51 protein-coding genes (2 of these 51 cut by a window edge) are annotated in these 55,514 nt (G+C 64.5%); 34 read left to right on the forward strand and 17 right to left on the reverse strand.

Going from position 1 to position 55,514, the window contains the following annotated elements:
* A protein-coding gene (locus tag AC1RNN_RS17160) for a putative bifunctional diguanylate cyclase/phosphodiesterase (RefSeq protein WP_493090498.1) crosses the window boundary here: on the reverse strand, window positions 1-169 show its start. 2,015 nt of this gene lie to the left of the window's left edge; the window shows 169 of its 2,184 coding nt (coding positions 1-169); the start codon lies at window positions 167-169; its stop codon lies off the left edge, out of view.
* Window positions 170-338: 169 nt separating this feature from the next.
* On the opposite strand from AC1RNN_RS17160, the gene AC1RNN_RS17165 reads away from it, so the two are divergent.
* Window positions 339-1,349, forward strand: a complete 1,011-nt coding sequence (locus AC1RNN_RS17165) for an MBL fold metallo-hydrolase (protein ID WP_493090499.1) — start codon at window positions 339-341, stop codon at window positions 1,347-1,349.
* Between the two features lies 1 nt (window position 1,350).
* Here the strand turns inward: AC1RNN_RS17165 and rocF are convergent, their stop codons facing one another.
* Window positions 1,351-2,265 carry an arginase gene (rocF, locus tag AC1RNN_RS17170; protein ID WP_493090500.1) on the reverse strand — a complete coding sequence of 305 codons (915 nt, stop codon included), beginning with the start codon at window positions 2,263-2,265 and terminating at the stop codon, window positions 1,351-1,353.
* On the reverse strand, window positions 2,262-3,269 hold the full coding sequence (locus AC1RNN_RS17175; RefSeq protein WP_493090501.1) for an asparaginase: 1,008 nt from the start codon (window positions 3,267-3,269) through the stop codon (window positions 2,262-2,264). Before AC1RNN_RS17175 ends, rocF begins: the two co-directional genes overlap by 4 nt.
* Window positions 3,270-3,371: 102 nt before the next feature.
* On the opposite strand from AC1RNN_RS17175, the gene AC1RNN_RS17180 reads away from it, so the two are divergent.
* Both AC1RNN_RS17180 and AC1RNN_RS17185 read left to right on the forward strand, forming a co-directional pair.
* Entirely contained in the window at window positions 3,372-4,229 is an 858-nt protein-coding gene (locus tag AC1RNN_RS17180; RefSeq protein WP_493090502.1) for a phytanoyl-CoA dioxygenase family protein, read from the forward strand.
* A 33-nt stretch (window positions 4,230-4,262) separates the two neighbouring features.
* On the forward strand, window positions 4,263-4,922 hold the full coding sequence (locus tag AC1RNN_RS17185; RefSeq protein WP_493090503.1) for a ProQ/FINO family protein: 660 nt from the start codon (window positions 4,263-4,265) through the stop codon (window positions 4,920-4,922).
* A gap of 75 nt (window positions 4,923-4,997) precedes the next feature.
* Here the strand turns inward: AC1RNN_RS17185 and AC1RNN_RS17190 are convergent, their stop codons facing one another.
* Window positions 4,998-5,294 (reverse strand): Bor family protein, encoded by a 297-nt coding sequence (locus tag AC1RNN_RS17190; protein WP_493090504.1) that lies wholly within the window; start codon window positions 5,292-5,294, stop codon window positions 4,998-5,000.
* Between the two features lie 221 nt (window positions 5,295-5,515).
* On the opposite strand from AC1RNN_RS17190, the gene AC1RNN_RS17195 reads away from it, so the two are divergent.
* Entirely contained in the window at window positions 5,516-5,920 is a 405-nt protein-coding gene (locus tag AC1RNN_RS17195) for a hypothetical protein (protein ID WP_493090505.1), read from the forward strand.
* A 2-nt stretch (window positions 5,921-5,922) separates the two neighbouring features.
* Here the strand turns inward: AC1RNN_RS17195 and AC1RNN_RS17200 are convergent, their stop codons facing one another.
* Both AC1RNN_RS17200 and AC1RNN_RS17205 read right to left on the reverse strand, forming a co-directional pair.
* Window positions 5,923-7,425: an FAD-linked oxidase C-terminal domain-containing protein gene (locus AC1RNN_RS17200; protein WP_493090506.1), complete on the reverse strand. Its 1,503-nt coding sequence runs from the start codon at window positions 7,423-7,425 to the stop codon at window positions 5,923-5,925.
* Between the two features lie 72 nt (window positions 7,426-7,497).
* A complete protein-coding gene (locus AC1RNN_RS17205) occupies window positions 7,498-8,370 on the reverse strand; it encodes a LysR substrate-binding domain-containing protein (RefSeq protein WP_493090507.1) in 873 nt (290 codons plus the stop codon).
* Between the two features lie 179 nt (window positions 8,371-8,549).
* Here AC1RNN_RS17205 and AC1RNN_RS17210 point away from each other — a divergent pair, with 179 nt between their 5' ends.
* The 3 genes from AC1RNN_RS17210 (at window position 8,550) to AC1RNN_RS17220 (ending at window position 11,954) form a co-directional block, all read left to right on the forward strand.
* Window positions 8,550-9,131, forward strand: a complete 582-nt coding sequence (locus tag AC1RNN_RS17210; protein ID WP_493090508.1) for a bactofilin family protein — start codon at window positions 8,550-8,552, stop codon at window positions 9,129-9,131.
* A gap of 228 nt (window positions 9,132-9,359) precedes the next feature.
* A complete protein-coding gene (gene asd / locus AC1RNN_RS17215) occupies window positions 9,360-10,205 on the forward strand; it encodes an archaetidylserine decarboxylase (protein ID WP_493090510.1) in 846 nt (281 codons plus the stop codon).
* A gap of 51 nt (window positions 10,206-10,256) precedes the next feature.
* Window positions 10,257-11,954 carry a methyl-accepting chemotaxis protein gene (locus tag AC1RNN_RS17220; RefSeq protein WP_493090511.1) on the forward strand — a complete coding sequence of 566 codons (1,698 nt, stop codon included), beginning with the start codon at window positions 10,257-10,259 and terminating at the stop codon, window positions 11,952-11,954.
* Window positions 11,955-12,075: 121 nt separating this feature from the next.
* Here AC1RNN_RS17220 and purU read toward each other — a convergent pair whose 3' ends face one another.
* The 4 genes from purU to AC1RNN_RS17240 all read right to left on the reverse strand — a co-directional run bounded on the left by purU (window position 12,076) and on the right by AC1RNN_RS17240 (window position 15,254).
* Complete coding sequence (purU, locus tag AC1RNN_RS17225; protein ID WP_493090513.1) at window positions 12,076-12,924, reverse strand: formyltetrahydrofolate deformylase; 849 nt, start codon at window positions 12,922-12,924, stop codon at window positions 12,076-12,078.
* A gap of 97 nt (window positions 12,925-13,021) precedes the next feature.
* On the reverse strand, window positions 13,022-13,324 hold the full coding sequence (locus AC1RNN_RS17230) for a BTH_I0359 family protein (protein WP_493090515.1): 303 nt from the start codon (window positions 13,322-13,324) through the stop codon (window positions 13,022-13,024).
* 88 nt (window positions 13,325-13,412) lie between these two features.
* Window positions 13,413-14,138: a DUF3108 domain-containing protein gene (locus AC1RNN_RS17235; RefSeq protein WP_493090516.1), complete on the reverse strand. Its 726-nt coding sequence runs from the start codon at window positions 14,136-14,138 to the stop codon at window positions 13,413-13,415.
* 6 nt (window positions 14,139-14,144) lie between these two features.
* Window positions 14,145-15,254: a DUF3108 domain-containing protein gene (locus tag AC1RNN_RS17240; RefSeq protein ID WP_493090517.1), complete on the reverse strand. Its 1,110-nt coding sequence runs from the start codon at window positions 15,252-15,254 to the stop codon at window positions 14,145-14,147.
* Window positions 15,255-15,331: 77 nt separating this feature from the next.
* Between AC1RNN_RS17240 and AC1RNN_RS17245 the strand changes: the two genes are divergently transcribed.
* The 3 genes from AC1RNN_RS17245 (at window position 15,332) to fghA (ending at window position 18,472) form a co-directional block, all read left to right on the forward strand.
* Window positions 15,332-16,429: a fumarylacetoacetate hydrolase family protein gene (locus tag AC1RNN_RS17245; RefSeq protein ID WP_493090519.1), complete on the forward strand. Its 1,098-nt coding sequence runs from the start codon at window positions 15,332-15,334 to the stop codon at window positions 16,427-16,429.
* Window positions 16,426-17,544, forward strand: coding sequence for an S-(hydroxymethyl)glutathione dehydrogenase/class III alcohol dehydrogenase (locus AC1RNN_RS17250; RefSeq protein WP_493090520.1), 1,119 nt, complete (start codon window positions 16,426-16,428; stop codon window positions 17,542-17,544). Before AC1RNN_RS17245 ends, AC1RNN_RS17250 begins: the two co-directional genes overlap by 4 nt.
* 61 nt (window positions 17,545-17,605) lie before the next feature.
* Window positions 17,606-18,472, forward strand: a complete 867-nt coding sequence (fghA, locus tag AC1RNN_RS17255) for an S-formylglutathione hydrolase (RefSeq protein ID WP_493090522.1) — start codon at window positions 17,606-17,608, stop codon at window positions 18,470-18,472.
* Here the strand turns inward: fghA and AC1RNN_RS17260 are convergent.
* A complete protein-coding gene (locus AC1RNN_RS17260) occupies window positions 18,469-19,074 on the reverse strand; it encodes a MarC family protein (protein ID WP_493090679.1) in 606 nt (201 codons plus the stop codon). The two genes, fghA and AC1RNN_RS17260, sit on opposite strands and share 4 nt — an antisense overlap.
* A gap of 102 nt (window positions 19,075-19,176) precedes the next feature.
* Here AC1RNN_RS17260 and AC1RNN_RS17265 point away from each other — a divergent pair, with 102 nt between their 5' ends.
* The 10 genes from AC1RNN_RS17265 to AC1RNN_RS17310 all read left to right on the forward strand — a co-directional run bounded on the left by AC1RNN_RS17265 (window position 19,177) and on the right by AC1RNN_RS17310 (window position 31,561).
* The gene (locus tag AC1RNN_RS17265) at window positions 19,177-19,542 is read left to right on the forward strand and encodes a DUF2946 family protein (protein ID WP_493090524.1); all 366 of its coding nucleotides are present in this window, start codon (window positions 19,177-19,179) and stop codon (window positions 19,540-19,542) included.
* Window positions 19,543-19,692: 150 nt separating this feature from the next.
* A complete protein-coding gene (locus AC1RNN_RS17270; protein ID WP_493090526.1) occupies window positions 19,693-20,193 on the forward strand; it encodes a YcnI family copper-binding membrane protein in 501 nt (166 codons plus the stop codon).
* A gap of 27 nt (window positions 20,194-20,220) precedes the next feature.
* On the forward strand, window positions 20,221-20,688 hold the full coding sequence (locus AC1RNN_RS17275) for a copper chaperone PCu(A)C (RefSeq protein ID WP_493090528.1): 468 nt from the start codon (window positions 20,221-20,223) through the stop codon (window positions 20,686-20,688).
* A 161-nt stretch (window positions 20,689-20,849) separates the two neighbouring features.
* A complete protein-coding gene (locus AC1RNN_RS17280; RefSeq protein WP_493090530.1) occupies window positions 20,850-22,253 on the forward strand; it encodes a PepSY-associated TM helix domain-containing protein in 1,404 nt (467 codons plus the stop codon).
* A 77-nt stretch (window positions 22,254-22,330) separates the two neighbouring features.
* Complete coding sequence (locus AC1RNN_RS17285; protein ID WP_493090532.1) at window positions 22,331-23,008, forward strand: PhaM family polyhydroxyalkanoate granule multifunctional regulatory protein; 678 nt, start codon at window positions 22,331-22,333, stop codon at window positions 23,006-23,008.
* A gap of 24 nt (window positions 23,009-23,032) precedes the next feature.
* Entirely contained in the window at window positions 23,033-24,307 is a 1,275-nt protein-coding gene (locus tag AC1RNN_RS17290) for an FIST signal transduction protein (RefSeq protein ID WP_493090534.1), read from the forward strand.
* Window positions 24,308-24,361: 54 nt separating this feature from the next.
* Window positions 24,362-26,155, forward strand: a complete 1,794-nt coding sequence (locus AC1RNN_RS17295; RefSeq protein WP_493090535.1) for a methyl-accepting chemotaxis protein — start codon at window positions 24,362-24,364, stop codon at window positions 26,153-26,155.
* Window positions 26,156-26,371: 216 nt separating this feature from the next.
* Window positions 26,372-27,904: a methyl-accepting chemotaxis protein gene (locus AC1RNN_RS17300; RefSeq protein ID WP_493090537.1), complete on the forward strand. Its 1,533-nt coding sequence runs from the start codon at window positions 26,372-26,374 to the stop codon at window positions 27,902-27,904.
* 95 nt (window positions 27,905-27,999) lie between these two features.
* A complete protein-coding gene (locus AC1RNN_RS17305) occupies window positions 28,000-29,613 on the forward strand; it encodes a methyl-accepting chemotaxis protein (RefSeq protein ID WP_493090539.1) in 1,614 nt (537 codons plus the stop codon).
* 163 nt (window positions 29,614-29,776) lie between these two features.
* Complete coding sequence (locus AC1RNN_RS17310) at window positions 29,777-31,561, forward strand: methyl-accepting chemotaxis protein (protein WP_493090680.1); 1,785 nt, start codon at window positions 29,777-29,779, stop codon at window positions 31,559-31,561.
* Window positions 31,562-31,647: 86 nt separating this feature from the next.
* On the opposite strand, the gene tgt is transcribed toward AC1RNN_RS17310, so the two are convergent.
* Window positions 31,648-32,865, reverse strand: coding sequence for a tRNA guanosine(34) transglycosylase Tgt (gene tgt / locus AC1RNN_RS17315; protein WP_493090540.1), 1,218 nt, complete (start codon window positions 32,863-32,865; stop codon window positions 31,648-31,650).
* Between the two features lie 32 nt (window positions 32,866-32,897).
* Window positions 32,898-33,980: a tRNA preQ1(34) S-adenosylmethionine ribosyltransferase-isomerase QueA gene (queA, locus tag AC1RNN_RS17320; protein WP_493090542.1), complete on the reverse strand. Its 1,083-nt coding sequence runs from the start codon at window positions 33,978-33,980 to the stop codon at window positions 32,898-32,900.
* A 58-nt stretch (window positions 33,981-34,038) separates the two neighbouring features.
* Here queA and recG point away from each other — a divergent pair, with 58 nt between their 5' ends.
* The 5 genes from recG to ubiA all read left to right on the forward strand — a co-directional run bounded on the left by recG (window position 34,039) and on the right by ubiA (window position 40,184).
* Window positions 34,039-36,216 (forward strand): ATP-dependent DNA helicase RecG, encoded by a 2,178-nt coding sequence (gene recG, locus AC1RNN_RS17325; RefSeq protein ID WP_493090544.1) that lies wholly within the window; start codon window positions 34,039-34,041, stop codon window positions 36,214-36,216.
* A 90-nt stretch (window positions 36,217-36,306) separates the two neighbouring features.
* Window positions 36,307-37,308, forward strand: coding sequence for a hypothetical protein (locus AC1RNN_RS17330; protein ID WP_493090546.1), 1,002 nt, complete (start codon window positions 36,307-36,309; stop codon window positions 37,306-37,308).
* 75 nt (window positions 37,309-37,383) lie between these two features.
* Window positions 37,384-38,280, forward strand: coding sequence for a DMT family transporter (locus tag AC1RNN_RS17335; RefSeq protein ID WP_493090548.1), 897 nt, complete (start codon window positions 37,384-37,386; stop codon window positions 38,278-38,280).
* Between the two features lie 4 nt (window positions 38,281-38,284).
* Complete coding sequence (locus tag AC1RNN_RS17340; RefSeq protein WP_493090550.1) at window positions 38,285-39,244, forward strand: LysR substrate-binding domain-containing protein; 960 nt, start codon at window positions 38,285-38,287, stop codon at window positions 39,242-39,244.
* Window positions 39,245-39,323: 79 nt separating this feature from the next.
* Window positions 39,324-40,184, forward strand: a complete 861-nt coding sequence (ubiA, locus tag AC1RNN_RS17345; RefSeq protein ID WP_493090682.1) for a 4-hydroxybenzoate octaprenyltransferase — start codon at window positions 39,324-39,326, stop codon at window positions 40,182-40,184.
* Between the two features lie 76 nt (window positions 40,185-40,260).
* Here ubiA and AC1RNN_RS17350 read toward each other — a convergent pair whose 3' ends face one another.
* Window positions 40,261-40,569: a PsiF family protein gene (locus AC1RNN_RS17350; protein WP_493090552.1), complete on the reverse strand. Its 309-nt coding sequence runs from the start codon at window positions 40,567-40,569 to the stop codon at window positions 40,261-40,263.
* Between the two features lie 137 nt (window positions 40,570-40,706).
* Here AC1RNN_RS17350 and argS point away from each other — a divergent pair, with 137 nt between their 5' ends.
* From argS to AC1RNN_RS17395, 9 genes are all read left to right on the forward strand, one after another.
* Complete coding sequence (gene argS / locus AC1RNN_RS17355) at window positions 40,707-42,404, forward strand: arginine--tRNA ligase (RefSeq protein ID WP_493090554.1); 1,698 nt, start codon at window positions 40,707-40,709, stop codon at window positions 42,402-42,404.
* 42 nt (window positions 42,405-42,446) lie between these two features.
* Window positions 42,447-43,115, forward strand: coding sequence for an SPOR domain-containing protein (locus AC1RNN_RS17360; protein WP_493090555.1), 669 nt, complete (start codon window positions 42,447-42,449; stop codon window positions 43,113-43,115).
* Window positions 43,116-43,193: 78 nt separating this feature from the next.
* On the forward strand, window positions 43,194-43,847 hold the full coding sequence (locus tag AC1RNN_RS17365) for a thiol:disulfide interchange protein DsbA/DsbL (protein WP_493090557.1): 654 nt from the start codon (window positions 43,194-43,196) through the stop codon (window positions 43,845-43,847).
* Between the two features lie 92 nt (window positions 43,848-43,939).
* The gene (locus AC1RNN_RS17370) at window positions 43,940-44,872 is read left to right on the forward strand and encodes an exopolyphosphatase (RefSeq protein WP_493090559.1); all 933 of its coding nucleotides are present in this window, start codon (window positions 43,940-43,942) and stop codon (window positions 44,870-44,872) included.
* Window positions 44,873-44,945: 73 nt separating this feature from the next.
* Complete coding sequence (gene lptA, locus AC1RNN_RS17375; RefSeq protein ID WP_493090561.1) at window positions 44,946-45,554, forward strand: lipopolysaccharide transport periplasmic protein LptA; 609 nt, start codon at window positions 44,946-44,948, stop codon at window positions 45,552-45,554.
* Window positions 45,551-46,327: an LPS export ABC transporter ATP-binding protein gene (gene lptB, locus AC1RNN_RS17380; protein ID WP_493090563.1), complete on the forward strand. Its 777-nt coding sequence runs from the start codon at window positions 45,551-45,553 to the stop codon at window positions 46,325-46,327. The genes lptA and lptB overlap by 4 nt, the downstream gene beginning before the upstream one ends.
* Window positions 46,327-47,940 (forward strand): RNA polymerase factor sigma-54, encoded by a 1,614-nt coding sequence (gene rpoN, locus AC1RNN_RS17385; RefSeq protein WP_493090565.1) that lies wholly within the window; start codon window positions 46,327-46,329, stop codon window positions 47,938-47,940. Before lptB ends, rpoN begins: the two co-directional genes overlap by 1 nt.
* On the forward strand, window positions 47,937-49,211 hold the full coding sequence (locus tag AC1RNN_RS17390) for a THUMP domain-containing class I SAM-dependent RNA methyltransferase (RefSeq protein ID WP_493090566.1): 1,275 nt from the start codon (window positions 47,937-47,939) through the stop codon (window positions 49,209-49,211). Before rpoN ends, AC1RNN_RS17390 begins: the two co-directional genes overlap by 4 nt.
* Entirely contained in the window at window positions 49,204-49,632 is a 429-nt protein-coding gene (locus tag AC1RNN_RS17395) for a putative toxin-antitoxin system toxin component, PIN family (RefSeq protein WP_493090567.1), read from the forward strand. The genes AC1RNN_RS17390 and AC1RNN_RS17395 overlap by 8 nt, the downstream gene beginning before the upstream one ends.
* Window positions 49,633-49,643: 11 nt before the next feature.
* Here AC1RNN_RS17395 and AC1RNN_RS17400 read toward each other — a convergent pair whose 3' ends face one another.
* From AC1RNN_RS17400 to AC1RNN_RS17410, 3 genes are all read right to left on the reverse strand, one after another.
* Window positions 49,644-52,334 carry a sensor histidine kinase gene (locus AC1RNN_RS17400; protein WP_493090569.1) on the reverse strand — a complete coding sequence of 897 codons (2,691 nt, stop codon included), beginning with the start codon at window positions 52,332-52,334 and terminating at the stop codon, window positions 49,644-49,646.
* A gap of 136 nt (window positions 52,335-52,470) precedes the next feature.
* Window positions 52,471-54,051, reverse strand: a complete 1,581-nt coding sequence (locus AC1RNN_RS17405) for a methyl-accepting chemotaxis protein (RefSeq protein WP_493090570.1) — start codon at window positions 54,049-54,051, stop codon at window positions 52,471-52,473.
* Window positions 54,052-54,125: 74 nt separating this feature from the next.
* Window positions 54,126-55,514: the 3' portion of an FMN-binding glutamate synthase family protein gene (locus AC1RNN_RS17410; protein WP_493090571.1), read on the reverse strand. The gene runs 240 nt beyond the window's last position; 1,389 of the gene's 1,629 nt are visible here — the last part of the coding sequence; its start codon lies off the right edge, out of view; its stop codon occupies window positions 54,126-54,128.

The following is a 55,514-nucleotide window of genomic DNA, read 5'->3' on the forward strand; positions in this document are numbered from 1 at the left end:
GGTTCCAGTCCCAGGCGCCGGAGCCCGAACCTTCCAGGGCTAGCTTCCAGAGGTTGTCGCTGTCGTCCTCGAACTGCGAGCCGCTCCAGGCGCGGAAACGCTGGGGTGCACGCGCGGTGTGGGCACTGGCGGGGAGTTCGGGGGTAGGGAAGGGGTCTTCTGAAATCATGGCACCGGGCAGACTCTTGCTCGGCGCGCGGGCCAATCAATCCAGACGAATGTATCCCAAACTGCCCTGGCGCGCCATGCTGGCTTACCCTCTGGACAGACCCGCAAAGCGCGGGGGCATGGGGCTTGCGGCATCATGGGTGCATCCAATCCCTGCGCCTTCCTATGCTATGCCTGAATCCCGCCCCACTGGTCACCGCTTTGCCAACACCGACCCGAATGTGGTCATCGGCAACTTCCCCTGGTACGAAATGCTGTGGCGCTCGCTGCGCGGCGACTTCAAGCCGCAGAAGGAGCCGGCCGGCGGGTACGACGCCTTTGTGCAGAAGTGGACCCAGCCCATAGACCATATGCGCCTTGCGCAGCGGCAGGTTGAACCGGCTGTTACCTGGCTGGGCCACGTGTCCACGCTCTTGCAGGTGGGCGGGCTCAACGTGCTGATGGACCCCACGCTGGCGTCGCACGCCGGCCCTAGCGGGCGGCTGGGCGCACAGCGCCGGGTGCCTGCCCCGCTGACGCCTGAGGAGCTGCCGCCCATCGACGTAGTGCTGATCTCCCACAACCACTACGACCACTTGTGCGACGCCACGCTGCGCCGGCTGCTGAAGGCTGGCCAGACCCCGCGCTTTGTGGTGCCGCGCGGGCTCAAGGCCTGGTTCGACGCCAAGGGTATTGCCAGGGCGACCGAGTTGGACTGGTGGGACAGCCTGCCGCTGAACGACACGCTGCGCGTGCACTTCACGCCCTCCCAGCACTGGAGCCGGCGTACCGCGTTTGATACCAATGCCTCGCTGTGGGGTGGCTATCTGCTGGAGTGGACGCGGCCTGCGGCTGAGCAGCCCTGGCGCTTTCTGTTCCCCGGTGACACGGGCTACAGCGATGACTTCAAGACCATTCGCCAGCGCATAGGCACGGTGGACTTTGTGGCCCTGCCCATAGGCGCCTACCTGCCGCGCGATTTCATGAAGCCCATGCACGTGAACCCGGCGGACGCGGTGCAGCTGATGCTGGATCTGGATGCCAAACAGTGCCTAGGCGTGCACTGGGGCACCTTCATGCTGACGCAGGAGGCGTTTGACCAGCCACCCATCGACCTGGCTGCGGCCTTGGCTGATCGCGGTCTGGCGCAGGACCGCGTGTGGCTCTTCAAGCATGGGGAGACGCGGGCCATCCCGCTCTAGCTCATTTGCGCATCAGAGTGCTCTTGCCGAATAGCGACTCGATCAAGTCCACCGCCACTTCCGCGGTGCGGTTGCGCTCGTCCAGCGCGGGGTTGAGTTCAAACACATCCAGGCTGCCCAGGCGGCCGGTGTCGGCAATCATCTCCATGCAGAGCTGCGCCTCGCGGTAGGTGGGGCCGCCGCGCACGGTAGTGCCCACGCCGGGCGCAATGTCGGGATCCAGAAAGTCCACGTCAAAGCTCACATGCAGGTGGGTGTTCACGTCCATCAGGGCCAGCGCCAGTTCCATGGCCGCGCGCATGCCCATCTCGTCGATGTAGCGCATGTCGAACACTTCCAGGTCCTGCTCGTGCACAAAGCGCTTCTCGCCCTCGTCCACGCTGCGGATGCCAATCTGCCGCACCCACTTCGGTGAAATGGCCGGCACCTGGCCGCCAATCTCGATGAGTTCTTGCGGCCCAAAGCCACACAGGCAGGCCACCGGCATGCCGTGGATGTTGCCGCTGGGCGTGAGGGTGTTGGTGTTGAAGTCGGCATGCGCGTCCAGCCACAGCACGCGCAGCTTTTTGCCCACGGCACGGCAGTGGCGCGCCACTGCGCTGATGGACCCTACGCCCAGGCAGTGGTCCCCGCCCAGCACGATGGGCAGGCGCCCGTCCTGCAGCTCGGCGTATACGGCGTCGTGCAGGCTGCGGTTCCACGCGGTCACCTCGGTCAGGTGGCGGTAGCCGTTCACGGGTGGCAGCCAGGGGTTGCTGGGGCCGCTGAGGTTGCCGCGGTCCAGCACCTCCAGCCCATGGCCCTGCAGCACGCTGGCAATGTTGGCCACGCGCAGGGCCTCGGGCCCCATGCTGGCGCCGCGGCTGCCTGCGCCAATGTCGGTGGGCGCGCCGATAAGGCTGATCTTGGTGTTCATGGAGTTTCCAGTTCGAAGACAGGGAGCCGCTCGCCCACCAGCAGGCCGCGTGCGTTGCGAATTTCGGCAGCGCGCCAGGGCTGCAGGGCTACGCGTTGCGCATCGTCCAGCCAGCCCAGCTGGTCCAGAATTTCGACGCTGGCCGCAAACAGCGCAGGCTTGTTGCCATCGATGATCTTGAGTGCAAAGGCCTCGCCGCGGCTTTTGCTGCCCACCACCTGCACGCCGTCCGCACCCACCTTGCTCACCCAATCGCCTCGGCCCACGCGCATGAAGTCCAGGTCGTTGCGGCCGGTGCCGCTCACCATCTCGGGGTGGGCCGTCATGGCTTCGCTCAGCAATGCAAAGCTGGCGCCAAATTCGGCATCCTGAGCGCCACTGGCCAGGCGCGCATAGCCGCGCGCGAGATTGGAGAGTGGCATGGCGAAGTTGGGCGCCGAGCAACCGTCAATGCCGCGCGGCATGTCTTGCACGTCCATGCCCACGGCGCGTGCCACATCGCGCGCAATGGCCTGCTGTAGTGGGTGGTCTGTGGCGGTGTAGTCGTCCAGCGGCAGGCCGTGCTGCACGCAATAGGCCACAAAGCCCGCATGCTTGCCGCTGCAGTTGTTGTGCGCCTCGGTAAAGGTGGCGCCTTCGGGCGCGCCCTTGTCAAAGAAAGTGAACTGCAGCGGCACATGGCAGCCGCAGCGCAGCGTTTTGTAGCTTTCACCCGCCTTGGCCAGCATGCTGTTGGCACCATCCACATGCATGGCCTCGCCGTTGTGGCTGGCGCAGAGCAGGGCGTTCTCGGCCTGGGTAAAGCCAAACTGCGCGGGGCCACCGGTTTCCACAAAGGGCAGGGCCTGCAAGGCCTTGAGCGTAGAGCGGGTGAAGGTGACGAGGTGCGGGTCACCTGCGAAGGCTTTTAATGTGCCATTGCGGTCCACCACGGCGGCGGCGCCAAAGTGCAGACACTCGGGCGTGCCGCCACGGGTGAGCTGGATGAAGGGGGCAAGGTTCACGGGCTGGGTTCTCCTGCGGGGAAGGGTATCCGATTTGCTGCGGTTTGCGCTGTGGCTGTCTATACTGAAACGCTATCGCCACAGCCCCACTTTGCATAGCCCATGCTCACGTCCGAACAGAAAACCCGTTACCACGAAGACGGCTTCATCATCCTGCCCAACTTCAAGTCCGCTGCAGAGATCGCCGCCGTGCGCGCCCGGGCCGAGGCCATCGTCGATGCCTTTGACCCCAATGAGAGCAAGACCATCTTCACCACCAATGACCAGGTGCGCCAAGTGGATCGCTACTTTCTGGACTCGGCCAACCGCGTGAGCTGCTTTTTTGAGGAAGAGGCGTTTGGCCCGGACGGCGAGCTGCGCCAGGCCAAGGCCCTGTCCATCAACAAGATCGGCCACGCCCTGCACGACCAGGACCCGGTGTTTGAGGCCTTCAGCCACGGGGCTGCGCTGGCCGAAGTGGCGGCCGATGTGGGCCTGACCCGGCCGCAGGTCTGGCAGTCCATGTACATCTTCAAGCAGCCCGGCATTGGCGGCGAAGTGGGCTGGCACCAGGACGCCACCTTCTTCGACACCACGCCCATCAGCGTCACCACCTTCTGGTTTGCGCTGGAGGACGCCACGCTGGACAACGGCTGCCTGTGGACCGAACCCGGCGGCCACCGCGGTCCGCGCGGCGTGCTGCGCGAGCGCTTTGAGCGCCGGGGTGACGACATCACCATGGCCAAGCTGGACGCCACGCCTTGGCCCGCCAGCAATGTGAACGCCATTCCGCTGGAGGTGAAAGCGGGGGCGCTGGTCGTCTTCCACGGGCTGCTGCCGCACTACAGCGCGCCCAATCGCTCGGCTGTGTCCCGGCATGCGTACACCCTGCATGCGACGGACGCGAGCACCCAGTACGCCGCCACCAATTGGTTGCAACGCGGAGCCGACGATCCCGTGCGGGGCTTTCTGCTGTCATGATGGAGGGCTTTTCTCCCGCCCTCCCGAACTGACATGACCGACACGTTGCCCACCCCGCCCGAAACACCGACCGCTGACGCCCCGGCGGCCACCCGCCAGCGTGCGTCCAGACCCGATGTGTTCCCGGTACTGGAAAAGATGGCGGAGTTCTACCCCCACATGTTTGGCGCCACCTTCTTGCCCATGAAGCGCGGCATCTTCCTGGACCTGCTGGACGCGCATCCCGACGCGTTTGAGCGCGATAGCCTCAAGGCGGCACTCGCGTTTCACGCGCGCTCTACCCGCTATCTGACGGTCGTGGCCTCCGGCGAAGACCGGTGCGACCTGCAAGGCAAGTCTGTCGAAGCGATGGCGCCAGAGCATGTGCACCACGCCCTGCTGGAAGTCTTCCGCCGCCGCCAGACCCGCAGCAAGGAAGACCTGCGCCCCAAGCTCATCCAGCGCATCGTGGTGGCCTGCGAGGCCTCGGGCCTGACGCCGCAGGCCTATGCGGAGCTGGTGCGCGGTCGCGACGAGGCCGCCAATGCGGTGCTCGATGAGGCGATGGCAGAAGCCAACGCTCGGGCCGCCAAGACGGAGGCGTTGCTGAAGGCGTTCAAAGCCAGCGGAAAAACGGTGGAGGTGTTTGCCGACATGTACGGCATGGATCCGCGCGCGGTGACGCGCATGCTGGGTCAGACGACGGCCATCTGACCCGCGCGGGCCATGTGCCTACCCCGCCAGCAAAAAGCCCCGCATGCGGGGCTTTTTGCTGGCGGGGTAGGCTGCTTACTTGCAGTACACGCGCGCGGTGCGGGGGGTGTAGATGCCGAACGTGATGATGCCCAGCAGAACGTCGGAGCCGGCTTGCTCCACGGCCACGCCCTGCACCTTGTCGGCGCCGCCGCAGACCTTGCCTGCATCCACGGACTTCATCTGGCCGATACCGCTGACGAAGAAGGTTTGGCTGTCTTCGGTCCGGGGAGTGGGAGTCTCGGGCAGTTCACCGGCGACGTTGAAACGCTGGTTGGCGCAGCCCACCAGCATGGCGGTGGCGACGACGGCAGTCAGGGCGGATTTGATCATGTGAAAGCTCCCAAATGGTGTGAATAAAACAGCCTGCACCACGCAGGCTGCAGGCATTGAAGCGCGCACGCCGCGCGGCGTCAAGCCGGATGCACCCGGTGTGGCGCCCGCGCCCCAAGCCGCAATTTGTTACCAGAAAGCACGGTTTCTCCCCTTTTCGGGCAGGGCTCAACCTGCCATAGTGGTTTGCATTCCCATGGAGGTGTGTGGTGCGCTGCTGTGTGTTGGCCCTTGCCGTGATTGCTGTGCCCGGTCTGCAAGCCCAGACGCTGGAGCCTGCGCCGGTGACGCCCGCCGCTCCGGCAAGCCCCATGGGCGCCTCGGATCGCGCCATGGTGCTGCGTGCCGATGGGCAACGCCAGCAACTGGAAGACTCCCTCAAAGACTATCTGGTGGCGTTTGACACCCGCGTGGCCCCGCCCGGCGCGCTGCCACGCAAGACCGTGGGCCTGTCGCTCACCAATTTCTCCGGCAGCCCGCTGGCCCTGGCCTACGATCCGAATGGCAAAAGCATGATGGCGCAGTGGCGCTCGGTGCAGACCACCGCTTTTGGCCAGACCATCCAGTACCAGGCCTTTGTGGGCGAGGCTGGCGCGGTCAACTTCCTCATCAGCTCACGCTTCTAGATTCAAAACCTTGGCAAGTCCGGGTGCTTGATTTGCCCGGCTCGCACCAGCATCTTTCCGTACTCGGCGCAGCGCTGCAGCGTGGGGATCACCTTGCCGGGGTTGAGCAAGCCCTTGGGGTCAAACGCCTCTTTCAGCGCCACCATCTGCGCGTTCTCCTCGGCGCTGAACTGCACGCACATGCTGTTGAGCTTTTCCACGCCCACGCCGTGCTCGCCCGTTACCGTGCCACCCATGGCCACGCTGGTTTCCAGAATGTCGGCACCAAACAGCTCGCAGCGGCGCAGCTGGTCGGGGTCGTTCGCGTCGAAGAGGATGAGCGGGTGCAGATTGCCGTCGCCCGCGTGGAACACATTGGCGCAGCGCAGCTGGTACTTTTTCTCCATCTCCGCAATAGCCAGCAGGATGTCGGCCAGCCTTGCACGCGGGATGGTGCTGTCCATGCACATGTAGTCGGGGCTGATGCGGCCGCTGGCGGGGAAGGCGTTCTTGCGCCCGCTCCAGAAGCGCAGTCGTTCAGTCTCGCTGTTGCTCACCGCAATGCCAGTGGCACCTGCACTGCGCAGCACGTTGGTCATGCGGCCAATCTCTTCCTCCACCTCTTCGGGCGTGCCATCGCTTTCGCACAGCAGGATGGCTTCGGCCCTCAGGTCATAGCCCGCATGCACAAAGTCTTCCACCGCAGCGGTCATGGGCTTGTCCATCATCTCCAGCCCGGCGGGGATGATGCCGGCCGCAATCACCGCGGCCACGGCGTCGCCCGCTTTGCGCAGGTCGTCAAAGCTGGCCATGATGCAGCGGGCCAGCTGCGGCTTGGGCACCAGCTTCACCGTCACTTCGGTGATGACGGCCAGCATGCCCTCGCTGCCCACCAGCACGCTCAGCAAGTCGTAGCCCGGCGCGTCCAGCGCGTCGCCGCCAAACTCGATGGCCTCGCCTTCCATGGTGTAGCCGCGCACCTTCAGCACGTTGTGCAGCGTCAGGCCGTACTTGAGGCAGTGCACCCCGCCCGAGTTCTCCGCCACGTTGCCGCCGATGGTGCAGGCAATCTGGCTGCTGGGGTCGGGCGCGTAGTACAGGCCCAGGGGCGCGGCGGCCTCGCTGATGGCCAGGTTGCGCACACCGCACTGCACCACGGCCGTGCGGCTGCGCTTGTCGAGCTTGATGATCTTGTTGAACTTGGCCAGCGACAGCGTCACGCCCAGTGCATGCGGCATGGCGCCGCCCGACAGGCCGGTGCCCGCGCCGCGCGCCACCACGGGCACGTTCAGGCCATGGCACACGCGCAGCACGGCAGCCACCTGCGCCTCGGTCTCCGGCAGCGCCACCAGCAGCGGGCGCTGGCGGTAGGCGGTCAGCCCGTCGCACTCATAGGGCGTGGTGTCTTCCGTCTGGTAGAGCAGTGAATGCGGTGGCAAATGTGGCTGTAGACCCCGCAGAATCTGCGCAAGCAGCTCTGATTTTGATAGCAAATGCTGGGTGCTGGCGGTGGCGGGTGCGTTCATGGCAGGCTCTTGGGCGGTGTGGGTTGCACTCTAGTGGAAAGCCGGGCGCCGTGGCGTGAAGAATCTTGCGGCCTAGCCCACCGCTTTTTTCAACCAGTCGGCAAAGGCGGCCACTTCCCAGCGGTCCAGCGCGCCAGTGCGCCAACACAGGTAGTGGGCGTGGGGGCTGGGCACGTTGTGGTCGTACAGGCGCACCAGTGCGCCGTTGTCCAGCCAGGGCGCGCCCAGCTTCAGGCGCACCAGGCCCACGCCCATGCCGGCGGCGGCCGCGTCGCACATGAGGCCGATGTCGTTGAACTGCGAGCCGTCGGCCGGCTCGGGCCAGTCCAGCCCGTTGGCGGCAAACCAGGTGCGCCAGGGCTCCAGCGGGCTGCGCAGCATGGGCAGGTTGGCCAGGTCCTGCGGCGTCTCGAATGGCCCGTGTTCGCGCACAAAGGCAGGCGAGGCCAGCGGCGTGACCTCGTCCTTCATCAAGAGCGCGTGCTCCATGTCGGCATAGCGGCCGGGGCCAAAGCGCACCATCAGGTCCGCGTCCTCGGCCACCACGTCCAGCAGCGGAATGGACACCTGCAGCGTGAGGTCGATCTCGGGGTAGGCATCGGTGAACTGGCGCAGGCGCGGGATCAGGATGGAGCGCGAGAACGTGGGTGTGACGGCCAGGCGCAGCTTGCGCTTGCCCGGTGCGGCCGACGCGCTGGGGAATTTCTGCAGGATGGTCAGGCCCTCGCGCACATGGGCCAGGTACTCGCTGCCCTCGGTGGTCAGCGAAAAGTCGGCGCGGCCAAACAGCTTGGTGCCAATGATCTGCTCCAGCTGCCGCACCCGGTGGCTTACCGCGCTGGGTGTGACAAACAGTTCTTCCGCTGCCAGCGTCACCGAACGCAGCCGTGCCAGCGCCTCGAAGGTCAGCAGGCACTGGATGGGGGGGATGCGGGAGGCGCTCATGGCGGAATGATGCCACCAGTGGGCGATTTGACGGCTTGGGGTTGCGAAACTGCACGTCTTTTCGTCTGTGACACTTGCAACATTTCGGGGCATTTGCACCAGGGATGTTGCAATTGACCAAAGATTGCTACATGGGGCTCGGTCTAGTATGAATTTCCTTCAACCTTGAAAGAATTCTGATGACTATGCAAGCCCCGTTTTTTGGCAAACGCCCCGCTGATCCCGTTCACTCCCGCCCCGGCCCAGGCCAGTCCGGCGGACTGTCGGGTTCTGGCTCCAGCACAGGGGGCGGGGGACATGCAACGCAGGCGACGGCACCAGCGCCAGTAACTGCCAAGCCCGCGAGCAGTGCGGCAGAACCCCCGGTGTCGGGCGCGCCCACCAAGGACGGTGGTAGCAAGCTGACGGTAGGTCCCAACATCAAACTCAAAGGCGTGGAAATCACCGACTGCGACACCCTGGTGGTCGAAGGCATGGTGGAGGCGACGATGGACTCCCGCGTGATGCAGATCGCCGAGATCGGCGCCTTCAAGGGATCCGCAGAAATTGACTATGCCGAGATCCACGGCGAGTTCAACGGCAACCTGACCGTGCGCGAAAAGCTGGTGATCTACTCCACCGGACGGGTCACCGGCAAGATCCGTTACGGCAAGGTGGTGATCCAGGAAGGCGGCCAGCTCATGGGCGATATCCAGTTCGGCGCCGCCCACCGGGCTGAAGTCCTGCCCCCCGCCAAAATGGGCCTGCTCAACGCCGCATAGGCGCAGTCCGTCGTCGGGCGCAGGCAAGGCGCTGCGCTGCGACCAAGTATCAGCCCCCTTCGCTGGGGGCTTTGTTTGCCTGCCATCAGCCAAACTAATGCCCTCGCTGAACTGGGATCTTTTGCCGCAAAACCGGCAAAAGCACCGTGTTTTCCCCGAGAGCAACGCCTATTTCCGCCCGGTGTCCGTCAGTAGAATGGCCCTCTTTTTCCCCACGGGAGTTGCCCTGTGTCTGACACCCTTGCGGTCCTCCCGCAGTACCTGCTCCCCAAAAAAGCCCTGACCGCATTTGCCGGCAAAGTAGCTGGCTGGAAGGGCGGAGCGATGACCACCGCGATCATTCGCCGCTTTATCCAGCGCTACAACGTGAACATGGCCGAGGCGGCCAACCCGGATCCGGCGGCGTACCCCACCTTCAACGAGTTTTTCACACGTGCGCTCAAAGACGGCGCACGCCCCCTGGCCGACGCCCATTTCATCTGCCCGGTGGACGGTGCCATCAGCCAGTTTGGCGCCATTGCCAAGGACCAGATTTTTCAGGCCAAGGGCCACCACTACAGCACCACGGCGCTGGTGGGGGGCGATGCCAAGCTGGCCGCACAGTTCGACGATGGCACCTTTGCCACCATCTACCTGAGCCCGCGCGATTACCACCGCATCCACATGCCCTGCGATGGCACGCTGCGCCGCATGATCTATGTGCCGGGCGATCTGTTCTCCGTCAACCCGACCACGGCGCGTGGCGTGCCGGGCCTGTTTGCCCGCAACGAACGGGTGGTCTGCGTGTTCGATACGGCGCATGGCCCCATGGTGCTGACGCTGGTGGGCGCCACCATCGTGGGCAGCATGGCCACGGTTTGGCACGGCGTGGTGAATCCACCACGTTTGCCCCAGGTGACCGAGTGGCACTATGAAGAAGGCAGCGTGGTATTGCCCCAGGGCGCAGAGATGGGACGCTTCTTGCTAGGTTCCACTGTCGTGATGCTGTTTGGGCGCGACCGGCTTGCATTTGACGGCTCTTGGGCCGCCGGAAAGCCCGTACGTCTGGGTGAAAAAATGGGTCAGAACCTGTAAAAAGCCGGTATCCTGATTTGCAGGGAGCTGCTGATTGTTGGAGAGTTGGGTATGCAAAATGCATCGTCTGATGTCGCACTGGCCGTGGTTCACGAGACCTCGCAGGAGTTGGCTTTCGAGGTGAGTCCTGGTACGGCCGGGGCAAGTGGTTACCGCCGCGCCAGCCTGCCGCGCTGGACCGCGATGGAGTCACTGTCCGTGCGGGCCAGTGTCTGGCTGGCGCTGGCCAGTGTGCTGGCGGGCGCCGTGGTAATTGGCGTGTTCTCGCTGTTCCAGATGGGGCGGCTCAATGCCTCCACCAAGGCGATTTACGAGCAGGAATTCATTGCCGGGCAGGCGGCAGAGCAGGCGCGTGGCCTGATCCTGCGGGCCAGCCGGGCCCAAACCCAGCTGCTGACGGCCACTACGGCCGCCGAGCGCAACACCCTGGGCGGCGATATTGAGGCCAGCCTGGGCCAGATTGCCACTCGCCTGGAGACCATCAAGGGGCTGTCCAACACCGAGGAAAGCACCACCACCAGCCAGCAACTCATTGAAGCCATGGGCAACTGGACCAAGCGTCAGCGTGCCTACATCACCCTGGTGAAAGAACAGCCGCTGGACCTGATGCAGATGAGCACCGATGTGCCCACCGAAGACGCGCGCTTGCTCAACGATACCCGCAAGCTTGAGAAACTCGTGGACACGCTGGTGGAGCAGCGCTCCAAATCGGCCGAGGCCACCATCGTGCATGCCGGCCAGATCTATCAGTCTTCCCAGACCTGGGTGGTCGGGATCATGGTGTTGCTGTTTGTCCTGTCCCTGCTGATCAGTGGCTGGGTGGTGCGACGCCTCTCGCGCCAGCTGGGTGGCGAGCCGGCCTATGCCAAGTCGATTGCCAGTGGCATCGCCAAGGGTGACTTGTCCATGGATATCAAGCTCCAGCCCAATGACACCGAGAGCCTGCTGTACTCCCTGCGCGACATGCAGGGCCAGCTCGCCCAGACCATGCGAGAGATTGCCGACAGCTCCAAGCAAGTGGCCAACGCTTCGCGCGAAATCTCCATGGGCAACCTGGACCTGTCGCAGCGCACCGAATTGCAGTCCGCCTCGCTGGAAAAGACCACCACCAACGTGGAACAGATGGCCGCGATTGCCAAGCGTTACGCCAGCAGCGCCACGCAGGCGGCCCAGCTGTCTGGCGTAGCCAAGCGCTCGGCCCAGCAGGGCGGGGAAGTGGTGGCCAGCGTGGTCGCCACCATGGAACAGATCAGCAAGAGCACCGAGGCCATCCACGGCAACATCAGTGTGATCGAAGGCATTGCCTTCCAGACCAACATCCTCGCGCTCAACGCGGCGGTGGAAGCGGCCCACGCGGGCGAGCAGGGTCGGGGCTTTGCGGTGGTGGCGGCCGAAGTGCGCTCTCTGGCCGAGCGCAGTGCCAAAGCGGCGCGCGAAATCAATGCGCTCATCGAAGCCTCGACCGCGCAGGTCAAGGCTGGCGAGGCGTTGGCACAGAAGGCCGGTCAGACGATTACCGAGATGTCGCAGACAGTGCAGCAGGTGAGCACTGTGATGGAAGAGATTTCGGGTTCCTCCCTGGAGCAGAGCGCGGGCATCGAAGAGATCAACCGCGCCGTGGCCCAGCTGGACGATAGCACCCAGCAAAACGCTGCGCTGGTGGAAGAGGCTGCCGCTGCCGCCCAATCTCTGGATGAGCAAGCCCAGTCGCTGGACCAACTGGTGGGGCGCTTCCACTTGCAGAACTAGCCCCCACGCTCCGCTGCTGCGCGGGTCGCTGATCGGGCCCAGCCAGAGGCTAGGGCTCTTCAGGCTGTCCAGAGCCACGCAGGTGGCTCTGGAGCCGCAGCCTTCAGCCCCAAGGGGCCAATTACTTGAAGATTACGGTCTTGTGGCCGTTCAGCAGCACGCGGTGCTCGCTGTGCCACTTGACCGCGCGGGCCAGCACCTGGCTCTCGGTGTCGCGGCCCATGGCGGTCAGGTCCTCCACCGTTTTGCTGTGGTCAGCGCGCGCCACGTCCTGCTCAATGATGGGGCCTTCATCCAGATCCGCCGTCACATAGTGGGCAGTAGCGCCTATCAGTTTCACGCCGCGGTCATGCGCTTGGTAGTAGGGCTTGGCACCCTTGAAGCTGGGCAGGAAGCTGTGGTGGATGTTGATGGCGCGTCCGGCCAGCTTTCGGCACAGGTCGTTGCTCAGGATCTGCATGTAGCGCGCCAGTACCACCAGCTCGGCCCCTTCGGACTCGATCACCTCGTACTGCTTGGCCTCGGCCTGCGCCTTGGTGGCTGCCGTGACCGGGATGTAGTGGAAGGGCACGTTGTAGCTGGCCGCCAGTTGGTAGAACTCGCGGTGGTTGGAGACGATGGCGCGAATGTCCAGCGGCAGCAGCCCGCTCTTCCAGCGAAACAGCAGGTCGTTGAGGCAATGGCCTTCCTTGCTGACCATGAGCACGGTGCGCATAGGCTGGGCCGTGGCGTGCAGGCTCCATTGCAGGTGCAAGGGCTCAGCAAAGCTGGCCAGCTGGTTGCGCAGTTCGGCAGGGCTCAGCTGGCTGCAGCTGAACTGCACGCGCATGAAAAATAGGCCGGTGTCGTGGTCGTTGTACTGGGCGGCTTCTTCAATATTGCCGCCGCGCTCCAGCAGAAAACCCGAAACAGCATGTACCAGTCCCAGTCGGTCAGGGCAGGAAAACGTGAGGATGTAGGTCGAACTCATGGTGGGCGATTGTCGCAGTTCCCCGGCATCGGCCGGTTTCAGGGGCCAGAACGACCAAGGGGCTCCGAAGAGCCCCTTGCGCTGGCAACGGCACAGTCTAGTGCACGACCACCGGGTTCTGGGCCAGCATGGCGTACTGGTCCAGCGTGTCTTCCACTTCTTCCTGGGTGGGCGTGTTCACCTGCCAGGCCTGGATGTGTTGCTGGAACAGCTCGGCCCAGGAGCCATCGAGGTAGACCTCCTTGTTGGAGCGTTTGTCCACGATCTCGAAGCCGTGGCGCGCCAGCATGGGCACGCCTTCGGGGTAGCGGTCGGTTTTTTCGAGCTGTATGCCCTCATGTTCACCGTTGGCCAGCATGTGGGTGACGGAGAAGGATTCAGAGTCGTACAGCGTGTTCATAGTGTTTCACCAAGAAGAGATAGACCGTAAATGGATGCCTTCTTCACGGTTTCAAGAGTAGCAGGAAAACAGTCCGGCTGCGCAAAGCTCAGGGTTTTTGGCTGCCCGTCCACAATAAATCGAGAAAGTCGCCGTTGGATTCCGTAATGCGGATGCGCAGTGGCAAATACCCCACGCTGGGCACGTACCAGAGCTCCAGTTTTTGGCTGCGGTCCGCCGTGGGTTCGTGGGTCAGCTTGATGGCGGGGAAGGTGCCGCCCGGTACCTTGACGGATTCCGGGGCATCCGCCTTGAAGGACCAGCGCTCGGCATAGCGGTCACCCACCGCCTGAAACGCGACGCTTTTGCCGGCCACCCACTGCTGGGGCTCGCCCGCCAGCACGCTGGCGAGTTGCATGAACACGCTGAGCTGGTCTTGCGCCCCGGCTTCCAGCGGGGCTTCGGGCGTGCTCGCGCTGAAGCTGATCTTGCCCGGTGGCCGCCCGAAGTGGGCGGTGACCTCTTCCTTGCCCAGGCGCTTGCTGACAAAGCGTTGCGGCGCCAGCCCCTGGGCGGTCACGGTACCGCTGCTGGTCCAAGTCTGCAGGTTCAGGCCGAATTTGCGGATGAGTAGTTGCGAGGTGTAGCCATTGCCCTCGCGCTGCCACAGCAGTTCGGCAGTGCCGGTGTAGGGGGTAGAGATGACACCCTCCAGGTCATAGCTCAGGCGTACGGCGGGTGGCACGCTGACGGTTTGCGCGATGCTGAACGCAGGCAGTACCGCCAGGGCACTGGCCAGCAGGGGAGTCAGGAGGTGGCGAAAGGAGAAGGGCATAGGGGGTCAGGGTTGTTCGCTGTCGGTCCACACCATGTCCAGCACATTGCCATTGGTCTCGGTGAGGCGGATGTGCGCAGGCAGGTAGGCCAGTTTGGGTGCGAGCCAGAGTTCGGCTTTGGTGCTGTAGTCGCCGCTGGCTTCGCGGGTGAGCTTGATGGCGGGGAAGGTACCGCCGGGTACGGTGATGGTTTCTTCGGGCGAGACCACAAAGGTCCAAGTCTCGCTCTGCCGCGGGCCGATGGACTGGAAGCTGATGCTGTCGCCTGCGGCGTAGCGCAGCGGCTCGCCGGCCCAGAGGCTGGCCAGTTGCATGAAGACGCTGAGATGGTCTTGCGCGCCGGGCAATAGCGGCGCCTCGGGCGTGTTGGCGCTGAAGATGACTTTGTCTTCATCACGCACGAAATGCGCGGCCACCTCGCTACCACGGCCCTTGTCGCCAAAGCGCAGGGGCGCCAGGCCGGTCTCGCCCAGTGCGCCCTTGCTGGTCCATTGCCGCATATGGAGCAGGAATTTGGTCACCAGCAGGCTGGCCTGGTAGCTGCTGCCATCGTGCGACCAGCTGATGTGGGCGCCTGCCGTGTTGCGGTTGCCGCCGGTCAGCGCGGAGACGTCGTAGTGCAGCCGTACCGGGGGTGGGAAGGCGTAGCGATGCGGGTGGTCCTGCGGAGCGTGCGCCGTGGCGGGCGGCGGGGCGTGTGATTCCGCTGCCGGAGCAGGCGTCGGGTTCGCTATTGATTCAGGAGCTGCCGGCGCAATATTCTCGGGGGCTGGAGGCTGAAAAGATGCAGAACCCTCTGGTGCAGCGCTTGGCGCGGCGTTAGCCGGCTGTGTCGCAGTTGGGGGCGGCCTGCGCGGCTGGGGCGGCAAGGCCGCAGGCGAGGGGGGCGCCACAGGGGCTGGCGGTTCAGCCAGTGGCAGCGTCCGGGTTTGCATGACCGGGCCCTCTACGTCCTCCTCCCCGGAATCCTGGCTGCCCGGAAACCAGAGGCGCGCGCCGCCCAGTAGCCAGGCGTGCAGGCCCACAACCACCAGCAGCAGCGCGAAGAGGCGCTTGTAGGGCCAGTGTGGCAAGGCAGCGGGGGAGAGTGCGACCGGAGGCAACGCCGAGGACATGCTGGGTAGAACGCAAAAGTCCAGTGTACGGTAGACAGTTGGCAGGCCTCCCGCGCAAACCCGGCGAAAATGCCCGCATGAAACTCGCTACCTACCAGGACGGCTCCCGCGACGGGCAGCTGGTCGTCGTCTCGCGTGACCTGAGCCAGGCGCACTACGCCACCCATATTGCCAATCGCCTGCAGCAGGTGCTGGACGACTGGAACTACCTGGCGCCCCAGTTGCAGGACCTGTACGTCAGCCTGAACCAGGGCCGCGCCCGCCATGCCTTCCCCTTTGACCCGGCACGCTGCATGGCGCCGCTGCCGCGGGCGTTTCAGTGGGCTGATGGGTCGGCCTACCTCAACCATGTGGAGTTGGTGCGCAAGGCGCGTGGCGCCGAGATGCCTGAGAGCTTCCACATCGACCCGCTGATGTACCAGGGCGGCAGCGACGACCTGGCCGGTCCGCTGGACGACATCGTCTGCGCCAACACGGACTGGGGCGTGGACTTTGAGGCCGAGCTGGCCGTTATCACCGGCGACGTGCCCATGGGTTGCGCGCCAGACCGCGCCATCGATGCCGTGCGACTGTTGGTGCTGGCCAATGATGTAACGCTGCGCAACCTGATTCCTGATGAGTTGGCCAAAGGTTTTGGCTTTGTGCAGAGCAAGCCCGCCACGGCGTTTGGCCCGGTGGCGGTCACGCCCGACGAGCTGGGCGATGCCTGGGCGCGCGGCCGCGTGCACCTGCCCGTGCAATGCACCTGGAACGGTCGCAAGGTCGGGATGTGCGAGGCCGGCAACGACATGACGTTTCACTTCGGTCAGCTGATTGCGCATCTTGCCAAGACGCGACGCGTGCGCGCGGGCTCCCTCATCGGTTCCGGCACCATCAGCAACACTGGCGTGGCGCGCAAGAACCGCACCGACTGGCCCAACGGCTACAGCTGCATTGCCGAGAAGCGCGCCATGGAAACCATTCAGGATGGCCAGCCTACGACTGCCTACATGCAATACGGCGACACCATCCGGATCGAGGTCAAGGGCCGCGATGGCCAGAGCGTGTTTGGCGCGATTGAGCAGGAAGTGGTCGCGCCCGAAACCCGCGGCCGCGCCGCCCGGGCCGCCGCGCCAGAGGCGGCGGACGCCACCCCAGACTTCTCCCCCGACAGTTCCACCGAGACCACCGAATGAAAACCAAAGCCGCCGTCGCCTGGAAAGCAGGCCAGCCCCTGACCATTGAAACTGTGGACCTGCAAGGCCCCAAGTTCGGCGAAGTGCTGGTGGAAATCAAAGCCACCGGCATCTGCCACACCGACTACTACACGCTGAGCGGTGCCGACCCCGAAGGTATCTTCCCCGCCATCCTGGGTCACGAAGGCGCGGGCATTGTGGTCGATGTGGGCCCCGGCGTGACCACGCTCAAAAAGGGCGACCACGTCATCCCGCTCTACACGCCCGAGTGCCGCACCTGCAAGTTCTGCCTCTCCCGCAAGACCAATCTGTGCCAGTTGATCCGTGGCACCCAAGGCAAGGGCCTGATGCCCGATGCCACCTCGCGCTTCAGCCTGAATGGCGATCCCATCTTCCATTACATGGGTACCAGCACCTTCAGCAACTACACCGTGGCGCCTGAAATCTCGTTGGCCAAGATCCGTGAGGATGCACCGTTCGACAAGGTCTGCTACATCGGCTGCGGTGTCACCACCGGCATTGGCGCGGTGATCTTTACCGCCAAGGTGGAAGCCGGCGCCAACGCCGTGGTGTTCGGCCTGGGCGGCATTGGCCTCAACGTGATCCAGGGCCTCAAGATGGTGGGCGCGGACAAGATCATTGGCGTGGACCTGAACCCCGCGCGCGAGGCGCTGGCGCGCAGCTTTGGCATGACGCACTTCCTCAACCCCAAGGACATCGAAGCCGCCGGCGGCAACATCGTCGATGCCATCGTGCAACTGACCGATGGCGGCGCCGACTACAGCTTCGAGTGCATCGGCAACACCAAGGTCATGCGCCAGGCACTGGAGTGCACGCACAAGGGGTGGGGCCGCAGCATCATCATTGGCGTGGCCGAAGCCGGCGCCGAAATCAGCACGCGCCCCTTCCAGCTGGTCACCGGCCGCAAGTGGGAAGGCTCGGCCTTCGGCGGCGCACGCGGCCGCACCGATGTGCCCAAGATCGTGGACTGGTACATGGAAGGCAAGATCAACATCGACAGCCTCATCACCCACACCATGCCGCTGGAAGACATCAACAAGGGCTTTGACCTGATGAAGCGTGGCGAGTCGATTCGCGGCGTTGTCATTTATTAATCAATTTGACCCCTAGTCCCCGTGAATATTGCGCAAGCAGCTTCTCTTTTTATAGCAACTGATGTCAGCCCCTGCCCTTGAACTTGTCAGCGAACACGCCTGCTTTGGTGGCGCGCAGCGCTACTACCAGCATGCGTCCAGCACCATCGGTCTGCCCATGCGCTTCTCGGTGTTTTTGCCACCGCAGGCGCAGCAGGGCGCAGTGCCGGCGGTCATGTACCTGGCTGGCCTGACCTGCAATGAAGAGACTTTCATGGTCAAGGGCGGCGCGCAGCGCGTAGCGGCGGAACTGGGGTTGGCGCTGATCGCGCCCGACACCAGCCCACGCGGCGCCGGGGTGCCGGGTGAGGCCGAGTTCTGGGACTTCGGCGTGGGCGCCGGTTTCTACCTGGATGCCACACAACCTGCCTGGGCACCGCACTACCGCATGGAGAGTTATCTGCTGGACGAGTTGCTGCCGCTGGTGGGGGCAAGTTTGCCGGTGGACGTGAATCGCCTGGGCCTGTTTGGCCATTCCATGGGTGGGCACGGTGCGCTGACGCTGGCCCTGCGCCACCCCGATCGCTTCCAAAGCCTGTCCGCCTTCGCGCCCATCTGTGCGCCCACGCAGTGCCCCTGGGGACACAAGGCGTTTGCCGGCTATCTGGGGGAAGACCGTGCGGCCTGGGCTGCGCACGATGCGTCGGCCCTCATGGCCCAACGCAGTACGCCGCTATTCGCGCACGGCATTCTGGTGGACCAGGGGCTGGCCGACAAGTTTCTGGAAGTGCAACTGCACCCGCATCTGTTCGAAGCTGCCTGCGCCACGGCGGGCCAGCCGCTCACGCTGCGTCGCCATGCGGGTTACGACCACGGCTACTACTTCATCAGCACCTTCATGGAAGACCACCTGCGCCACCATGCGCAGGGGCTGGGTCTGACCGCTTAAGTTGCGGCAGACAGCTGCACGGCAAAGGTCTTGACCCCGCGCAGCATCATCTCGATCGCCACTGACACCAGCACCAGGCCCATGAGGCGTTCGACCGCCACCACCAGGCGGGTGCCGATGATGCGCTGGATGCGCTCGGCTGATACCAGCACCACGGCGCTGACCAGCATGGTCACGCACAGGGCGCCAATCCATTCCATGCGCCGGTCCGGCTGCTGCGACACCAGCAGCAGCACCGTGGCCAGCGCGGAGGGGCCGGCCACGGCGGGGACGGCCAGCGGCACGATGAGCGGCTCGGCGGTGATTTCGCCCTCAGTGGTCGCTGCGGGCGGAAACACCATGCGCAGCGCGATCAGGAACAGGATCACGCCACCACCGATCTGCAGTGAGAGTTCGCTGAGGTTCATCACGCGCAAAAAGCTCTCGCCCACAAACATGAAGGTCAGCAGCAGCGCAAACGCAATCAGGATTTCGCGCAGGATGACCTTGGGCCGCCGCTCCGGCGCCACGTGCTTGAGCGCGTTGGCGAAGATGGGGATGTTGCCGATCGGGTCGGTGATCAGGATCAGCAGGATGGTGGCTGAGACAAAGGTGTAATTCATCATGGCAGTAGCGGCACCGCGGGTAGCGGTGCGTTCCGGGAAGGCCCCGAGAATAGCAGCGCCACCCTGACGGCGCGCAGCCGGCCTGCGATAATCGGCCCTATGAACGCCCTGCACACCTTGCGACAGCAGCGGCGCACCTTGGTGCGCTGGATGTTGCTGTGGTTTGCGCTGTCGCTGGGCGTGGCGGTGGCGTCGCCGGCGATCAACCCGCAGACGCTCACGCTGGTCTGCTCGGCCGCAGGTTCCGTGCAACTGCGCCCCGTGGGCGATGCCGATGCTCCGCAGGTCATGTCGCACACGCTGGACTGCGTGCTGTGCATGGTGGCCGGCGCGCCACCCCAGGCCGAATTGCTGCTGCCCACGCCCCTGGCGCTGGCGCATGTGCAGCGCAGCGTCCCCGGCCAGCGCCCGGCCGGCCGTATCACCGGCGCCGCAGAGGCCCGCGGCCCGCCTGCCTGGGCCTGAGCCTTCCTCTTCTCCATTTCAGTTTGTTTGCCGCCGCGGTCGTATTGGCCTGCGTGGGGCTTGCCGGTTCCGCAGCTGCGGGGCGGCGTAACGGGGGTTTTCATGTCCATTCGGTTTGCTATTCAATTCATAGCTGCTTTCGCAGCATTCATGGGGGCTACGGCCGCTTTTTCTCATGTAACCCTGCAGGAGCCGGCTGCGGCGGCTGGCGCCAACTACCGTGCCGTACTGCGCGTGGGCCATGGCTGCGAGGGTTCGCCCACCACCGGCATCACCGTCACCTTGCCCGCCGGCTTCAACGGCGCACAGCCCATGGTCAAACCGGGCTGGAATGTCAGCACGGTGGTAGGGCCGCTGGCCGTGCCCTATGTGTCCCATGGCACCCGCTATACCGAGGGTGTGCTGGAAATCCGATGGACGGCCAAGGGCCCGGAGAATGCGCTGCCCGATGCGTTCTATGACGAGTTCGTGCTGCGCGGCACCACGCCCACTCAGCCCGGCCCGCTGTGGTTCAAGGTCGTGCAGACTTGCGAGAAAGGCAGCGTTGCCTGGACCGAGGTGCCAGCACCGGGCAAGAGCGCCCACGACCTGAAGTCCCCCGCTGCGCTGCTGGAGGTACTGGACATCCAGGCCACCGGCCACGCCCACTGATCCCTGTTGCACTGTCAAGGAAACACCATGAAAACATCGATTCTGAGTGCCTGCCTGCTGGCCGCGGCCTCCCTGGCCCACGCCCAGGAGGTGGACGTCCAGGGTGCCTGGGCCCGCGCCACCGTGCAGGGGCAAAAGGCCAGCGGCGCCTTCATGCAGCTGACTGCCAAGACGCCGGGGCGCCTGGTGTCCGTGGCATCGCCCGTGGCGGGCGTGGCCGAGGTGCATGAGATGAAGATGGAAGGCGACGTGATGAAGATGCGCGCGTTGTCCCAAGGCCTGGAGCTGCCGGCTGGCAAGACCGTGAGCCTGGCGCCCGGTGGTTACCACGTGATGCTGATGGACCTGAGGGTGGCCTTGCAAAAGGACACCACCATCCCGCTGACCCTGGTGTTCAAGGACGCCAAGGGCGTGGAGACCCGCAAGGAACTGCGCGTGCCAGTGTCCACCACTGCCCCCGCTGGCGTTGCGCCGGCGGCCGAACACAAGCACTGAGCGGCCTGCGTCGCCGGGATTGAACTGACGGTCCCGGTCTCCTCTGCCTTTTGATACTCCGCGCCTGCCCGGGTGCCGGAGTGGCTGCGCACGTGTCGGTCTGCCGGCACGGTGCGACCTTTCTTTATGTTGTAAATCCATTTCTGTTGAAGGAACGTGTGATGACGTCCTCTCTTTCCTCCGCCCCTGCGCGCAAGCCGGGTGCTTCCAGCTTCTACGCCATCGCCTGGCGCTGGCATTTCTATGCGGGCCTCTATGTGGTGCCCTTTCTGCTCGTGCTGGCGCTTACCGGGCTGGTCATGGTGTTCTATACCGGCTTCCAGAATCGCCTCGGCATGACCGTGCAGGTGACGCCCCAAGTGCAGGTGCAGGCTGTCACCGCGCAGGCCCAGGCCGCGCTGGCCACCGTGCCCGGCGCCACGCTCAAGGAGTACATCAGCCCCAAGACGCCCGATGTGGCCGCCTGGGTGCTGCTGGGCCAGCAGGGGCGCACCGAGGCCGTGGCGGTGAATCCCTATACCGCCGAGGTGCTGCACCAGGTCAACAAGGACAGCACGGTGTTCGCCGTGGCCCAGAAAATCCACGGCACGCTGCTGCTGGGCGATGGGGCCGAGCGCTTCATTGAAGTGGCGGCGGGCCTGGCCATCGTGATGGTCGTGACCGGCCTCTACCTGTTCTTGCCACGCGGTGCGGACCGCTGGACCGAGGTGTTGCTGCCGGACTGGCGCGCCACCGGCCGCAAGTGGTGGAGATCGCTGCACAGCAGCCTGGGCTTCTGGATGAGCGTGGTGCTGTTCCTGTTCTTGCTGACGGGCATGTCCTGGACCGGCTTCTGGGGTGCCCAGTTTGCGCAACCCTGGAGCACCTTCCCCGCCAGCAAGTGGGATGCCGTACCGCTTTCCACCCAGACGCATGCCGAACTGAACACCGCCGGCTTGCACGAGGTGCCCTGGGGGCTGGAGCAAACGCCGCTGCCCGAGTCCGGCTCCAGCGCCGGCACGCCCGGCGTGCGCGCCGGCGAGCCGGTCAATCTGGACGGCCTGCACGCACTGGCCCAGCGCTTGGGCTACCGCGGCCAGTACCACATCCAGGTGCCGCAAGATGCCAAGGGCGTGTACACGATCTCGGCCGACTCCATGAGCGGCGATCTGCAGAACCCCATGCAGGACCGCACAGTACATGTGGACCGCTACACCGGCCGCGTGCTGGCGGAGGCCGCGTTTGCTGACTATTCGCTGATGGCCAAGGCCATGGCGGTGGGCATTGCGCTGCATCAGGGGGATATGGGCCTGATCAGCGCGCTGGCCAATGTGCTGTTCTGCCTGGCCATCGTGCTCCTGTGTGTGAGTGGCATCGTCATGTGGTGGGTGCGTCGCCCGCAGGGCAGTGGCCGCCTGGCTGCGCCTGGCGTGCCGCCGCAGGCCCCGCTCTGGAAGGGCGGCGCCGTGGTCATGCTGCTCACTGGCGTGGCCTTTCCCTTGGCCGGCGGCGTGTTGCTGGCAGTGCTGCTGCTGGACTGGTTGCTGCTTTCGCGCATTCCCGCGCTTAAAACCGTACTGTCTTGAGCCGAGTCTCGTCAGTCCCCGCGCATTGGGGTAAGCTGCGCTCCACGGCCTCGGCAGCAGGCCGATGGAGCACCCCCATGAGCGACAACGACACCTCCGGTTTTGGCAAGTTCGTCCCCGGTTTCGATTTTCTGCAGAACCTGGCCAAAGGCGCCAGCCAGAATATTCCGCAGATGCCCAACCTGGCCAATTGGGTGGCCCCCACGCTGAATGTGGAGGAGCTGGACAAGCGTATCGAGGAGCTCAAGAACGTGCACTTCTGGCTGGAACAGAACTCCCGCGCGCTGGGCGCCACCATCCAGGCGCTGGAGGTGCAGAAGATGACCCTGGCCACGCTCAAGGGCATGAATTTCAACCTGGGCGATGTGGCCAACGCGCTCAAGCTCAAGGCGGCAGACTCTGTGGCCACCAGCGTGCAGCGCGTGACCGAGAAAGCCGCCACCACGGCCAAGACGATTTCCGATGTGGCCAGCAGCGCCGGCAAGGGCGACGCCAAGGGTGCGGCCAAGGCAGCCGGCGTGCCGGGGCTGGTGGACCCGTTGCAGCTGTGGGGGTCGCTGACCCAGCAGTTCCAGAACATTGCAGCCACCGCCATGAAGGAAGCCACCACCAAGACCGCGGTGGACCTGACCAAGAACATGGCCACGGGCCTGGCCAAGGAAGCGCTCAAGTCTGCCAAAGCTGCCGGCAAGAAGGCCGCGACCAAGCGTCCCACGGCCCGCAAGACGCCGGCGCGCAAAACCAGTGGCCGCTGACGCCGCCGCAGCCTGCAGGCGCCCATGAAACTCTTTCCCTATGCGCACACCACGCACCCGCAATGGCCCATGGCTGCGGGCTTGGTACTGGCGCAGCTGCGTGCGCAGATGGCGCTGCACGGCTATGCCAATGCGCCCACGCTGGGCCTGATCTACATCACCGACCACTACGCCCCGCACGCCCAGCACATTCTGGACATGCTCAGCGGCGAGCTGCCGCTGGTGACGGACTGGTCTGGCACGGTGGGCATTGGCATTGTGGCCAACAATGTGGAGTACTTTGACGAGCCGGCGCTGGCGGTGATGCTGCTGGAGTTGCCCAGCGACGAGTACCGCGTGTTCTCCGGCATTGCGCCTCTGGGCCTGGGCTTTGAGGCGCATACCGCGCTGGTGCACGCCGATGGCGACACGCCCGATCTCGCAGAGCTGATTGACGAGATGGCTGCGCGTACCGACACCGGCTATCTGTTTGGCGGCCTCAGCAGCAGCCGCACGCAGGGCGTGCAGTTTGCTGTCGCAGCGGATGGCAATCTGCGCGGTTTTGGCGCGGCCAGCGGGGTCCTGCATGGCGGCTTGAGTGGTGTGGCCTTTGGCGAGGGCGTGGGGCTGGTGTCCCGCGTCACCCAGGGTTGCAAGCCGGTGTCCAAGGTGCGCGTGGTGACCGAGGCGGTGCACAACGTGGTGATCACGCTGGATGGCGAGCCCGCGCTGGATGTGATGCTGCGCGACCTGGGCATCAGCCTGGAGCGCCCGCAGGAGGCGCTGGAGATGGTGCGTTCCACGCTGGTGGGCCTGGTGCAGGCGCCCGAGGCGGGGGCCTCTGCGGACAGTGCTTTGGTGCGCCAGACCGGCAACCTGGGCAGCGACGTGACGGTGCGCCACATCATCGGCCTGGACCCGGGGCGGCGTGGCATTGCCGTGGCGGCCCAGGTGCAGACCGGCGCGCACATGGCCTTTTGCCAGCGCAACCGCGAAGCCGCGCAGGCCGACTTGGTACGCATTTGCGCCGAGGTGCGCGAGGAGTTGGAGCCGCAGGAGCTGACGCTGGAGATGGCGCACGCCCTGCAGCAGAGCGAGGCCGAGGCCGCGCCGCACCCGGCGCGCCGCATTGCCGGTGCCATCTACGTGAGCTGCTCGGGCCGGGGCGGTCCCCACTTTGGCGGGCCGAGTGCGGAGCTGCAGATCGTGCGCCGCGCGCTGGGTGACGTACCCCTGGTGGGTTTCTTTGCGGGCGGCGAGATCGCCCACAACCAGCTGTTTGGGTACACCGGGGTGCTGACGGTGTTCACCTCGGAATAAAACGGATTGAGTACACAGGCCTGGTGCCGATAGATAAGCAAGAGGGGTTGCAACATGGGTAATCTGAAAATTTCTTCCCGGCTGTACGCCGGATTTGGCCTTTTGGCGGGTCTGCTCGTGCTGGTGGTCATTCTGGCGTTGGGACAAATGGCTGTGATGCGCGCCAGTGCCTCCGATGTGGACACGGATTGGTTGCCCAGTGTGGAAGTGGTCAATAAGCTCAATACAGCCATTTCCGACTACCGCGTGCTGGAGATGCAGCACATCATCAACAACGATGAAGCTGCCAAGGCCAAGCTGGAGCAGGCTGCGGACAAGGTGCAGGCTGAAATCAAGGACTCCCGAGCTGCATACGAAAAGTTGATCAGCAGCGAGCAGGAAAAGGCCATGTACGCCGAGTTTTCAGCTGCCCGCGAGGCCTACCTGAAGGCACACAAGGACATCATGGAAGCCTCCCGCCGCAATGATGCCGAGGGCGCGCGCATGGTTCTGGAGGCCGAGTCCCAAAAGCAGTTTGATAAGTCGTCCGACATTCTGGAAAAGCTGGTGCAGTTGAACCATGAAGGCTCGGTGGCGGCTGCAAAAGATTCTGCAGCTGCTTATGTTTCCGGGCGCAATCTCATGCTGATTGCCGCCTTGGTGGCCGCTGTGGTTGCGGCCGTGGCGGCCACCCTGATTACGCGTTCCATCACCCAACCCTTGAGCCAGGCCGTGGAGGTGGCGGAGCAGGTGGCGCAGGGCAACCTCACGCTGCATATCAGTAACACCAGTCGCGACGAAATCGGCCAGCTGCTGCAGGCCATGAAATCCATGCAGGACAGCCTGGTGACGGTGGTGTCCAAGGTGCGCAGCGGCTCGGAGTCGGTGGCCTCCGCCAGTTCCGAAATTGCCCAGGGCAATAACGACCTGTCTGCCCGTACCGAGCAGCAGGCCAGCGCGCTGGAAGAAACTGCGGCCAGCATGGAAGAGCTCAATTCCGCCGTCAAGCAGAACGCCGACAACGCCAGCCAGGCCAACCAACTGGCGATGAACGCCTCCACCGTAGCAGTGCAGGGCGGTGAGGTGGTGGGCCAGGTCGTGGAGACCATGAAAGGCATCAACGACAGCTCGCGCAAGATTGCCGACATCATCAGCGTCATCGACAGCATCGCCTTCCAGACCAACATCCTGGCGCTGAATGCGGCCGTGGAAGCCGCCCGCGCGGGTGAGCAGGGGCGCGGCTTTGCCGTGGTAGCTTCCGAGGTGCGCAGCCTGGCTGGCCGCAGCGCCGAGGCCGCCAAGGAGATCAAGGCCCTGATTGACGACAGCGTGGGCCGGGTGGAGCAAGGCACTGCCCTGGTGGACCGCGCTGGCACCACCATGACTGAGGTGGTTACTAGCATACGCCGCGTGACCGACATCATGGGCGAGATCAGTGCGGCCAGCTCGGAGCAGAGTGCCGGCGTCGGCCAGGTGGGCGAAGCCATCACCCAGATGGACCAGGTTACCCAGCAGAACGCTGCCCTTGTTGAGCAAATGGCCGCCGCCGCCAGCAGCCTCAAGAGCCAGGCGGGTGATCTGGTGCAGACCGTGGCCGTGTTCAAGCTCTCGGCCGAGCAGGGTCAGGTGCGTTCCAGCCCGGTGGCTGCGCCCGCCGTTCGCGACAGCAAACCCGCCCTGGGCCTCAAGGGGCCCGAGCGCCGGGTAGCGCCCATTGCCATGGCCAAGCCCGCCGCCCCCAAACCCGCTGCGGCCAAGCCGGCTCCCAAGCCCGCCCCCGTGGCAGCGCCCGTTCTGGCCGCAAAGGCGCCCCAGACCAGCACCCGGGTGACGCCGGCGGGTGGCGATGACGACTGGGAAACTTTTTAATAAAAATCCGGGTGGAAGCTCATTTCCAGTGCGCGAGTAGCTCCTGAAAACATAGCGAAGGCTAGCGGCTGCAGGTACCGGCCGCTCCAGAAACCGGCCAGCAGGCCGATAGCAGTAGGCCACCCGCTGCAAGGCACCTTGTTGCAGGTTGTGGCCGTTTGCAAGCTGGCGTAAGCTGCACGGTGCGGGTGCATAACCGCACAAATGGAGGCTGGCATGAAGCTGAGGAACCAGATTCTGGGCTTGGGTTTGTTGGGTGTGGTGATGACGGCACTGGTCGGCGGCGCGGGCCTCATCAATGCAGGGCGTCTCTCCAATGCCTTTGAGGCCTCCATCAACCTGAGCCTCGCCCTCAGCAAGAGCCAGGAGGCGGACATGATGCATGACGCCATCCGCGGCGATGTGCTGCTCACATTGTTCAATGCGCAAAAGGGCAATGAAGCCGGCATGCAGGAGGCCGAGAAAGGCCTCAAGGAGCATGCCGAGAACTTCACCCGCAACATTGAGGCTCTGCAGGCCTTGCCCATCTCTCCCGACATCAAGGCCCTGGCCGGCAAGTCCGGGCCCCTGCTCAAGTCCTATGTGGAGTCGGCCACCAGCCTGCAGGCTTTGGCGCGCAAGGATGTGGCCGCGGCCGAGCTGGAGGTGCCCAAGTTCCAGAAAGCCTTTGAGGCATTGGAGGTGGCCATGGAGGCCCAGAGCGAAGCAGTGGCCAAGAGTGTGGAGGAGTTCAGTGAGGAGGCCCGCCAACTGGCGGTCAACGCCAAGATCATTGTGGGCACGGGCCTGACCGTGGCAGGGGCACTGCTGGTGGTGATTTCATTGTGGCTGGCGCGGCTGCTGTCGGCCCCCATGGTGCAGGCGGTGGACATGGCGGACCGGCTGGCCGATGGCGACCTCACCGCCCGCGTGCAACCCTTCGGCAACGAGGAGACGGTGCAGCTCCTCACGGCGCTGGGGCGCATGCAGAGCCACACGGCGGGCATTGTTCGATCTGTGCAGCAGGGCGCACGCAGCGTGTCCTCGGCCAGCGCCGAGATTGCCCAGGGCAACCATGACCTCTCTGCCCGCACCGAGCAGCAGGCCAGTGCCCTGGAGCAAACCGCCGCCAGCATGGAAGAGCTCAACTCCACTGTGCAACAGAACGCCGACAACGCCCGCCAGGCCAACCAGCTGGCCATGAATGCCTCCACCGTGGCCGTGCAGGGCGGCGAGGTGGTGGGCCGGGTGGTGGAGACCATGAAGGGCATCAACGAGGCGTCCCGCAAGATCGGCGACATCATCAGCGTGATCGACAGTATCGCCTTCCAGACCAACATCCTGGCGCTGAATGCGGCGGTGGAGGCGGCCCGCGCAGGCGAGCAGGGGCGTGGCTTTGCGGTGGTGGCCAGTGAGGTGCGCAGCCTGGCCGGGCGAAGCGCCGAGGCGGCCAAAGAGATCAAGACCCTGATCAACGACAGCGTGGAGCGGGTGGAGCAGGGCACGGTGCTGGTGGATCAGGCAGGTAGCACCATGACCGAGGTGGTGGGCAGCATCCGCCGCGTGACCGACATCATGGGCGAGATCAGTGCCTCCAGCACCGAGCAGAGCACGGGTGTGGCCCAGGTGGGTGAGGCGGTGTCGCAGATGGACCAGAGCACGCAGCAGAACGCCGCACTGGTGGAAGAGATGGCGGCGGCGGCCAGCAGCCTCAAGAGCCAGGCAGGCGATCTGGTGCAGGCGGTGGCGGCGTTCAAGCTGGAGGCTTAGGGTCGGTTTTCGGGTTCCGGGACGCGTTGGGTAGTGTTGAAAGCCCCGAAGAGGGCGGGAGTCACCACACGAAATGACACAGGGAGTCGCAGTCCATGGAGCATTCACTTGCAACCGTTTCCTTTTGGGGGAGCATTCGGGGTCGCCTGATCCTCAGCTATCTGGGGCTGGCCTTGCTGGTCGTCCTGGTGTCAGGGGTGGCTATCCATGACCTTAGCGTGTCGCAGGCGAATTTCGAGCACCAGGTCACCGTCATCGAGAAGGAAGACGCGCTGCTTGTTACCCTCTTCGACGCCGTCAACGCGCGGGCGGTGGCGGCCCGCAACATTGTGTTGCTGGACAACCCGGGCGAAATTGCCACGGAGAAGAAAAGCATAGACACCTCGTTTGAGCGCATCGGGGGCTCGCTCAAGACACTCAAGACCATGCTGGCGGAAAACGGACCGCCTGCGGCCAAGTTGAAAGACAACGTGGAAGAGATCGAGAAGATCGAAGCACGCTATGCGGTGGTGGCCACCAAGATCGTGAAAGACGCGCTGGACGGAAAACGCGAAGACGCCTCGCACCAGATCGCCACCGACTGCCGCCCCCTTCTGGTGGCCCTGGTGGCGGCAGTGGAAAAAGCCAAGCAGGAGATCCACGGCATGAGCGCACGCGAGGTGGCCGCCTCCCTGGCCCAGGGCCAGCGTCAGCGCCTGCAGATGCTGGCGGCCATCGGTCTCTCCTTGCTGGTGGCGGGCACCCTGGCCACCTGGATGACGCGACGGATCACGCACCCGATTGCCAATGCGGTGGTCATCGCCCGGACTGTGGCGGCCGGCGACCTCAGCTCCGACATCGATGTGCGCAGCCGGGATGAAACTGGCCAGCTCTTCAGCGCCCTGCGCAGCATGCAGGAGAGTCTGCTCAAGGTGGTTTCCACGGTGCGCAACAGCTCGGAGTCGGTGGCCAATGCCAGCGCCGAGATTGCCCAAGGCAACCACGACCTGAGCGCCCGCACTGAGCAGCAGGCCAGTGCGCTGGAGGAGACCACCGCCAGCATGGAAGAGCTCAACTCCGCGGTCCAGCAGAACGCCGACAACGCCCGCCAGGCCAACCAGCTGGCCATGAATGCCTCCACGGTGGCCGTGCAGGGCGGTGCGGTGGTGGGTCAGGTGGTGGAGACCATGAGAGGTATCAACGACAGCTCACGCAAGATCGCTGACATCATCAGTGTGATCGATGGCATCGCCTTTCAGACCAATATATTGGCCTTGAACGCCGCAGTGGAAGCGGCCCGTGCGGGTGAGCAAGGGCGTGGCTTTGCGGTGGTGGCGAGCGAGGTGCGCTCGCTCGCCGGGCGCTCTGCCGCGGCGGCCAAGGAAATTAAAACCTTGATTAACACTAGCGTCGAGCGGGTGGAGCAGGGTAGTGCCCTGGTGGATCAAGCGGGTGAAACCATGGCGGAGGTGGTGGCCAGCATCCGCCGGGTAACGGACATCATGGGCGAGATCAGTGCGGCCAGCACTGAGCAAAGCACCGGCGTGGCACAGGTGGGCGAGGCGGTTGCGCAGATGGACCAGGGCACCCAGCAGAACGCTGCCCTGGTGGAGCAAATGGCCGCCGCTGCCAGTAGCCTTGAGACGCAGGCGGCGGATCTGGTGCATACCGTGGCGGTATTTAAGCTTGCTGCGGGTGATGGTGGCGATGCAGATGAGAGGACTTTTTGATGGCAGCTCCTGCATGCCCCTACATTTAGAACGAGTATGTTTGCGATAGCTCCGGTATTCGGCGCATAGTCATGTAAGGCACTTTCAAAAGTTTTTGCAGAAGGTTCCGAGCCCCGCACGATGCCCCATCGGGCAATGCCATAACAAAAACGCAGGAGTTGGTATGAAGCTAAGCATTGCAAAGCGTCTTTACTTGGTGTGTGGGCTGTTGGTTCTCGCTCTGGTCGGTGTTGCTGTGTCTGCGTGGGTATCGTTGAATGAGGCAGCTCTGCTGGCCCAGCGGGCCAGTGATAACCGAGCCCCCCAGTCGATGCGCATTGCTGACGTGCAATTGGATGTCACGCGGGTGTCCTTGCAATTGCGCCATGCCATGCTGGTCAAAACTTCCGACGGGATTGCGACGGCGTTCGCCGATATCGGCGAAAAGAGAAAGCACATCGATGAAGCGCTCAAGGGCTATGAGCAGAATGTTCTGACGCCGGTGGAGCGTGAATTCATAGCCAAAGCGAACGATCTGAATACGAAGTTCTGGACTGTGGGTGCTGAAAACATGAAGCTCATCCAGGATGGGAAGTTGGACGAGGCCTTTGCGTTCCTCGTGGACAAAACCATACCCCTGCGTAACGAGTACCTGTCCGCATTGGACCTGGAGAAGAAACGCCAGGGGAGCAAACTGGTGGTGGAAATCGAGCTGATCGAAACCGACGTCCATATGACACGCAATTTGCTCGTCGGCGCCGTCGTATTGCTTGCCTGCGGGTTGCTGGGCTTCTCCTGGTACGTGGGCGGGCTGCTGCGCCGCCGTATTGCACAGGCACAGGTGGTGGCCGAGCAGGTTCGCGACGGTAATCTCATGACCAAGGTGGTGGACACTGCCAGCGACGAAGTCAGCCCGCTGCTAAGTGCCTTAGCGGCCATGCAGGATGCGCTGATCCGGGTGGTCAGCGGGGTCCGCCAGGGGGCAGAGAGCGTTGCTGCGGCCAGTTCTCAGATTGCCCAGGGCAACCAGGACCTGAGCGCACGCACAGAAACTCAGGCCAGTGCCCTGGAGCAAACCGCTGCCTCTATGGAGCAGTTGGGGGCTACGGTCAGACAGAATGCGGACAACTCGCGCCAGGCCAACCAGTTAGCCATGAATGCTTCCACGGTCGCTGTGCAAGGTGGCGACGTGGTGGGGCAGGTGGTGGAAACCATGAAGGGCATCAACGAGTCCAGCCGCAAGATTGCGGACATCATCAGCGTGATCGATGGCATTGCATTTCAGACCAATATCTTGGCGCTGAATGCGGCCGTGGAGGCTGCCCGTGCGGGTGAGCAGGGCCGCGGCTTTGCCGTCGTGGCCAGCGAGGTGCGCTCCCTGGCGGGGCGCAGTGCCGAAGCCGCCAAGGAAATCAAGACCCTGATCAACACCAGTGTCGAACGGGTGGAGCAAGGCACCGTGCTGGTGGACAAGGCAGGCGTCACCATGACCGAGGTGGTCCAGAGCATCCGCCAGGTGACTGACATCGTGGGCGAGATCAGTGCGGCCAGTTCCGAGCAAAGTTCGGGAGTGACCCAGGTAGGCGAGGCCGTGACCCAGATGGATCAGGCGACCCAGCAAAATGCGGCGTTGGTGGAAGAGATGGCCGCTGCCGCTGCCAGCCTGAAAACGCAGGCGCGGGATCTGGTGGAAGGAGTTGCGGTTTTCAAGATTTCCGCCGATCAGCAAAGCACTAGGTCCTCGCTGTCTCAGCCGGTGGCGCGCCCCGCACTGAAGTCGCCAGCGCCCAAGGCGCTGCATCACAGCCCGAACGCGAAGCCGCCCGTGGGCGCCCATGCCCGTCCCGCAGCCCAAACGACGGCGCCAAAAGCGAAAGCCCCGCCACCGCCTCCGCCCGTTGCCGCAGCTCCCAAAACCAGCACCAAGATCACCCCACCCGGGGGAGATGAGGATTGGGAAACCTTTTGAGTGAAATAGGCTTTTAGCCCGCGTGTCATCTGCGCTGCAAGCTCCTGATTTAGGAGCGTGCGGCACAGGTGTCGCAGGTTGGGTACCTAGACGCCGCGCGCGCGGTCGGCGTGGAATTGCTGGACAAAGGCGCCAAAGCGGCCCGCATCCAGCGCGTCGCGGATTTCCTGCATCAGGTTCAGGTAGTAGTGCAGGTTGTGCACGCTGGCCAGCATGGGACCCAGCATCTCGCCGCAGCGGTCCAGGTGGTGCAGATAGGCGCGGCTGAAGCCTTCGCGGCCACCGTTGGCCCAGCTCACGCCGCTGGAGCCCGCGCAGGCGTAGCAGGTGCAGGTCACGTCCAGCGGCTGCTCGTCGCTCTTGTGGCGCGCGTTGCGGATCTTCAGGTCGCCAAAACGGCTGAACAGCGTGCCGTTGCGCGCATTGCGCGTGGGCATCACGCAGTCGAACATGTCGATGCCGTTTTGCACACCGGCGATCAGGTCTTCCGGCGTGCCCACGCCCATCAGGTAGTGCGGCTTGTGCTGGGGCAGCTTGGGGCCGATGTGCTTCAGGACGCGCATCATGTCTTCTTTGGGCTCGCCTACGCTCAGCCCACCCACCGCAATGCCGGGGAAGTCCAGCGCCTCCAAGCCTGCCAATGATTCGTCGCGCAGGTGCTCGAACATGCCGCCCTGCACGATGCCAAACAGCGCGTTGGGGTTGTTCAGCCGCGAGAACTCGTCCTGGCAGCGTTTGGCCCAGCGCAGGCTCAGTTCCATGGAGCTGCGCGCCTCGCGCTCGGTGGTGATCTGGCCCTTGGTCTTGGGCTCGACCGACAGGTAGGGCGTGCACTCGTCAAACTGCATCACGATGTCGGAGTTCAGCGTGGTCTGGATCTGCATGCTGATCTCGGGTGTGAGGAAGAGCTTGTCGCCGTTCACCGGAGACGCGAACTTCACGCCTTCCTCGCTGATCTTGCGCATCTGGCCCAGGCTCCAGACCTGGAAGCCACCGCTGTCGGTGAGGATGGGCTTGTCCCAGTTTTCAAACTGGTGCAGGCCGCCAAACTTTTGCACCACGTCCAGGCCCGGACGCATCCACAGGTGGAAGGTGTTGCCCAGGATGATCTGTGCATTCATGTCGTGCAGGCTTTGCGGCATCACGCCTTTCACCGTGCCATAGGTGCCCACGGGCATGAAGATGGGGGTTTCGACCACGCCATGGTTCAGCGTCAGGCGGCCGCGGCGCGCGTGGCTGCCCAGGTAGCTGCCATCGGCGGTGGCGGTGGCGGGGTCGTGGTTCAGGAGTTCGAATTTCAGCATGGTCGTATGGTCTGGTGTTGGGGGTGGGCGCGTCAAGCCGCGCGCTGCAGCAGCATGGCGTCGCCATAGCTGAAGAACCGGTAGCCGCGCGCAATGGCTTCGCGGTACAGGCCCATGATGTGCTCGTAGCCCGCAAAGGCGCTCACCAGCATCATCAGACTGCTCTTGGGCAGGTGGAAGTTGGTTACCAGCACATCCACCAGCTGGAACTCAAAGCCCGGCGTGATGAAGATGGTGGTGTCGCCGCTGGTCTGGCCAGTCTTGGCAAAACTCTCCAGTGTGCGCACGCTGGTGGTGCCCACGGCCACCACGCGACCACCGCGCGCCTTGCAGGCGGCAATGGCGGCCTGGGTCTCGGCGGGCACGTTGTACCACTCGCTGTGCATGTGGTGCTCGGCCAGGTTTTCGGTTTTCACGGGCTGGAAGGTGCCGGCGCCCACATGCAGGGTCACATGCGCGCGCTGCACGCCCATGGCGTCCAGCTGGGCAAACAAGGCATTGTCAAAGTGCAGCGCGGCCGTGGGGGCGGCCACCGCGCCGGGGTGCTTGGCAAACACGGTCTGGTAGCGCTGCACGTCTTCGGGGGAATCGCTGTGGGTGATGTAGGGCGGCAGCGGCACATGGCCGTGGCGCTCCATCAGCGTGTAGGGGTCGTCACCCCGGTCATTGCTCAGTACAAAGCGGTAGATGGGGCCGTCCACATTCGGCCAGCGGCCCAGCAGGGTGGCGCTGAGACCGTCTTCCTGGCCCTCGGCGCAGACCAGCTTGATGGTGGCGCCCACCTCGGGCTTCTTGCTCACGCGCATGTGGGCTGCCACCTGGTTGCCGCCAAGTACGCGCTCGATCAGCAGCTCCACCTTGCCGCCGGTGGCCTTTTCGCCAAATAGGCGGGCGTTGATCACCTTGGTGTCGTTGAAGACCATGAGGTCACCCGCGCGCAGCAGGCTGGGCAGGTCCTTGAAGCTGCGGTTCACGGGCGTGGCGCCGGTGCCGTCGAGCAGGCGTGAACCGCTGCGCTCGGCCGCAGGGTGCTGGGCAATCAGGCTCTCGGGGAGTTCAAAGTCAAAGTCGCTGAGGACAAAGGCACGGTCGGTGCCGGGGAAGGTGGCTTGCATGCTGCTTGAGGGCCGGACGGGCCCGTTCCAAGTAAAAAAGACAGGGCAGAATTGTCCCATGCCCAAGAAACCCGCTCCCCGCACCGAGGACGCCGCCCACGACGCCCCGTCTGGTGGTGCGGCAGCGACCAAACCGGACGCCAAGTCGGCCGCGCAGAAGGCGCTGGAAAAATTGGGCCTCAAGCGCGACATCGACCTGGCGCTGCACCTGCCGCTGCGCTACGAGGACGAGACCCGCATCGTGACGCTGGCAGAGGTGCGCGAGGGCCAGCAGGCGCAGATCGAGGCCGTGGTGACGCACCAGGAGGTGAGCTTCCGCCCGCGCCGCCAGCTCATCGTGACCGTGGACGACGGCACGGACACCTGCACGTTGCGCTTCTTCAGTTTTTACGGTTCCCAGCAAAAGGCGCTGGCCGTGGGCAACCGCATCCGCGCGCGTGGCGAGGTCAAGGGTGGCTTCATGGGCCGCACGATGTTGCATCCCACGTTTCGTGCGGCCGGGGGGAGCCTGCCCACCGCACTCACACCCATCTACCCCACGGTGGCCGGCCTGCCCCAGCCCTACCTGCGCAAGGCGGTGCTCTCGGGGCTGGCGCGGGCCGACCTGAGCGACACCTTTGCACCGGGCGATCTGGAGGTGCTCAGACATGGAATCGGCCACCAGCCCTTATGGACATTGCGCGATGCGCTACAGTTTTTGCATCACCCCACGCCCGATGTGTCGCTGGACACGCTGATGGACCACAGCCATCCGGCCTGGCAGCGCCTCAAGGCCGAAGAGTTGCTGGCCCAGCAGATCAGCCAGTTGCAAAGCCGGCGCGAGCGCGCTGCGCTGCGGGCGCCGCAGCTCAAGGCCGTAGTGGGCGGGACCCTGCATGCCCGCCTGCTGGCGGCCTTGCCTTTTGGCCTGACCGGCGCCCAGCAGCGCGTGGGCGTGGAGATTGCCACCGACATGGCGCGCCACATCCCCATGCACCGCCTGCTGCAGGGCGATGTGGGCGCGGGCAAGACCGTGGTGGCCGCGCTGGCCGCTGCCATTTGCATGGACGCCGGCTGGCAGTGCGCGCTGATGGCACCGACTGAGATCTTGGCCGAGCAGCACTTCCGCAAATTGCTGGCCTGGCTGGAGCCACTGGGCATCACCACCGCCTGGCTTACCGGCACCCAAAAGACCAAGGAGCGCCGCGCCATGCTGGCGCTCATCGAGAGTGGCGAGGCACAGCTGGTGGTGGGCACACACGCCATCATCCAGGACAAGGTGAAGTTCAAGAACCTGGCCCTGGCCATCATCGACGAGCAGCACCGCTTTGGCGTGGCCCAGCGTCTGGCCCTGCGCAAGAAGATGACGGCCATTGAGGGCGAGCATGAACAAGGGGCGGAACCCCATCTGTTGATGATGACGGCTACGCCCATACCGCGCACGCTGGCCATGAGCTATTACGCCGATCTGGATGTGTCCACCCTGGACGAGTTGCCGCCGGGGCGCACGCCCATCGTGACCAAGGTGGTGAGCGACCACCGGCGCGATGAAGTGATTGAGCGCATCCGCGGCCAGATTGCTGAGGGTCGGCAGGTCTACTGGGTGTGCCCGCTCATCGAAGAGAGCGAGGCGCTTGACCTGACCAACGCCACGCAAACCCATGCCGACCTGGCCGAAGCCTTACAGGGCGCCACACGCGCCGATGGGCAGCCCGTGCTCATCGGCCTGCTGCACTCGCGCATGCATGCGGACGACAAAAAGGCCGTGATGGGCGCCTTTACCGCGGGGCTGATGTCGGTGCTGGTCAGCACCACGGTGATCGAGGTGGGGGTGGACGTGCCCAACGCCTCGCTCATGGTCATCGAACACGCTGAGCGCTTTGGCCTCTCGCAGCTCCACCAGCTGCGCGGCCGGGTGGGCCGCGGGGCGGCGGCTTCGGCTTGCGTCTTGCTCTATTCCACGGGCGATGCGCCGCGCCTGGGCGAGGCCGCGCGCGAGCGCCTGCGCGCGATGGCCGAGACCAACGACGGTTTCGAAATTGCCCGGCGCGACCTGGAGATACGCGGGCCAGGCGAGTTTCTGGGCGCGCGCCAAAGCGGCGAGGCCATGTTGCGCTTTGCCGATCTGGCGCAGGACACGGCCTTGCTGGAGTGGGCGCGGGCCGAGGCCCCTATGCTGCTGGACCGCTACCCGCACCTGGCCCACAAGCATGTGGCGCGCTGGCTGGGTGGCAAGGCCGAGTACCTCAAGGCCTGAGCGGACGTGCCGAAAAATCGTTGAGAATGAAGCCGCCATGCCCCAACCCGCCCGCTTCCCGCGCCGAAGCCTCGTCCCCGCTGTTTTCGCATGAGTGACGCCACGCTGTGGATCACCGTGCTGCTGACCCCGGCCCTGCTGGGGCTGGTGGGCTTTTTCGCCTATGTGGAGCGCCAGGCGCGCCTGCTCAAGACGCATGCCCACGCCTTTCCCGGTGGCTTGCGCTTTGAGGCGCATGGCTGGAGCGTGGAGTTGCAGCGTGCCAACCAGCTGCTGGTGGTCAAGGCCGCGCAAGCTCATTACACGCGCGAGCTGCTGGCGGGTGGAGCCGCGGCCGAGCCGGTGCAGGGCGGCGCAGTGCTCGCCAAGCTGCCTGCGGCCGGCTTGCGCATCGAGCTCAGCCGCGTGTTGCAGGAGCAGGCGGGCGCAGAACCGCAGCCCACGGGCCTGTTCAGTCTGACGTTTCAGGCGTCGGACGAATCCAGCTTTGCCGTGCACGACACGCCCGGAGGCGAGCGCCACCTGCTGCGTCTGGACGGCCTGCCCGGGCCGGTGGCGGCCGACTTTCAGCGATTCGCGGGGCAGATACGGCTGTGGGTGGAGAAGCTGGAGCGCAATCTGGCCCAGGAGATGCTGTTGCGCCAGCAGCGCGCGGAGGCGGAGGCCCTTGCGAAGGAGCGGGCGGAAGAGCGTGCCCGCAAGGCGGCCGCGCTGCCTGCGGTCAAGGACATGCCCCCGGAGGCCCAGATTGACCACTGGCGCCAGATGGCCGGCTTCAGTGGCACCAGCGAGGTCGGCTACTCGCAGGATGGCAAACGCATTGAATGGTTCATCGACCTGGACCCGCGCGGTCGCGTCACGCTGGTGGCCGATGGCCGCACTGTCTACACCACTCTGCAGGGAGCCGCCGTGAACAGCTTGGGCGGCGAGCTGGAGGTGTCGGTGCGTGACGACCTCTGGTCCGAGGCTGAGCCCGAGCTCAAGAACTTCCGCCTCTTCAAGGGCGCGTCGGCCGATGTGCGGCGCGCCTGGAAAGAGCGCCTGCAGATCCTGATCGAGAAGCTGCGCACGGGCGAAATCACGCCGGTCTAGGCGGGGTGTTGGTGCGCTGGCGGCGCCAGTCATGCACCACGGGTATAGTGCCCCGCTTTCCCTCTGGATAGAACCATGTTTTTGAATCTGCGCCTGCGCTGGCAGGCCTTGGCGGGCAACACGCGCGGCGTGCTGCTGGTGGTGCTGGCCATGGCCTGCTGGGCGGTGCTGGACGCCTGCAACAAGCGGCTGATGGCCACGGGCATCGCGCCCAAGCAGGTGCTGTTTTTGCAGGCCACGGTGGTGCTGGCCATGCTGGCGCCGGTGGTGGCCTGGACGCGCGGGCGCATCGTTTCCACGCGCCAGCCGCGCATACACCTGCTGCGCGCGGTGTTCATCGTGACATCGGCCTTTTGCGCCGCCTACGCGGTCTCGCACCTGCCGCTGGCCGAGGCCAGCGCCTACCTGATGACCGGTTCGTTGTTCATGCTGCCGCTGGGCGTCTGGCTGCTGGGCGAGCGCCCGCACTGGCTGCGCTGGAGCGGCGTGGTGGTGGGCTTTGGCGGGGTGCTGGTGATTTTGCAGCCCGGGGCGGAGGCGTTTCATCCGGCCGCATTGGTGGCGCTGCTGGGCGCGCTCATGGAGTCCATGCTGGGCGTGGTGCTCAAGAAATACTCGGGCCAGGAGCATCCGATTGCGGTGCTGACCTGGAGCCAGGCAGCCTGCTGGCTGACCTTTGGCCTGTTCACGGGTTTCAGTCTGCCCAGCGTGCCGGTGGCCCTGTGGTGGCTGTTGCCGGTGGTGGGTGTGGCGGCGGCGGGCATCTACCTGAGCTACTTCTTTGCCTACCGTGCGGGCGACGCTTCGGCGGTGGAGGCGGGCAGTTTCTCACTGCTGCTGTTCAGCCCCACACTGGGCTGGCTGCTGTTTGCGGAAACTCCGGAACTGGCCTTCTGGCTGGGCGCGGGCCTGCTGGTGTGCGGGATTGCGCTGGTCATTGTTGAGCCGTCCGGCCGCGCGGGTGGAGAATAGCGGCATGACCCTGACCGAACTCAAATACATCGTGGCCGTGGCGCGCGAGCGGCACTTTGGCAAGGCGGCCGAGGCCTGCTATGTCTCGCAGCCTACGTTGTCCGTGGCGGTGAAGAAGCTGGAGGAAGAGCTGGACGTCAAGCTCTTCGAGCGCAGCGCCAACGAAGTGACCGTCACGCCCCTGGGCGAAGAGATCGTGCGCCAGGCGCAAAGTGTGCTGGAACAGGCCGCCAACATCAAAGACATCGCCAAGCGTGGAAAGGACCCCCTGGCCGGGCCGCTCAAGCTGGGCGTGATCTACACCATCGCGCCCTACCTGCTGCCTGATCTGGTGCGCCAGGTCATCACCAAGTCGCCCCAGATGCCGCTGGTGCTGCAGGAGAACTTCACCGTGAAGCTGCTGGAAATGCTGCGCACGGGCGAGATCGACTGCGCCATCCTGGCCGAGCCTTTCCCCGACACGGGGTTGGCGCTGGCACCGCTGTACGACGAGCCCTTCTTTGCCGCTGTGCCCACCAGTCACGCGCTGGCCGCGCAGGAGAGCGTGACCACCGAAGAGCTGAAGAAGGAAACCATGCTGCTGTTGGGCAATGGCCACTGCTTCCGCGACCACGTGTTGGAGGTGTGCCCCGAGTTCGCGCGCTTCTCCAGTGACGCCGAGGGCATCCGCAAGAGTTTTGAAGGCTCTTCGCTGGAAACCATCAAGCACATGGTGGCCGCCGGCATGGGCATCACGCTGGTGCCGCGCCTCAGCGTCCCGCGCGACGCGATGGAGCCCAAAAAGCGCAAGGGCGATGAACCTTTCGTGAAGTACCTGCCGGTGCAGGATGGCAAGAGCCTGCCCCCGCCCACGCGGCGCGTGGTGCTGGCGTGGCGGCGCAGTTTTACGCGCTATGAAGCCATTGCTGCGCTGCGCAATGCGGTCTACGGTTGCGAATTGCCCGGTGTGACCCGCCTGTCCTGATCTTTGAGCCAAATTGGCAGCTATCCCCCGTGGATAGTGCGCAAGCAGCTCCCATATTCATAGCAAAACCGTGCCGTCTCTGTTCTCCACCAAGCTCTCGCTCTACCTGGACCTGATCCGCTGGAACCGCCCTGCGGGCTGGCTGCTGCTGCTGTGGCCCACGCTCAGTGCGCTGTGGCTGGCGGCGGGCGGTTTTCCGGGCTGGCACCTGATTGCCGTGTTCACGCTGGGCACCATCCTCATGCGCAGCGCGGGCTGCTGCGTCAACGATGTGGCCGACCGAGACTTTGACCGCCACGTCAAACGCACGGCACAGCGCCCTGTCACCAGCGGGCGCATCGGCACGCGCGAGGCACTGCTGGTCGGCGCGGTGCTGGCGCTGGCCGCGTTTGGCCTGGTGCTGACCACGAACGCTGCCACCATCGCTTGGTCGTTTGCCGCGCTGGCCGTGGCGCTGGTCTACCCCTATGCCAAACGCCATGTCTCCATGCCGCAGGCGGTGCTGGGCGTGGCCTTCAGCTTCGGCATCCCCATGGCTTTCTCCGCCGTTACGGGTGCTGTGCCCTGGCAAGCCTGGGCGCTGCTGGTAGGCAACCTCTTCTGGGTGCTGGCCTACGACACCGAATACGCCATGGTGGACCGCGACGATGACCTCAAGATCGGCATGAAGACTTCGGCCATCACGCTGGGCCGCTGGGACGTGCCGGCGGTGCTGGGCTTCTATGTGGTCTACCTGGCCCTGTGGTCCTGGCTGGTGCTGCCCGCCTTGGCGCGCCCCTGGGCCTGGTGGCTGGGGGCGGCGGTAGCCGGTGTCCAGGTGGTCTGGCATGGCACGCTGATTGCCGACCGTTCGCGCGAAGGCTGTTTCAAGGCCTTCCGCCTCAACCACTGGGTGGGGTTTGCGGTGTTTTGCGGCGTGGTGCTGGGCGTCGGGGCATAAGCCAGATATGAAAAAGCCCGCGCGGCGAGCCGGGCGGGCGGGGGAGGCGCCCCGCTAGGGGCGGCAGGTGCAGCGCTTACTTGGCGCTCAGGCACTCTTTCATGAACTTCTTGCGCTCGTCGCCCTTCTTGTCCTTGGCGTCGGCGTTGCAGGTCTTCATCTTGTTTTGCTGACCGGTGGCGCCATCGGCAGCGGGGGCGGCAGGTTTGGCGCTCAGGCATTCCTTCATGAAGGCCTTGCGCTCGTCGCCCTTCTTGTCCTTGGCGTCGGCATTGCAAGTCTTCATCTTGTTTTGTTGTGCGGTTGGGGCTTTCTCTTCGGCGGCATGGGCGCCGCCTACAGCCAGTGCCAGACCCAGAGCCAGGAGGGAGATCAGAGATTTCATCAGTCGTCCTATCAAAAAAAGGCAGCGTGCTGCCGTTGCAGAAAAACCCCAGTGGTTTGAAGCTTATAACGAAAAGATGACAGCGCCGTTGACGCCCCGGCCCCCGGGCTTTCCCGGGGGGCCCGTAAAATCGGTGGATGCTGACTGTCAAACACGAACTCCTGAAGGCGCTGGCCGCCTGCCTGGACACCCTCTCCCCCGGCGCCGGGGACAAAGCCGCTTTTGAATCGCCCAAGGTGGCTGCCCATGGCGATTTCGCCACCACGGCCGCCATGCAACTGGCCAAGCCCCTCAAACAAAACCCGCGCCAGTTGGCCGAAACCCTCAAGGCCGCATTGCTCGCCACTCCGGTGTATGCCCAGTGGGTGCAGGACATCGAGATTGCCGGTCCCGGCTTTATCAACATCCGCCTCAAGCCCGCGGCCAAGCAGGAAGTGGTGCGTGAGGTGCTGGGCCAGGGCGAACGCTTTGGCTTCCAGCCCGCCGTGGGCCAGCGCGTGCTGGTGGAGTTCGTGTCGGCCAACCCCACCGGTCCGCTGCACGTCGGCCACGGCCGCCAGGCCGCATTGGGCGACGCCATCTGCAACCTGTTTGCAACCCAGGGCTGGGCGGTGCACCGCGAGTTCTATTACAACGACGCCGGCGTGCAGATCGAGACGCTGACCAAGAGCACCCAGCTGCGCGCCAAGGGCTTCAAGCCGGGTGACGACTGCTGGCCCACGGACCCGGAAGATCCGGCGTCCAAGGCCTTCTACAACGGTGACTACATCGCCGACATTGCCGAAGCCTTCAAGGCCAAGGCTACCGTCAAGGCCGACGACCGCGAGTTCACCGCCAGCGGCGATGTGGACGATGTCGAGTCCATCCGCCAGTTCGCCGTGGCATACCTGCGCAACGAGCAGGACAAGGACCTGCAGGCCTTCAACCTCAAGTTCGACCAGTACTACCTGGAGTCCAGCCTCTACACCAGCGGCCGCGTGGACGCCACGGTGAACAAGCTGGTGGCCAATGGCAAGACCTATGAGCAAGACGGCGCGCTGTGGCTCAAGAGCACCGACTATGGCGACGACAAGGACCGCGTGATGCGCAAGAAGGACGGTGGCTACACCTACTTTGTGCCCGACGTGGCCTATCACATCGCGAAGTGGGAACGTGGCTTCACCAAGGTGGTCAACATCCAGGGCACGGACCACCACGGCACCATCGCCCGTGTGCGCGCCGGCTTGCAGGCCGCCGATGTGGGCATTCCCCAGGGCTACCCCGACTACGTGCTCCACACCATGGTGCGCGTGGTGCGCGGCGGTGAAGAGGTCAAGATCAGCAAGCGCGCAGGCAGCTATGTGACCTTGCGCGACCTGATCGAGTGGACGAGCAAGGACGCCGTGCGTTTCTTCCTGCTGAGCCGCAAGCCGGATACCGAGTACACCTTCGATGTGGATTTGGCCGTAGCCAAGAACAACGACAACCCGGTCTACTACGTGCAGTACGCACATGCGCGCATCTGCTCGGTGCTGGCCGGTTGGGGCGGCGATGTGGCGAGCCTCAAGAGTGTGGACCTGTCCGCGCTGGACAGCCCGCAGGCCCAGGCCCTGATGCTGCTGCTGGCCAAGTACCCCGAGATGCTGAGTGCGGCCGCCGAGGGCGAAGCCCCGCACGATGTGACTTTCTACCTGCGCGAGCTCGCGGCCAGCTATCACAGCTACTACGACGCCGAGCGCATCCTGGTGGACGATGAGGCCGTCAAGCTGGCCCGCCTGGCGCTCGTGGCTGCCACGGCCCGCGTGTTGCACAATGGCCTGGCTGTGCTGGGCGTCAGTGCTCCGCAGAAGATGTAAGCGGCCCCACCGGGTCAACAGAGTCAACCGAGAGATAGACGCATGAAGTACGAGCGTGGCGGAACCATCGTAGGGTTCATCGTGGGTGTGGTGGTCGGCCTGGGCGCCGCCCTGGCGGTAGCGGTGTACGTCACCAAGGTGCCGGTGCCCTTCATGAACAAGAGCCAGAGCCGCAGCGCCGACCAGGACGCCGCCGAAGCCCAGAAAAACAAGAACTGGGACCCCAACGCCATGCTTTATGGCAAGAACCCGGCGCCCGCCGTGCCTCCGGCGACTACGCCGGCCTCTGCCGCATCGGCTCCCAAGGGCAAGCCAGATGCGAAGGCTGATGCCAAGGCAGAAGCAAAACCGGACGCAAAAGCCGATCCCAAGGCAGCCAAGGCCGAGGCCAAGGGCGAGCTCAAGCCCGCCGTGTCGGCTGACCCGCTGGGTGATCTGGCCAAGGCCAAGACCGGTGCTGCAAACGAGGCCGACGTCTTTGTCTACTTTGTGCAGGTGGGGGCCTTCCAGAAGGCCGAAGACGCAGAGGCCCACCGTGCCAAGTTGTCCCTGAGTGGTATAGAAACCAAGATTTCCGAGCGCGAGCAGTCTGGCCGCCCGGTGTTCCGCGTGCGTGTGGGCCCCTTCGAGAAGAAGGACGAGGCCGACAAGGCCAAGGAGAAACTGGACAAGTCCGGCCTGGAAACCGCGCTGGTGCGCGTGCAGCGCTAAGCGGCCGTACCAGGAACTTTCCTGCAGGGCGCTTCTCCCACCCATTCCGTAACCAGTCCCCTTACCGAAGAGATGCACATGAAACGACGCGAATTCGCCCAGCTGGGCACCGGCGCAGCCCTGGCTTCCACTACCCTGTGGGGCGCCACAGCCCAGGCCCAGGCGGCCAAGCCCAAGGCTGGCACGGACTACCTGGTGGTCGATCCGCGTGCGCCTGTGGAGGCTGGTGCCGGCAAGATTGAGGTGGTGGAGTTCTTCTGGTACAGCTGCCCGCACTGCAACGCCTTCGAACCCACGCTGCAAGCCTGGATTCCCAAGCTGCCCAAGGACGTGGCCTTCCGCCGCGTGCCAGTGGCTTTTCAGGACAGCTTTGCGCCCCAGCAGCGCCTCTATTTCACGCTGGAAGCCATGGGTCTGGTCGAGAAGCTGCATGGCAAGGTGTTTGCCGCCATCCACCAGGAGAAGAAAAACCTCAGCACTGGCGAAGCTATCCTGGAATGGATTGGCCAGCAGGGCGTGGACAAGGCCAAGTTCGTAGAGCAGTACAACTCCTTCACCGTGGTGACCAAGGTCACCAAGTCCGTGCAGCTGCAGAACGCCTACAAGGTGGAAGGTGTGCCCGCGCTGGGCATTGCCGGCCGCTATTACACCGACGGCTCCCTGGCTGGCAATATGCCTCGCGCATTGCAGGTGGTGGAGTCGCTGGTGGCGGACGTTCGCGCCGGACGCTGAGCCGGACTTTTGCGGTGGCGAGGCCGCCGCGCTGTGGGGAACGGCTCTAGAATGGTTTGGCACTTGTTCCAAACTTTGGGGAGACCGTTTCCATGGCGCACCAGAAATACCGGCTTGTTACCCGCAGCGATTTCGATGGACTGGTGTGTGCCGTCCTGCTCAACGAGCTGAACCTGATCGACGACATCAAGTTCGTCCACCCCAAGGACATGCAGGACGGCAAGGTGGAGGTGTCCGACCGAGATATCACCACCAACCTGCCGTACGTGCCCGGCGTGCATCTGGCCTTTGACCACCACGAGTCAGAAACCGTGCGCAACACGGGCGAGCGCCCCAACCACATCATCCTGCCCGATGCCGATTCGGCCGCACGTGTGGTGTTTGACCACTACGGCGGCGCCAGCCGCTTCCCGGCGCGCTTCCACGACATGATGGAGGCCGTGGACAAAGGGGATTCCGCCCGTTTCAGCCACGACGAAATCATGAACCCCACGGGCTGGGTGTTGCTCAACTACCTGATGGACTCGCGCACCGGCCTGGGCCGCTTTCGCGAATTCCGCGTCAGCAACTACCAGCTGATGATGGATCTCATCCAGTACTGCCGCAACCACGGCATCGACGAAATCCTGAAGCTGCCTGATGTGGTGGAACGGGTGGATCTGTACTTTGAGCATGCAGAAAAAGCCAAGGAGCAGCTGCTGCGCTGCTCCACCGTGCACGGCAACCTGCTGGTACTGGATCTGCGCAACGAGGACACCATCTTTGCGGTCAACCGCTTCATGGTCTATGCACTATTCCCCCAAACCAATATTTCCATCCACGTGCTCTGGGGCCTGCAAAAGCAGAACACCGTGTTTGCTACCGGCAAGTCCATCACCAACCGCTCCTCCAAGACCAATATTGGTGAGCTGATGCTGCAGTACGGCGGCGGCGGCCATGCCAATGCGGGTACCTGCCAGGTGGAGAACGACCGTGCGGCGGAGGTGCTGCAGGCGTTGACAAGCAAAATTAACGCCGACGGCTGAGCTCGCCAAGGCATGAAACGTGCCAGCGCTCGGTACAATGGCCGAAGCGCTTTTCAGCAAGTTTCGTGCCTTTATGAAAAAAACCACTCTGTCGCTGTTTCTGGGGCTGGCATTCGCCGGTGTGGCGGGCCACGCCTTGGCCGAGAAGGCCGACCGCAACAAACCCATGAATGTGGAGGCCGATGCCCTGCGTTACGACGACCTCAAGCAGGTCAGCGTGTTCACCGGCAATGTGGTCCTGACCAAAGGCAGCATCATCATCCGTGGTGCCCAGCTGGAGGTGCGCCAGGACCCGGACGGGTACCAGTACGGTCTGGTGACCGGCTCGACAGCAACGCCGGCCTTTTTCCGCCAGAAACGTGACGGGGTCGATGAATACATCGAAGGCGACGGAGAAACCATTGAATACGATGGCCGGGCCGATACCGTGCGCTTCCTCAAGAAGGCTCAACTGCGCCGCCTGCGCGGTGCCCTGCTGGCCGACGAGGTCAGTGGCGCCAGCATCCTCTACGAAAACCTGAGCGACAAATTCACCGTGGACGGCACGCCCCGCAGCGCGAGCGCTCCGGCCGGCCGGGTGCGCGCCATGCTGACACCCAAACCGGAGGCCCAGACCCCCGCTGCCCCCCAGACATCACCCACCCTGCGCGCCACGCCGCAACTTGAGAAGGCCGCCCAGTGAGCGCGCCCGCCCAGGAAGCCCCGGACACCAGCACCGGGCGGCTGGAAGCCCGGCATTTGCAGAAGTCCTACGGCAAGCGCCAGGTGGTCAAGGACGTGTCCCTGGCCGTGCGCACCGGCGAGGTGGTGGGCCTGCTGGGCCCCAATGGGGCGGGCAAGACCACCTCGTTCTACATGATCGTGGGCCTGCTGCGCGCCAGCGCGGGTGACATCACCATCGATGGTCAGTCCATCGAGCACATGCCCATCCACCGCCGTGCGCGCCTGGGGCTGGGCTACCTGCCCCAGGAGGCGTCCATATTCCGCAAACTGAATGTGGAAGACAACGTGCGCGCCGTGCTGGAGTTGCAGCGGGATGCCGGCGGCAACCCGCTTAGTTCTGCCGAAATTGAAAAGCGCCTGACCGCCTTGCTGCAGGAGCTGCGCGTGGAGCATCTGCGCGAGTCACCCTCCCTGGCGCTGTCGGGCGGGGAGCGTCGCCGTGTGGAGATTGCGCGCGCACTGGCCACCAACCCGCGCTTCATCCTGTTGGACGAACCCTTTGCCGGTATTGACCCGATCGCGGTGATCGAGATCCAGCGCATCATCAACTTCCTGAAGGGCCGTGGCATTGGGGTGCTCATCACCGACCACAACGTGCGCGAGACCCTGGGCATTTGCGACCACGCCTACATCATCAGCGACGGCCATGTGCTGGCGCAGGGCACCCCCTCCGAGATCGTGAACAACGCCGATGTGCGCCGCGTCTATCTCGGCGAACACTTCAAGATGTGATGAAGCAAGGGCTGTCATTACGCGTCTCCCAACACCTGGCGCTCACGCCCCAGTTGCAGCAGTCCATCCGTCTGCTGCAGCTCTCCACGCTGGAGCTGAGCCAGGAGGTGGAGCAGATGCTGGACGAAAACCCGTTTCTGGAGCTGACCGAGGACCGGGCCGAGCGTGAAGACTTTGGGTTGAACGCTGCGGACGCTGTGGTGAGCGAGGGCGATCGCCTGTCCGAAGCCGGTGACGCCGAATATGCTCCTAATTCTGTAGCTGACTATGCAACATCCACAGGGGCTGGCACCTCCAATGATGAAGATGCCACGCCACTGAGCAGCAGCGAGGAGCCCAACTGGGAGGGCGACGGCACCACCGAAATGACGCCTGACGACGGCGAATGGGGCGTGGATGCCAAAGCCAAGGCCAACAACCTGGGCGATGACGAAGAGAAGGACGCCACCGAGCTGGCGCGTTCCTCTGAATCGCTGCAGGTCTTTCTGCACCGCCAGGCCCTGAGCCTGCGCTTGAATGCCACCGATGCAGCGGCGCTGCGCTTCCTGATCGAGTCGCTCAATGAAGACGGCTACCTGGAGGACCCGCTGGAAGACTTGGCGCGTAGTCTGAGCCCTGGAGATGAAGAGCAGCTGCAGGATCTGGTGCACCACTTCACCGTGGCGCTGGGCCTGTTGCACAGCCTGGAGCCCGTCGGCGTGGGCGCGCGCGACCTGGGCGAATGCCTGCGCCTGCAGCTGCAAGCTCTGCTGACCCTGGCCGAAGACGATGGTGAGCACGACCGGCTGGAAGTGTTGCAGGTGGCGCTGGCCATCTGCCGCCAGCCCATGGACCTGCTGGCGCGGCGCGACATCAAGCGCCTGGTGCAGATGGGCGTGGGCAGCGATGCGTTTGTGCGTGAGGCGATTGCGCTGATTGCGCGGCTTGAGCCCAAGCCCGGCCGCCGCTTTGTGGATGTGGAACGCAACATCATCGTGCCCGATGTGCTGGTGGTGTCCATTGGCAAGGCCGGCGGCATTCCGAAGTTCCGTGTTCAGCTCAATCCCGACGTGATGCCGCGCCTCAAGGTGCACGATATCTACGCCAATGTGCTGCGCAACCACCGCGGCGGCAAGGATGCCGGCGGCCATGCCGCGCTGCAGCAGCGCCTGCAGGAGGCGCGCTGGTTCATCAAGAACATCCAGCAGCGCTTTGACACCATCCTGCGCGTGAGCACGGCCATTGTGGAGCGACAAAAGAACTTTTTCACCCACGGCGAACTCGCCATGCGCCCGCTGGTGCTGCGCGAGATTGCCGACGAGCTGGGCTTGCACGAGTCCACCATTAGCCGCGTGACCACGGCCAAGTACATGGCCACGCCGTTTGGCACCTTTGAGCTCAAGTACTTCTTTGGCTCCGGCCTGGGCACCGAGAGCGGGGGCAACGCCTCCAGCACCGCGGTGCGTGCGCTCATCAAGCAGTTCATCGCCTCAGAGAGCAGCAAAAAGCCCTTGAGCGATAACCAGATTTCCGACATGCTCAAGGAGCAAGGCATCGAGTGCGCGCGGCGCACCGTGGCCAAATACCGCGAGGGCCTGAAAATCGCCCCCGCCTCACTCCGCAAAGCGCTATGAACCAATTGACCCTTTTTCTCCCCTGCGCCGCCGGCGTGGAGGAGTACCTGGCGCCGGAGATTTTGCAGATCACCGGCCTGCCCCCCGGTTGCGTGACCAAGCAGCGCGGTGGCGTGGCCGTGCGCACCTCGTTTGCGCACGCCATGTTGCTCAACCTGTACAGCCGCCTGGCCCAGCGCGTGCTGGTGCTGGTGTCGTACACCGAGTATCGCAGTGAGCAGGACCTGTACCGCGCCGGCATGCAGGTGCCGTGGGAGCAGTGGTTCACGCCCAAAGAGAGCATCAAGATCGAGGTGACCGCGCAGCACAGCCCGCTGACCTCGCTGAACTTTGCTGCGCTCAAGGTGAAAGACGCCGTCTGCGACCGCTTCCGCGAAGTGGCCAATGGCGTGCGCCCTGACGTGAATACCCAGTGGCCCGATGTACGCATTTACGCCCACCTGACCACCGACGCCTGCTCGCTGTACATCGACACCTCGGGCGAGCCGCTGTTCAAGCGCGGTTGGCGCGAGGACAAGGGCGACGCGCCGCTGAAAGAGACATTGGCCGCGGCCATGATTGCCGCCAGCGGCTGGGCCTCGGGCGACGACGACCTGATGCCGCTGTATGACCCCTGCTGCGGCAGCGGCACCGTGGCCATTGAAGCCGCGCAGATTGCCTGCAACATCGCGGCCGGCTCGCTGCGCCGCTTTGCGTTCGAGAAATACCGGCCCTTCCGTTCGCAGGAGTGGGCGGACATGAAGGCCGAGGCCGCGGCCAACGTGGTCAAGCCCGAGCCGGGCCAGACCGCGCTGATCTACGGCAGCGATGTGTCCCACCGCATGGTGGACTTTGCCCAGCGCAATGCGCAGCGCGCCGGTGTGGCCGATGTGATTGAGTTCCGCGGCGGCGACGCGCTACAGCGCATGCCCCCGATTGAGGGCGGCGGCGTGATGGTGCTGAACCCGCCCTATGGCGAACGCATCGGCATCGGCGGTGTGGCCGGTGAAGGAGAGGGCGCCCGCTTTGGCGCGCGCGAACTCGCGCAGACGGACGAGGGCGTGGACTTCTTCAACCAGCTGGCCAGCCACTGGAAGAAGAACTACAGCGGCTGGACCGCCTGGGTGCTGACGCCCGACCTCAAGCTGCCCGGCAAGATGCGCCTCAAGGAATCGCGCCGCGTGCCCATGTGGAACGGCCCGCTGGAGTGCCGCCTGTTCAAGTTCGACATGGTCAAGGGCCGCCTGGCCAAGGGTGCTGCTGCGCAGACGCAGCAGGAGCCCAATGACTGAGGCTGTTGCTGGTGGAGTGGGTCAGATCATTCTGGACACCAACATCGTGCTGGACCTGCTGGTCTTCAACGATGCCGCTACCGCGCCGCTGCGTGAGGCCCTGTACACCGGCCACCTGCAATGGGTGGCCACGTCCCCGATGCGCGATGAGTTGGAGCGCGTGCTGGCCTACCCGCAGATTGCCAAGCGCCTGGCCTTTTATGGCCTGAGCGCGGAGCAGGTGCTGGCAGCACGCGATGCACAGGTGCAGACCGTGGAAGTGCCGCGCAAGGCCAGTGTCACCTGCAAGGACCCGGATGACCAGAAGTTCATTGACCTTGCCGTCGCCCAGCGCTGCCTGGTACTGAGCAAGGATCATGCGGTGCTTTGCATGGCAAAAAGGTTGCTAGCCCTTGGATCTTCTGCGCGAGCAGCTATCTAAATCATAGCAGTTCAGTGCTGCTGCCCGGGTGGGGTGACCCGTCGGGGGCCGTCCACGGGCAGTCGTAGCACAAAGCGCGTTCCTGCGCCGGGCACGCTGTGCGCGACGATGCTGCCGCCCAGCACATTGCTCACCAGGTTGTAGACGATATACAGGCCCAGGCCGCTGCCGCCGCGCCCCAGTTTGGTGGTGTAGAAGGGTTCGAAGATGTGCGGCAGGCTGGTTTTCGGAATGCCGCAGCCGTTGTCCGCGTACTCGAGTACCACGTGGCTGCCCTCCTGCCGGGCGCTGATGCGGATCTCTCCCTGTTCCATGCCTTCAAAGCCATGGTTCAGACTGTTGGAGAGAAAGTTGGTCAATACCTGTTCCAGCGGACCGGGGTAACTGTCCAGCGCCAGTTCGCCGGGGATGCTCAGTTCCACCCGGTGCCGTGCGTTTTTGAACAGGGGATGCGTGGTGGTCAGTACATCGTTAACGATGTCCAGCAGCATGAAATGGCGGCGGCGGGTACTGCTCTGGTCCACCGCGACTTCCTTGAAGTCGTTGATCAGCTTGGCTGCCTTGGTAGCGTTGCGCTCGATCAGTCCGCTGGCCTCCTGCAGGCGCGCGGCGGACTTTTCCACGTCGGAGCGGCGTGCGCTGCCGGTCAGCAACTTCCGGCCGAAATCCGCGACCTCATCCCTCAGGGTGGAGGCGACGGCCATCACGTTGCCGATCGGGGTGTTGAGCTCGTGGGCCACGCCAGCTACCAGACTGCCCAGGGCGGCGAGTTTTTCCGACTGCATCAGCTGGCCCATGGCCTGACGCAGTTCCGCATTCCGGGTCTCCACCCGGGCTTCCAGTTCGCGATTGAGTTCTTCCAGTGTGGTCTGGGCGCGCTTGAGCCGGGAGACGTCGATGAGGGTCTCTATGGCACCGGTGATGTGGCCTTGCGCGTCCCGCAAGGGCGCGGCGCAGTAGCGTATCCACATGCCCAGACCACCGTCCAGGGCAGGGAAGTAGTCTTCTCCTTCCATCGCGCCAGGGATGATGGGACTCTCGCGCAGCATGCCGGGGTAGTAGCGCTCCAGGTCTGCCGGGTGCGCGCCGTCCACCAGCACGTCGACCAGGCAGGGCCGTGGCTCCGGGTAGATGCCGCGCCAGGTATCTGTGGTTGCCACTACGGTCTCGGCGGGTACGCCGGTCAGGCGCGTCATGTGCGGGTTCCAGAAAGTGACCTGATGCTGGGCATTGATGGCAAATACGGCCACGGGCAGGTTCTGGTAAACCTGTTGCAGGCTGTGCTCGAACTCCTTGGCCATGACCTCAGCCTGTTTGCGATCCGAAATGTCCCGCACACTGGAGACGGTACGCTGCCCCTGCGCCATTTCAAAGCGCGTCATGGAGATTTCGGACCAGAATACGCTGCCGTCTTTGCGGCGCGAACGCCACTCGAAGAACTGCGCGCCCTCCCGCCGGGTCTTCTCGATCCAGGCCATGGCCTCCGTGCCGCTATAGCCGGGCTCGCCGGAGCTGAGGTCGGCTGGCAGGAGCAGGGGCGCCTCGTGTTCCTCGTAGCCAAACAGGGCGCAGAAGCGGGCGTTGGTCTGCACGATGCGACCGGTAGTGGCATCGCGCACCATGATGGCGTCGGGGCTGTGTGCAAACAGCTCTTGGTAGTTGTGTGCGCTCAGGCGCAGTGCCTGAGCCGTGGCATTGCGTTCGCGGATGCCGTAGAGCAGCAGGGCGATGATGACCAGCATGCTGCCAAACAGCACACTGAGCCAGGGGAGGTGGGGGCGCAGCGTCTCCAGGGTGTCCTTGGGGCGCTGCAGCACGGTGGCCCCCGGGGGCAGGCGCTTCAGGTCTACATCCCAGCGTTGCATCTGCGGGTAGTCGAAGGTGGCGTGGGTGCCGCCTTCCATGAAAGGCAGGGGCTTGGGAGCTGTTCCGCGCAGTAGCTGGACGGCGAGCCGGCCTACGGTGCTGCCCTGTTCATGGCCCGACACCAGAAAGCCACCGAGCACCCCAGGGCGCATGGCAACGTCGCGCGTGACGGCCACGGGCGCGTGGGCCGCGGCTGCCCAGAGGTCGCTGGCCTCCTCATGGGTGAGCACGCGGTCTTCGGCGTCGCGGTTGAAGGGCAGGGCGAACACCAGGTCGCCAGGCCCCAGCTGGGCCAGATGGCGCTCGATGTCAGCCACCGACAGCTTGCTGAGGTATTCAATGCGCACGCCGGTGCTGCCCGCCATGCGCTGGCGCAGGGTGTCCACCTGGGCCAGACTGGTGCGGCTCTGGTCATGCACGACTACTACCCGTTCGGTTTGGGGGCGCATGCGCAGCATCTGCTCCAGGCTGTCGCCCACGTCCAGATCGTCAAAGACGCCACCGATCAGCGGAAATTTTTGTAGGGCGGACCGCCGGCTGCTGGAGACGCCGGAGAACAGGATGGGGGTGCCCGGGTAGTGGCGCTCGCGCAGGCGCAGCACAAAGTCCAGCGCATCGTCATCGGCGGCGATCAGCACCGTGGGCGGTTTGGCGCCGTACTTGGAGAGCAGCAGGGCTTCGGTGAGTTGGTAGTACTGCGGGCTGGGCAGCACATGCTTGGTGTCCAGAAAATCCAGCTGCAGCTCCAGCGCGGGGTTGAAGGTAGCCAGTTGCTCGCGTACGCCGGCAATCTGGGCGTCGCTCCAGGCCATGCCGGCGTGGTAGGACGCAATCATGTGTACCCGGGGAAGCTCCGCCGCTTGTACTGGCAATAGGGCCAAGCAGATCAGGCAGGCCACTGCCCATTGCCAACACCTCTTGAAGCGGAGTGGTACCGCCAGAAGGTGTAGCTGGGTGTCGGGCACGGCGCCCTCAGGCAGACAGGCTCAGCGCGTTTTGGTTGGCGGCGACTTTCGGGCTGAGCTTGAACACCGCCATCACTTCCACCAGGGCACGGGCCTGGGATCGCAGGCTGCTCGCCGCTGCGGCCATTTCTTCCACCAGCGCTGCGTTTTGCTGAGTGGTCTGGTCCATTTGCGTGACGGCATGGCCCACCTGGTTCACGCCCGATGCCTGTTCGCTGCTGGCTGCGCTGATCTCGCCCACCACATCGGAGACTCGGCGTATGGCTTCGACCACTTCGCTCATGGTGCTGCCCGCCTGGTCCACCAGATTGGTGCCCTGTTCCACGCGCTGCACGCTGGTGCCTATGAGTTGCTTTATTTCCTTGGCGGCTTCGGCGCTGCGGCCGGCCAGTGCCCGTACCTCGCTGGCCACAACAGCAAAGCCGCGGCCCTGTTCACCGGCGCGCGCGGCCTCCACGGCAGCGTTCAAGGCCAGAATGTTGGTCTGGAAGGCAATGCCGTCGATCACGCTGATGATGTCTGCAATCTTGGTAGAGGCCTCGTTGATGCCTTTCATGGTCTCCACCACTTGACTGACCACTTCACCACCACGCATGGCGACGGTGGACGCTGTCATGGCCAACTGGTTTGCCTGGGCTGCACTGTCGGCGTTTTGTCGCACGGTAGCACTGAGCTGTTCCATCGAGGCAGCGGTTTGCTGCAGGGCGCTGGCCTGCTGCTCGGTGCGGGCCGACAGGTCGTTATTGCCATGGGCAATCTCGGAGCTGGCGCTGGAGACGCCTTCGGCATTGACGCGGACGCCACCCACCATGCGTGCCAGGTTGTCGCGCATGTCGCGCAGCGCATGCATCATGTCGGCGGCTTCGTCCTGCCCTTCGGGCTGGATGTGGATGCTCAGATCCCCTTGGCTGATGGCCTGGGCAGAGTCCACTGCGTGCTGGATGGGGCGGGTGATGGAACGAGTGGACAGGACAGCGAAGATCAGCCCGATGCTGGCTGAGAGGGCGGCGCCCACCCCCAGAATCCACTGCCCGCTCACGGCCACGCGTTCTGTCTGGTCTACCCCGGCCTTGAGTTGTTCTTCCATATGGTCCATCAGCACATCCAGCGACTTGAGATAGGCATTGGCCAATGGCAGCAGCGTGGTGTCCACGGCTGCGGTGACGTCCTCCCCGGCCAGCTTCTTCTTGAGCAGATCGGCGCGCGGGCCGCGATAGGCTTCCCGTGTTTTGCCGATATCGGTAAACAAGCTCTTGCCCTTGTCGTCGGTGATCATGGGTTCGAGCTGTTTCTGCAGCTCGCTGATGACCTTGGAGGTCTCGTCCATTTCCTTCTGCAGGACTGTGACCCGTTCCGGGCTGGACGCATGGAGGGCCGCAGAGGTCCGAACCCAGTTGATGCGGATGTTCTCCACCCACTTTTGGGTGACGGAGGAGCGCTCCACTTCGACAAAGGCCAGCGTGTGCGCCTGATCCTTGAGAGAGCCCAGTCGCCACATACCGGTCAGCGCCATCAGGGCGGTGATCAGCAGAACGACTCCAAAAGCCAGGCCCAGGCGGGCCCCGATACGCAAGTTACTTCCCAGCATGGCGTCTCTCCTCGTCTGGTTTTGTATACAAGGCACTGTACTCCCAAGTGCCCCAAAAAGCCAAAGCCTCGGTGTCAGGCAAATGCGGGGGCAAATGACTGCGCCGTGGCGCGCGGCCAGCTGTGGCGGTAGATCAGGGGCAGCGTGTTGGGGTCAGCGTCCAGCAGCGCGCGGTTGGGCAACTGGGTCAAGATGAGCTGGGCCAAGGACTTGACCTTGTGGTCGGTGGAGCGGCGCACGATGTGGTGGGCCGTGATCTCGCTGGGGTGATGGACGCCGGCAGCTTGCACCAGTTCCTGCAGTGCATGCAGGGTTTGCTGGTGGAAGTTGTAGACGCGCTCGGCCTTGTCGGGGACTACCAGCGACTGTTGGCGCAGCGGGTCTTGTGTGGTCACGCCCGTGGGGCAGTGGCCGGTGTGGCAGTGCTGGGCCTGGATGCAGCCCAGCGCAAACATGAAGCCGCGCGCGCTGTTGCACCAGTCCGCGCCCAGCGCCATCAGGCGTGCGATGTCGAAGGCGCTCACCACCTTGCCCGCGCAGCCGATCTTGACGCGCTCGCGCAGCCCGGCGCCGCGCAGCGTGTTGTGCACCAGCAGCAGGCCTTCCTGCAGCGGCGCGCCCACGTGGTCTGTGAACTCCAGCGGCGCTGCGCCGGTGCCGCCCTCGGCGCCGTCGACGACGATGAAGTCGGGCGTGATGCCGGTCTCCAGCATGGCCTTGACCATGGCAAACCACTCCCAGGGGTGGCCGATGCAGAGCTTGAAGCCGGTCGGCTTGCCGCCCGAGAGTTCGCGCAGGCGGGCGATGAACTCCATCATCTCCACCGGCGTGCTGAAGGCGCTGTGCGCGGCTGGCGAGATGCAGTCCACGCCGACCGGGATGCCGCGCGCCTCAGCGATTTCGGGTGTGACCTTGGGGCCGGGGAGCATGCCGCCGTGGCCGGGCTTGGCACCCTGGCTGAGCTTGAGTTCGATCATCTTGACCTGCGGGTCGCGCGCATTGGCGGCGAACTTGTCGGCATTGAAGCTGCCGTCCACATTGCGGCAGCCGAAGTAGCCCGAGGCCACTTCCCAGATCAGGTCGCCGCCATGCACTCGGTGGTGGGTGGAGATGGAGCCCTCTCCGGTGTCGTGCGCAAAACCGCCGCGCTTGGCACCCGCATTGAGCGCCAGGATGGCGTTGGCGCTGAGCGCGCCAAAACTCATGGCCGAAATATTGAACACGCTGGCGCTGTAGGGCTGTGCCGTGTCCGGACCGATGGTGATGCGAAAGTCGTGTGAGGCCAGCTTGGTCGGTGCCACCGAGTGGTTCATCCACTCATAGCCCCCGGCATGCACATCAAGCTGGGTGCCGAAGGGACGCTTGTCGGGTTCGCCCTTGGCGCGCTGGTAGACCAGAGAACGTTGGGCGCGAGAGAAGGGCGTGGCTTCGTTGTCGCTCTCGATGAAGTACTGGCGGATCTC

This window comes from Rhodoferax sp. GW822-FHT02D07 (assembly GCF_058802405.1).

Excerpts from the sequence above, each read along its gene's own strand:
- AC1RNN_RS17245 (WP_493090519.1), top strand. The coding sequence starts at position 15,332 with ATGAAACTCGCTACCTACCAGGACGGCTCCCGCGACGGGCAGCTGGTC.
- AC1RNN_RS17300 (WP_493090537.1), top strand. The coding sequence starts at position 26,372 with ATGAAGCTGAGGAACCAGATTCTGGGCTTGGGTTTGTTGGGTGTGGTG.
- argS (WP_493090554.1), top strand. The coding sequence starts at position 40,707 with ATGCTGACTGTCAAACACGAACTCCTGAAGGCGCTGGCCGCCTGCCTG.
- AC1RNN_RS17230 (WP_493090515.1), bottom strand. The coding sequence starts at position 13,324 with ATGAACACGCTGTACGACTCTGAATCCTTCTCCGTCACCCACATGCTG.
- AC1RNN_RS17405 (WP_493090570.1), bottom strand. The coding sequence starts at position 54,051 with ATGCTGGGAAGTAACTTGCGTATCGGGGCCCGCCTGGGCCTGGCTTTT.
- fghA (WP_493090522.1), top strand. The coding sequence starts at position 17,606 with ATGTCAGCCCCTGCCCTTGAACTTGTCAGCGAACACGCCTGCTTTGGT.
- AC1RNN_RS17210 (WP_493090508.1), top strand. The coding sequence starts at position 8,550 with ATGACTATGCAAGCCCCGTTTTTTGGCAAACGCCCCGCTGATCCCGTT.
- AC1RNN_RS17185 (WP_493090503.1), top strand. The coding sequence starts at position 4,263 with ATGACCGACACGTTGCCCACCCCGCCCGAAACACCGACCGCTGACGCC.
- AC1RNN_RS17370 (WP_493090559.1), top strand. The coding sequence starts at position 43,940 with ATGGCGCACCAGAAATACCGGCTTGTTACCCGCAGCGATTTCGATGGA.
- AC1RNN_RS17360 (WP_493090555.1), top strand. The coding sequence starts at position 42,447 with ATGAAGTACGAGCGTGGCGGAACCATCGTAGGGTTCATCGTGGGTGTG.
- AC1RNN_RS17305 (WP_493090539.1), top strand. The coding sequence starts at position 28,000 with ATGGAGCATTCACTTGCAACCGTTTCCTTTTGGGGGAGCATTCGGGGT.
- AC1RNN_RS17165 (WP_493090499.1), top strand. The coding sequence starts at position 339 with ATGCCTGAATCCCGCCCCACTGGTCACCGCTTTGCCAACACCGACCCG.
- AC1RNN_RS17335 (WP_493090548.1), top strand. The coding sequence starts at position 37,384 with ATGTTTTTGAATCTGCGCCTGCGCTGGCAGGCCTTGGCGGGCAACACG.
- AC1RNN_RS17340 (WP_493090550.1), top strand. The coding sequence starts at position 38,285 with ATGACCCTGACCGAACTCAAATACATCGTGGCCGTGGCGCGCGAGCGG.
- AC1RNN_RS17275 (WP_493090528.1), top strand. The coding sequence starts at position 20,221 with ATGAAAACATCGATTCTGAGTGCCTGCCTGCTGGCCGCGGCCTCCCTG.
- tgt (WP_493090540.1), bottom strand. The coding sequence starts at position 32,865 with ATGCTGAAATTCGAACTCCTGAACCACGACCCCGCCACCGCCACCGCC.
- recG (WP_493090544.1), top strand. The coding sequence starts at position 34,039 with ATGCCCAAGAAACCCGCTCCCCGCACCGAGGACGCCGCCCACGACGCC.
- AC1RNN_RS17400 (WP_493090569.1), bottom strand. The coding sequence starts at position 52,334 with ATGATTGCGTCCTACCACGCCGGCATGGCCTGGAGCGACGCCCAGATT.
- purU (WP_493090513.1), bottom strand. The coding sequence starts at position 12,924 with ATGAGTTCGACCTACATCCTCACGTTTTCCTGCCCTGACCGACTGGGA.
- AC1RNN_RS17310 (WP_493090680.1), top strand. The coding sequence starts at position 29,777 with ATGAAGCTAAGCATTGCAAAGCGTCTTTACTTGGTGTGTGGGCTGTTG.
- AC1RNN_RS17190 (WP_493090504.1), bottom strand. The coding sequence starts at position 5,294 with ATGATCAAATCCGCCCTGACTGCCGTCGTCGCCACCGCCATGCTGGTG.
- AC1RNN_RS17180 (WP_493090502.1), top strand. The coding sequence starts at position 3,372 with ATGCTCACGTCCGAACAGAAAACCCGTTACCACGAAGACGGCTTCATC.
- AC1RNN_RS17290 (WP_493090534.1), top strand. The coding sequence starts at position 23,033 with ATGAAACTCTTTCCCTATGCGCACACCACGCACCCGCAATGGCCCATG.
- rpoN (WP_493090565.1), top strand. The coding sequence starts at position 46,327 with ATGAAGCAAGGGCTGTCATTACGCGTCTCCCAACACCTGGCGCTCACG.
- AC1RNN_RS17350 (WP_493090552.1), bottom strand. The coding sequence starts at position 40,569 with ATGAAATCTCTGATCTCCCTCCTGGCTCTGGGTCTGGCACTGGCTGTA.
- AC1RNN_RS17250 (WP_493090520.1), top strand. The coding sequence starts at position 16,426 with ATGAAAACCAAAGCCGCCGTCGCCTGGAAAGCAGGCCAGCCCCTGACC.
- AC1RNN_RS17265 (WP_493090524.1), top strand. The coding sequence starts at position 19,177 with ATGAACGCCCTGCACACCTTGCGACAGCAGCGGCGCACCTTGGTGCGC.
- rocF (WP_493090500.1), bottom strand. The coding sequence starts at position 2,265 with ATGAACACCAAGATCAGCCTTATCGGCGCGCCCACCGACATTGGCGCA.
- queA (WP_493090542.1), bottom strand. The coding sequence starts at position 33,980 with ATGCAAGCCACCTTCCCCGGCACCGACCGTGCCTTTGTCCTCAGCGAC.
- AC1RNN_RS17330 (WP_493090546.1), top strand. The coding sequence starts at position 36,307 with ATGAGTGACGCCACGCTGTGGATCACCGTGCTGCTGACCCCGGCCCTG.
- AC1RNN_RS17205 (WP_493090507.1), bottom strand. The coding sequence starts at position 8,370 with ATGAGCGCCTCCCGCATCCCCCCCATCCAGTGCCTGCTGACCTTCGAG.
- AC1RNN_RS17200 (WP_493090506.1), bottom strand. The coding sequence starts at position 7,425 with ATGAACGCACCCGCCACCGCCAGCACCCAGCATTTGCTATCAAAATCA.
- AC1RNN_RS17220 (WP_493090511.1), top strand. The coding sequence starts at position 10,257 with ATGCAAAATGCATCGTCTGATGTCGCACTGGCCGTGGTTCACGAGACC.
- lptA (WP_493090561.1), top strand. The coding sequence starts at position 44,946 with ATGAAAAAAACCACTCTGTCGCTGTTTCTGGGGCTGGCATTCGCCGGT.
- AC1RNN_RS17365 (WP_493090557.1), top strand. The coding sequence starts at position 43,194 with ATGAAACGACGCGAATTCGCCCAGCTGGGCACCGGCGCAGCCCTGGCT.
- AC1RNN_RS17240 (WP_493090517.1), bottom strand. The coding sequence starts at position 15,254 with ATGTCCTCGGCGTTGCCTCCGGTCGCACTCTCCCCCGCTGCCTTGCCA.
- AC1RNN_RS17235 (WP_493090516.1), bottom strand. The coding sequence starts at position 14,138 with ATGCCCTTCTCCTTTCGCCACCTCCTGACTCCCCTGCTGGCCAGTGCC.
- AC1RNN_RS17395 (WP_493090567.1), top strand. The coding sequence starts at position 49,204 with ATGACTGAGGCTGTTGCTGGTGGAGTGGGTCAGATCATTCTGGACACC.
- AC1RNN_RS17390 (WP_493090566.1), top strand. The coding sequence starts at position 47,937 with ATGAACCAATTGACCCTTTTTCTCCCCTGCGCCGCCGGCGTGGAGGAG.
- AC1RNN_RS17260 (WP_493090679.1), bottom strand. The coding sequence starts at position 19,074 with ATGAATTACACCTTTGTCTCAGCCACCATCCTGCTGATCCTGATCACC.
- AC1RNN_RS17270 (WP_493090526.1), top strand. The coding sequence starts at position 19,693 with ATGGGGGCTACGGCCGCTTTTTCTCATGTAACCCTGCAGGAGCCGGCT.
- AC1RNN_RS17295 (WP_493090535.1), top strand. The coding sequence starts at position 24,362 with ATGGGTAATCTGAAAATTTCTTCCCGGCTGTACGCCGGATTTGGCCTT.
- AC1RNN_RS17285 (WP_493090532.1), top strand. The coding sequence starts at position 22,331 with ATGAGCGACAACGACACCTCCGGTTTTGGCAAGTTCGTCCCCGGTTTC.
- AC1RNN_RS17280 (WP_493090530.1), top strand. The coding sequence starts at position 20,850 with ATGACGTCCTCTCTTTCCTCCGCCCCTGCGCGCAAGCCGGGTGCTTCC.